We start from the raw sequence: 56,968 nt of genomic DNA on the forward strand, positions 1-56,968 counted from the left end.
CTGCCCAGCGCCCTGCGCCTGCGCCCGTGGCACAGCCACCCCGCGCAGCCTCGGGGTTTGACGACATGGATGACGACATCCCGTTCTAAAAGCCGCGCTTTCCAGCTTTTGCAAAAAGGCCCGCAGCACAGACGCTGCGGGCCTTTTTTTGCGCCCGCACGATGGTCAAGAAGCGCTGAATCAACAGCACGCAGCGCTTCTTCTACAACGGCCTGCGCCATTCCCACCCCCTCAGTTTGTCCAGTGCGGCACGGGGACAACGGCGCCAACACTTTCTTACACCGGTTGCGCCCAACTCGAAGATCATCGGGCGCTTGTTGGCGGCTGGCCTGCGGTGCCGCCAGCAAATTCTGGTTAGTCACAACAACATTCAACAGCACAAGAGAGGGATAGCCATGCCAGGCTTTGTTCGCAAGATTTTGATTTTCATCACCGGTTACGCGTGGCTGCTGCTACTGGCCGGGCCCGGCCTGATCGGCCTGTCGCTGTACAGCGGCTGGAAGGCCGATGGCGACCATGCCTACGCAGCGCGGGAAAGCCTGCAGAGCGTGGCAGGCACGGTGACGCAGGCTTCGGAGGTCACCGTCAAGCGCAAGCGCCGCGCTACCAAGCAGTTCTACGAAATCAGCGTCCAGCCCGATGGCGCAGGCGCCGAGGCCCGCAAGCTGCGCATCGACTACAGCACACCCCAGGAACTGGTGGGCAACCTGATCGACGAAAAAATCACCGCTTTGGTGGACAAGAGCGACAACGACCTGGTGTACGAAGTGGCGGTCGATGGCAAGCCCGTGATCAGCTATGAGACCACCAGGCAGCGCCTGCAGGCCGAGGCAGCGTCCTCCGCCCGGTCCTTCAGCGGCGCTGGCACCTGGATCTTCGCGATCCTGCTGACGCTGATCGGCGCCGCCGGTGTGTGGTCCAACCGCAGGCTGCGTGCAGCGGACTCCAGCCAGCAGCTCAGCGCGGCCTGAGAAATTTTCACAGAGAGGGAGGGAGGAGGCGCCTGGTGCGCCCCTCCCGTGATTTCACAACCAACACACAGAGCGAGGAATACGCCATGAATCCCAATGTCCTGACCCCTTCGACGCCGGAAGGCGCACCGTTTGAACGGCGCGATTTCATCGTTGCTACCTACAAGCACCTCGGTGTGGCCATGCTGGCCTTCGTGGTGCTTTCCGCCGTCCTGATGGCGACCGGATTTTCCGGCACAGCGGCCAAGATGCTGCTGGCCAGCGGCAACAAGTTCCTGTGGCTGGGCGTCATGGGCGCGTTCATGCTGGTGGGCTGGCTGGCCTCGTACATGGCCGACAACGCAGAGAGCCCGCAAACACAGCTGATGGGCCTGGGCCTGTATGTGCTGGCCGAAGGCCTGATCTTCGCGCCGATGTTCGGCATCGCCCAGATCGTGGCCCCCGGTGCCATTGGCGCTGCGGCCTTCATCACGCTGCTGCTGGTGGGCGCGCTCACCTGGACGGCGTTCACCACCAAGACCAACTTCTCGTTCCTGGGGGGCATTCTGACGGTGGGCGGCCTGGTGGCCCTGGGCACCATCATTGCCGGCGCCATCTTTGGCTTCAAGCTGGGCATCTGGTTCTCGGGGATCATGGTGCTGTTTGCCGGCGCCTGCGTGCTGTACGACACCTCGCGCATCATCCACGACTACCCCGCCGACCGCCCTGCGGGCGCTGCGCTGCACCTGTTTGCATCGATCGCGCTGATGCTCTGGTACGTGCTGCGCATCCTGATCAGCCTGGCGACCAACGACGACTGAGCCGCCATTCTCGAAGCCCCGCGCGGTGGCAAGGGCCGGCTCCTGCAAAGGGGTCGGCCCTTTTCTTTGCAGCAGGCTGAAATCCAAGAAAAAACAGGCTCTAGCGCTTGATGAACAAGCGGGAATAGCTATATTATTGATAGCAAATGATCGTAGATGCATTCAGGTGCACCTGACAGGCGTGGCCCAGCCGACATCCGAGCTCGCATTCCCCGTGGGCGCACCGCAGCCCCACAGCCTGCCGCCCAACTCTGGCATGCCATTTTCCTGTCGTCCCTTGCGCCCGCTGCTGGCACAATTAGAAACAGCAAGACAGCCAGCATGCACCAGTGCGCGCTCGCTGGCCCGTCGATAACGCCTCGCGCGCCACGGCGGCATCTCGACGACTCCCCAATTACCTACTGATCCTCTTTCTGTCCATCATGCGCAAATACCTCTGGCTATCTTTGACCTGTGCGGCCCTGCTCGCCAGTTGCGGCGGCGGCTCGTCCGACGGCGAAGACGTGGGCCCCGCCCCTGGCGTACAGCAATACCCCGGCGGCATATGGGAGGGCACGGTGGGCACCGGCGCTGCGCAGCGGCAGGTGGTGGGCTACATCGATCCCGGCCCGCTGGGCACCGGGGGCGAGTTCTACATGGCACGCGAGGCCCCGGGCGCAGCGGGCTTTGATGCGATTTACGGGCGTTTGAATGTCAACGTCACGGCAGTGCTGGCCACTGGCGTCACGTACTACTCGGTCCAGGACGGCAAATTTGCCACGGGCCTGACGCTGCGTGGCACGGCATCGAACAGCGGCAAGATCGGCCGCACCGACGGCATCAGCGGCAATTATTCCGACCCGGTGCAGACGGCGGCTGCGTCTGGCGCGGTGGTGCCGATCAAGCTCTCGTACAGCAGCCTGAACTTCCACCCCGCACGCGCGAGCCTGGTCGAGGGCACCTACCGGGGTACCGGCCTGTTTGGCGGTGGATGGGTGCTCACCGTCACCCCACAGGGCCAGCTCTCGGGCCGTATCGGCGGCTGCCTGGTCACGGGCACAGCCACGCCACGCGCCGCAGACTCTCCGCTGTATTCGATGACGCTCAATCTGTCGGGCGACACCACCTCCTGCGAGGCCAGCGGCACGCAGCAATCCGGCATCGCCGTGCTGCGGTTTGATGCGGCAGGGGTGCCCAACGGCATCTGGGTGTTCACGCGCAATGCAACGGGTCCGAACAACACCTTCACCCTCAACGGCATTGCCGACCCCCGCACCACCGTGCCGCCTTCCACGACGCCGTTGTCGGTGGCAGGCAACTGGCAGGGCTCCTTCACGCTGCCTGCAGGCGTGATTGGCGATACGACCGTCTGGGGCAGCGTGCTGCCGGACGGCGGCCTGTTCTTCTACACCAACAGCAGCCTGGACCACAACGCGCTGTATGGCCGCCTTATCCGCTACGAGAACAACGTCACGAACAACCGTTTTGTGACGGCCAACGACGGCGTGTTCTTCAACCGCCTGCTGGCCAACACGGGCGCCTACAACGAGTCCGTGCTGATCGACGGCACGCTCCAAAGTGGCGATGGCACCAGCACCGCCGGCCTGTTCAGCGGCAGCTTCAGCTACCCAACGCAGCCAGGCGGTTTCCCCACCCGCTTCAGCGTCACACCCGACCCGCTGTACGCCCTGCCCTCCGGCAAGGTGCCCAACGCGGCCTTGATCATCGGCACCTACAAGATGGCAGGCACGGGTTTTGGGGGCGACACCACAACGCTGACGGTGTTTGCCGATGGCGCGATCACCGGCCTGACCACCAGCGGCTGTGAAGTGGCGGGCAAGCTCCTGGGCGAACTGGGCAGTGGTCTGAACCTGTACCGCGTCGAGGCATTCGGCTACCTCAACAGCCCCAACGCACCCATCACCTGCGGCCTGTCCTCGGGCCCGCCGCAGTCCGGCTCGGCATCGGCACAGTTCGATGCGAATGGCAAGGTCATTGGCCTGCGCATTCTGACTGCCGGGTTGTCCGTGGCTGGCACACGTGCCCACACCGTGTTTGTGGGCGCCAAGCAGACCACGCCGTAACGGCAGGGAGCACCCCTCGCGCTAGGCGGGGGGTGCTGCAACCGGGCAATCACTGCGGTGCCCCTGTGATCGGCCCATGGGCCTTGGCTTACAGCGCCTTTACCCCGCGCAAGCGCCATGTGGCACGCAGACAGTGCTCCCGCAACAAGCGGGTTGCCCATAAAAAAGGCCCGTCGCACGTGAAGTGCGACGGGCCTTTTTTGTGGCTTGCAGAGAGCGGGTGAGCGCCCTGGGAAAGTTCAGTAGCTATACGGTGACCGCAGCGGGTTGACAGGGAACGCCTGCAGGCCGTTGTAGGGCTGGAAGGCATAGCGCACATACAGGCCGCCCGCAAATTCGCGGTAGTTGCGTGCGTTGTTGAGCGACAGGTGTCCACCCACGAACACCTGCGGATGCATCTGGTATTCCATGGCTGCACCCAGGTTGTATCCCAGGCCCGTGCGGGACTGGCCGGGGTAGATGGCCGTGGCGCCCGTTTCGCCAAAGGCCAGCGCGTCGGCCGCTGCCTGGACGGCAGACACCTGCCGCGATGGGCTGTTGGGGAAGTACGGCGCCGCATCTTCCTTGAAATACTGCACGCCCACCGAGCCCTTGAGCTGGTAGGACAGGCGGCCATTGCGCTGCGCCCATTCGACGGGAATGCCAAAGGACACGAACTGCTGGGGACTGAAATAGCCACCGTGGCCCACCGTGAAGTAGCGCAGGTTGCGCTGGTACGACAGCCCCGTAAAGCTCAGGCCCGCCGTCAGGTCGGCGTTCGATGTGCGGTGCACATGCCAGTACATCCCGCCACCCAGCTCGGCCCGCGCATTGCTGCGCACGCGGGTACCGGTCAGGCCATGCAGCGAACCGTACCCATAGATCCCCAGTTCACCATCGTCCCAGGTCAGATCAACGCGGCCCCCCGAAGCGGACACGCCGCCCCAGCGGTCGCCGGTCCGGGCATCACGGACACCGGCAAACGACAGCAGGCTGTCGGTCACCGGGCGGCGCGAGAGGTCCACGGCCACGGTCAGGTCGTCGGTGAGGGCGGTGCGGTATCTCGCGCCTGCCGTCACATCGGACTGGCCGAAGCCCAGCGGCGTGCTGCCGATGTCTGCCCGGAAGCCTCCGCTTTCATAGCCTACGCTCAGGCCGACACCGCTGTCGCTTTGCGAGCCCGCACCGCGTTCGGGCATGGCCAGGGCCGTGACCGGACCACCACCAAAGCGGCTGATGGTGCCGTAGGGCGAGCCGGGCGAACCTGCGCTGGCGCCCGTGGGCGTTACGCCCAGCAGCAGGTGACCGTCACCCACGCTCATCTTGAGCTGCACGGGCGCTTCGATCTCGGATAGCTGGCTCATGCCCGCCTCGCCCTGCCGTGCGCGCGCAACTGCGCCCACGGAGAACGAAGAAATCTGGCTTTGCTGCACTTCGCGCAGCTCGTCGCGGGCCGTGCGGGGCCGCGTGGGGTCGGGCACGTTGCCCAGCCCCGCCGTGGACCAGGCAGAAGGTGCTGCAGGAGCAGGCATTGCGCGTTGCGCAGGCAAGGACTGGGCGCCGCCCGCATACCCACCACCATAGGCCTGTGCAGGCGTGTAGTAGCCCGCCGCAGCCGGGGCCGGAGCGCCCATCGGCTGCATGGGTTGTGCAGGCGGCACGTACACAGGTGCCATGGCCGGCGCCGCCGCAGTGGCACCCACCGACCGTGGGGTCGAAGAAGGCAGTGCCGCCGCGTTGCGCCGCGCAGCGCTGGTCGAAGCCGCCGTGTCAGCCGCCGCCACCGGGCTGGACGCTTCGGGGTAGTAACTGGCGGGCGTCATGGGAGCGGCCTGCGCATAGGCCTGCGGCGCCGTGCCAAAGCGGCTTGCACCGGCCGGGTCGGGAATGTAGAGGCCTGCAGGTGCGTTGTTGCTGCGCGCTACTGGCTGGGGCGCGTACTGCTGGGGGGTGTAGCCCACCGGCGACCGTGCGACGGCTGCGGCACCAGGCACTGACAGGCCGCCCCCGGCACGCTGCTGCAACGCCGCGCGCTGGGCAAATGGATTGCCCGAACGTGCAGGCCCCGCCGCCACGCCACTGGCCGCCAGCACGGCATCGCGCTGCGCGTTTTCGGCAGCAACGGCAGCCGTGAAGAACTCGGTGGCCTTGGAATTCTTGCCCTGCGCCCGGTACAACCGACCAGCGGCCGTCAGCACTTCGGGATCACGCGGCGCGCGCGCCAGCGCCACGGACAGCAGCGACTCCGCATAGCCATAGTCCTTGGCGCCCGTGGCCATGGCTGCGGTCTGCAGGATGAGGGGCACGTCATTGGGAGACTTTTCCAGCAGCCGCGCATACAGCGCCTGCGCCTGGGCATAGTCGTTGTTGGCCGCGTACATGCGGGCCAGTGCCGCCATGGCCAGGGGCTCGTCGGGCTGCTCGGCCAGCAAGGGAACGAGCGTGTCATAGGCCGCGACCAGGTCGCCCGCCTCGCGCAGGCCATCGGCCTGGCGCACGATGTAGGCGCGGCGGATGTCGCTGAAACTCTTGCGCTCGCGGTCATTCATCGGGGCCGTCTGCAGCTGCCGCAGGATGCCCGCCAGTTCCACATCCTGCTGGGTCTTGAGCAAGGTGGCTGCGTACTGCAGGCGCAGGCCGACATCGGGCCGGGGGGTGCGCGCCAGCACCTGGCGCACCATGCCGAGTGCGCGCTGCGGATCGCCAGCGTCCGCGTAGGCCAAGGCCATGGCGCCCAGCAATTCGGGGTCTTGGGTGGCAAAGGACTCGGCCTGGGCCAGGGTGGCCAGGGCTTCCGTCTGGCGACCTTCGGCCGCCAACGCCGACGCAGCCGATGCCTGCACATGCACCCACACCCGCTTTTGCAGCGCGGCGATGTCACGGGTGCGGTGCTTTTCTGGAACGCGGTCCAGCAGCGCCAAGGCGCTGGGCCAGTCACCAGCCTCCGAGGCCAGCAGGGCGCTGGCATACAGGGCCTCGGGCATGTTGGGGTTGGACAGCAACAACCCGTCCATCACGCCCCGCGCCTCGGCCACCGCGCCCATGCGCAGGTACAGGCGGGCAAGGTCCAGCCGCACCCAGGGGCTGGCCGGATCGTTCAGCAGGGCATCTTCCAGCGCTGCGCGGGCAGCGGCGGTATCGCCACGCTCCGTCGCTGCGCGGGCCTGGCCCAATGCCTGCGCAGCACGCAGGCGCCCCAGGGCTCCCACCTTTTCTTGCTGCGAGGGTGACAGCTTTTCCACCAGCGCCAGGGCTTCGGCCGCCTTGTTGTTCTGCGCCAGCACGCCCACGAGTCCCCGCACCGCGTCAGGGTTGTCGGCCTGGCGCGCGAGCACACGGCGGTAGGCCGCCTCGGCGGCGTCGTACTGGCCATCTTCGACCAACAGGTCTGCCAGGTCGGTTTCGGCCGTGACTTCGGCCGGATTCAGCCGCACAGCCTGCTCCAGCGAACGCCGCGCTGCCGCTGTCTCACCGCGTTCGCGTTCGGAGGTGGCCTGCTCGACCAGGCTCCAGTAGGTGGCACTGTCGAGCGCCTGTTTCCACCGGCTGGCCGAGCCCGCACGCGAGGCCCGCTCCAGCAGCCCGCGCGCGTCGGCAAACCGTTCCTGGCGCAAACGCAGAATGCCCAGGCCACCCAGCGCATCGCCGTCGGTGGGACGGGATTCGAGCACGTTCAGAAATGCGGCCTCTGCAGCATCCAGCTCGCCATCGTCCAGGGCCTGGAACCCTGCTGTCGTCCGCTGGCGCAGCGGGTCGGCCGTCCGGACGGAAGCTGCCTGGGACTGTTTTTGCAGGTTCTGGGCCTGCACCAGGCGCGTCTGCACGGCCGTGTCTCCAGGATTGGCGCGCAGGAATTCCTGGTACAGCGGGATGTCGGCCGAACGATTGCCCGTCCAGGCCAGCGCCTTGCGCCAGCTTTCCGTCGCCGCCTTGCCCACATCGGGGCGCCCGGCCAGCCGCGCCAGCTGGGCGATGCCTTCGCGGCGTGTGGATTCGCGGTAGGTCAGGTGTTGCGCCAGGGCCAGCGCAATCTGCGGGTCTTCGGGCGATTCCTGCGCCAGGCGGTTCAGACCCCGGCGGGCCTCGTCCCAGCCGCCTGCTGTGGCGCCCAGCGTCTGGTAGTACTCCAGCGCCAGGGGGCCGGTGGGAGCGCGGTCTCCCAGTGCCGCCTGGTAGGTGCTCAAGGCCTGGCTGGCCTGCCCGCTGCGGGCCTGCTGGCGCGCAGTTTCGATCTGGGGTGCGCTGCGGCCCGTGCGGATGGATTCCTGCAACCGGCTGACCAGCGGGCTGCGCGGATGGGCTGCCTGCAACTGGTTCAGGTAGCGCTGGGCGCCCTCGGGGCGGCGGGCGTTGAGCTCCACCAACGCCATCCCATAGAGGGCCTGGGCGTTCTGGGGGTTGATGCGCAGCAGCTTCTGCCATGCCTCACCCGCGCGCTCCGTGTCGCCGCGCTCCTGCCAGTACTGCCCCTGGTCCAGCAGGGTCTGCTCGGCCCCAGTCTGCGCCCAGGCAACGGGGGCCATCAGCGAGGCCAGCAGCCCCATGGCAAGTGTTTGATGACGACGACGTTTGGAGGACATGCCTTCCTTCTCCCTGCGAGGCTCCCGGCCACCGAGGTGCCGGGAATGTGTTGCGTGATTCAGAAACAGCCGGGCGTGCTTTGCACCGCCTCAGCCTTTTTGCTTCAGCCGGGCCCGTGCGCGCGCTCTCAGCGACAGGTACATGATGATCGCTATCAGCACCGCCGCCGACACGCCCAGGACAATCAGCAACAGCGGATTGCGCGAAAGAAACCACTGGGTATACAGCAAGGGGCCCAACTGACCCACATGGTAGTTTTTCTCGGCCACCAGGCTGTCCACCTGCTTGCCCCGGATGACCGTGGTGCTGCCCTGCACGTGTTTGAGCATTTCGGCATCCAGCAGTGCATCCATCACTTGCGACAGACCTGCAGGCTGGTTGCTGGCAACGAGCACCACACTGCGGCCACCGCGCAAAGGCGATTCAAAACCTGCCACCAGAGCATCGGTGCTGTCGCTGGAAAACGCAACCTGGCTGCGCCGTGCGTGCACGCTGGAGTCCTCGCCAAAGCCCCACCAGCGCAGCAGGCGGTTGGCGAAATCCGACATCTGGAAACTCTTGGTTTCGCCCTGCAGGAGGGCCGGAATGGAACTGGCCCATTGCTTGAGCAGGGGCTGGTTGCCGCCGGAGGCAATGACCAGCAGGTCCTTGTCGGCAAGCCGCTCCACCTGCTGGGCCTGCGCCACGGTCACGCCCAGGGCAGGGTATCCCGTGACGCGCCCCATGACACCCATCAGGCCCAGATAGGCCGCGTACTCCTGCGCACCCGGCTTGTCCGGCATCACCACCGCAGATTCAGAAAGGTCTGCCATGCGTGTGAACGGGAACCCTGCATTGCCAAAGGCCGCCAGATCCGGCATGGCGATGAAATGCGGAAAACCGGAGATGTCGATGGTCGAATCGGCCTCGACAGAACCCCGGACGTTGTCGAGTGGCACGTCCTTGCAGGCGCCCTGCTTGACCACGTCGTAGTAGTAATGCATCTGCAGCTGCGACTGGGCCGGCAGCTTGAACAGCGGGATGTGGAACGTCTCGCGCTCCGGCGCCATCTCGCCCTTGGGGACCACCTTGGTCAGCAGGCGGTCCAGAGCGCCGGGTTCTTCATGGTTCACTGCGTGCAGGGGCAACGAACGCAGGAACTGCTGGTTCACATTGATGTTGAGGGTGGACTTGTCCGGGTTCGGGCGCGGGGTATAGCGATACCGCAGGTCCACCGGGATGCCCTTCTGGCGCCATGCGAACAGGTCGGGCGGCAGGAAGAAGTTCAGGCGGATCAGGTCTGGCGAGTAACCGGACACGTTGAGTGAATCGGCCTCGACCAGTTCACCAAATTTCACGGGCCGGTCATTGGACAGCCAGTTGGGCGCGTCGTACGGCTTGCGGGGCTTGAGTTCCGTGACCTCGGTGATCCGTGCCAGCGGGCCGGACAGGGCCGAGGAACCGATGGCCAGTGCCTTGGCGGCAACGCCAAGCTCGGCCTCGTCCCGCCCCATGACCAGCAGCAGCTTGCCATGGCGGTCTGCCGGGTGGCTCACCACGGCCACGGTGGGGCCCTGGATGTCTGGCAGGTCAGCCCGGCGGGCGCTTGCGCCTTGCCAGCGACCATCACCACCGCGTTGCCGCGCGCGGGGAGTTCGCCCACCAGTGACGGGAACCTCGCTCCCCGGAAACCCGCCAGCGCGCCAAACCAGGACGACATCGTGCCTGCGGCCTGCAAGGTGCCCGTGTTGGGCACTGCGCCGAACACCATCGGCAGCTCCAGCGGGCGCACATCGCGGCGATCAAAGAAAGGCTGCGGCAGCAGCGCCAGATCGTTTGTCTGGGCCACGGGCGCCACCGTCAGTTCCAGCACGCTGTCGTTGCCGACGTTGGCCCACAGGCTGGAGTGCAGCGGGTCTTCGCACTCCATCGTGTAGTGGCCGATCAGCTGCAGGTTGAGCCGGTTGAACTCGGTGATGAGGCGCGGCGGGATGACGATCTCGCGCTGCAGGTTTTCGCCCGCCTGCTGCGTGGTCACCGGAATGGTGGCGGCCACCTGCTCGTTCACCAGCACCTTGATATGGGACAGGTTGGGGAGCAGGGCGGGCGAGTAGGAGTAGTTCAGCTTCAGTCGCGCGCCTGTGACCACTTCGTCGTTGCGCACGCTGAACGCCACACCGCTCGTGCCGTCCACACCCCGCAATTGCAGCGGAAACAGGGCCCCCAGGTCCTTGAAACTGGTGCGGTGTACACGCACTCCACTCTCGGTCGGTTGCGCCGCAGCCAGCATTTCCGCCCCAGCCAAGCCCGCTGGTGCAGGGGCCGCAGCAAGTTGGGATACGGGCACGGCCGTCCCTGTCAGTACCAAGGCCAGCATGGCAGGCAGCATGCGCTTGCGCGGCAGCCGCGCTGTCGGATGTCTTTTGGGAATCATGGTGTCGAGTCTTTGGAAACAGGGAAAGGCTTAGCGGGGCTTGAGGGACTTGACGGCGGAGACGGTCAGTTGTCCCATGCCGCGCACTCCAATCGCAATCACGCTCCAGAGCGAGCGCAGCGGCTTGTCGCGCTGGCCCGTGCCCCAAGTGGCAATCCAGGCATCCGCCCGTGCAAAGGTCAGCGATGCCAGTTCGGCCTGCTGGCGCAGACTGAGGTTGTCGAACTTCACGCCCAGACGCCCCTTGCCACTGAACGTGACAACGGCCGGAAAAACACCTTCTTCGTCGGACCGGAACAGCGACACGGAAAGGCGGCTGCCCATGGGAATGTCGCTGTCCGCCGGAACGGACAGGCCCAGCCCGTGCTGCGAAAAATCTTCGGTCTTGCAAACCAGCGTGCGGCCGTTATCAAAGCGGATGACAGCGGGCAGGGCAGCCGCCACGCGCGGTGTGCCACGGATCTGGCGCGTCTCGCTGGCCACCGCCACACTGGCGCCCAGCAGGATGACGTTGTAGGTGGTCCAGACCATGTTGATGACCAGCGTGGTGGTTTCGTCGCCTGCGGAGGAGAACAGCTTCCAGATCCCCACCGCAAAACCCACCAGATTGATCACCAACAGCACCACATAAGGCCGTGCAATGGTCCAGTCGAAATAGGCTTTCTCGATCACGCCCCCCCTTGGCCGTCACGTTGAACTTGCCCAGCTTGGGGTTGATGAAGGCAACGATCACCGGGCGCATGATGTACCAGGCCAGCACTGACTCGTACACCTCATTCCAGAACGAGTGGCGAAAGCGCCCCTGGATGCGGGAGTTGGTCACGCTGGCGTGGGCCAGGTGGGGCAGCGCATAGGCGGTGATCATCAGCGCCGTGGCCTGGAACACGTGGGCCCCGAAGAACAGGTAGGCCAGCGGTGCAGTCAGAAACACCAGGCGCGGCAGTCCGTAGAAGAAATGCAGCATTGCGTTCAGGTAGCACAGCCGCTGGCCGAACTTGAGACCCTTGCCAAAGAGCGGGTTGTCGGTACGCGCGATCTGCGCCATGCCCCGCGCCCAGCGAATGCGCTGGCCTACGTGGCCGGAAAGGCTCTCGGTGGCCAGGCCCGCAGCCTGAGGCACTTCGAGGTAAGCCGTGTTGTAGCCCAGGCGGCTGAGCTTGAGCGCCGTGTGGGCGTCCTCGGTCACGGTTTCTACCGCAATGCCACCCACTTCCAGCAATTCCTTGCGGCGGATGATGGCGCAAGAACCGCAGAAGAACGACGCGTTCCAGAGGTCGTTGCCGTCCTGGACGATGCCGTAGAACAACTCGCCCTCGTTGGGCATCCGGTGGAACGTGTCCAGGTTGCGCTCAAACGGATCCGGTGAGAAGAACACGTGCGGCGTCTGCAGCATGACCAGGTTGGTGTCCTTGAAGAACCAGCCCATGCAGACCTGCAGGAAGGAACGCGTGGGGATGTGGTCGCAGTCAAAGATGGCGATGTATTCGGAACTCGTGACTTTGAGCGCCGCGTTGATGTTGCCCGCCTTGGCGTGGTGGTTGTTGTCTCGGATCAGGTAGCCGACGCCCAGCTCTTCGCAGAACTCACGGAACTCGGGACGGCGGCCGTCGTCGAGCACATACACGTGCAGGCGATCGGCGGGCCAGTCCAGGCTCATGGCCGAGAACACCGTCTGGCGCACCACTTCAAGCGGCTCGTTGTAGGTCGGAATGAACACATCCACGCTGGGCCAAGTGCTGATGTCCTGGGGCATGGGAACCGGGCGGCGTTGCAGGGGCCACGCCGTCTGGAAGTAGCCAATGAGCAGCACCGCAAAGGCATACAGCTCTGCCAGCACCAGGCCATAGCCGAATGCCGCATCCAGCCAGTTGGTAAAGCCGATGGTGTCGGTAAAACGCCAGTAGATGTAACGCGACGAGGCCGAGATCGACAGCACGATCATCGCCAGCGTGGACAGGCGGCCGGGGGTCCTGCTCAGCAGCAAGGCCGCACCAAAAGAACCCACCGAAAAGAGAATCTGCCCCTGGAGATCCAGCGGTACGCTGATGACCAACCCCATCAGCAAGGCACTGAACACCACAGCCGCTACACGCGCTACGGGGTGCTGCCACAGATCCCACCCGGTGATGGCATGCACCACGGTGCGCCAGTGTGCCTGGGGACTGTGCGAATCGGCGTCAGCTACCTCGTCGGCCTGCGGGCGTTGGTCGATACTCATTGCGCGGCTCCAGCCAGTGGCAGTCGCAGGCGCTGCGCAAGGACGCGCGCGCACTTGCGCAGATCATCGGCCGCCTGGCCTTGGGGGTCATACTCCAGCACGCTCTGGTCGTAGGCGAGCGCCTCGCGCACCGCCTGGTCTTCGTGGACCACGCCCACCAGGCGCTCACCCAGGTTGTCCTGCATCACACGCGTGATGTCTTTGGACAACTGGCGCGCGCCGTCCACCTGATTGAGCACGTACAGCGTTTCGGAAAAATCAGGGCGCGGTGTGCAGTAGGTGTGCACCAGCCGCTGCATCAGGGCCAGCGCCGCATAAGACGCCGCATCCGGCAGGCTGACCACCACCACCACCTGGGCCGCCGACAGCGCCTGCTGCATATAAACAGAAGGACCGGGCGGCGTGTCGATCAGCACCACGGCATCCTCCGGCAGTTCCAGGCCCTGCAATTGCTGCTCCAGCCAGTTCGGGTGTGCGTCCAGGTGCCGCTCGAAAGCGACGCGGTCAGACTCGTTCACCACGCCATAGGGCAGCACATGCACACCCGATGGGCTTTGCACGCAGACCGAGCCCCAGTCTTCGCCTGCCAGGCTGGCACGGGATACACCGGCCAGAGAACGGGGATCGGCGCCGAAATGCAAGCCCAGCGCATTCTGGGGATCCATGTCCACCACCAGCAACGTCGCAACACCTTCGCGCTGCAGGGCGGTGGCCAGGTTGGCCGTCAGGGTCGTCTTGCCCACGCCACCTTTGGCAGAAACGATGGCAATCACTTTCATAGGTGGCCCTTGCGAGGCTGCCAGGCGGGTGCTGGCGCTGCGCCGCCGGCCACAGGGGCACCTGCCAGACGCGCAAAAACCGATGGGAGGTCCACCGGCAAGGACTCCTGGTGCACGGCCTGCTCTTCAGCAACAGTCGGCGCAGCCTGTCCACGCAGACCCGCAAGGCCCGCCAGGGGGGAGCGCGAGGCCAGCGCAGCCGCTGGCGGCAGACGGTCTGCCGATACTGCTGCGGGCGCGGCCACCGGGCGGGGCAACTCGGCGGCGACGGGTGCAGTACGCTGCACTGCCACAACGTGCTCTGGTCGCGCCGAAGCGGAGGCCTGAGCCTGCTGGGGAAGCGGCGCCGCAGCGGTACCGGCGCTTCGGTCTACCGAGGGCACGTCATCGGCCACGGCATTGCGCACGGCGGAAACAAGGGGCCAGCGCTCGTTGGAGAGTTGGTGCTCCTGCTTGCGGGCCAGCTCATGGTAGGGGTCTGCCTTGGCCCCAAACTGCTGAAAGAGGTTCACGATGTCGTCTGAGTGTTTCATGGGTCACCGCCAATGCCGCAACATATAGATCCGAAACCCGGTGCTCAGCGCGACAGCTGAAGGTGTACACACCCCCAGGCATCTGCAGGTGCGCACTGCACCACCTTGAGTTGCCCGGCACCCGCTTGGTCGAACCAGCTTTGGTAGACCCCTTCGAGGAAACCACCCGACCACTGCACGTGGTCCGGCCCGAATGCAGCAGATACGGGCGAGAGGCTGTGGTGGATGTTCAACTGTGCAACTTCCTGCGTCAAATCGACCCAGCCCCAGTCGATGCTCGTCCAGACCGCCGTCATGCTGCGCTGCAGGTCTTCCACAGTGACACACGCTGGCAAAGGATGGTCTGCCGCAAACCGCGCGCCCACCCGGAACATCAGCGCGCGAAGGTCTTCCGGTGGCAGCGCAGCGACAAACTCCGCTGCAAGAGCCTGGAAAAACCCTCGCCATTGCACCGAACACTGCTGCCGGGCCAGGTGCGCGGCGATGTCGGGGCTCGAAGGCATGGAAACAATTTGAGACATGGTGCAAGCACGAGCAAGCTTCGGGCCCGTTTTTGACGGCCGTCAGCAAGATGAACTAAGGGTTTACCACGTGCATTTTTTGATACATGTGGTTTCAAACAGCGTTTTCGGGAATTCTAGAAGCCACGCCGTGACAAATGACGCTTGTGGCGACGAACCAAAGGTCAACTTAGTTCAACTGGCGGTAACTACGTAGAAGTTTGTGGGTGTCACGCCACAAGAACTAATTATTTACTATTTGGATTAGCCAATCCATAGTCTTAATTAATTAGAAAACCCCATTTGTGGGGGCGCACCACAATCGGCTAGAGGGCTAATGTGCCCCAGATGTTTCAGTCTGTCGCACCAAAAATGACCCCGCCCCCGAGGCAGACCTCCCCGTCGTACAAGACCGCACTCTGTCCCGGCGTCACCGCCCACTGCGCCTGTGGGAAACGCAGCTGAAAACCCGCGCCGTCCGCGCTGACGACGGTGCACGCGGCGTCCTGCTGCCGGTAGCGGGTCTTGGCGGCATAGTTCCCCGGCACAGGGGGGTGGCCGGACGTCCAGCTGGCATCTTGCGCCTCCAGGGCGGAGGACAGCAGCCAGGGGTGGTCGTGCCCCTGCACCACGCGCAGCGTGTTCCTGGCCAGGTCCTTGCGGGCCACAAACCAGGGCGCATGCTCGCCGCCGCCACGTTGTGCGCCCTTCTCCTTGATTCCGCCGATGCCCAGGCCCTGGCGCTGGCCCAAGGTGTAGAACGACAAGCCCACATGCTGGCCCAGCTTGCGGCCCCGGTCGTCCAGGATGGGGCCGGGCTCATGGCTGATGTAACGGTTCAGGAACTCGCGGAACGGCCGCTCGCCAATGAAGCAGATGCCCGTGGAATCCTTCTTCTTGGCATTGGGCAGGCCAATCTCCTCGGCGATCCGGCGCACCTCGGTCTTGTGCAACTCGCCCACCGGGAACAGCGTCTTGGACAGCTGCGCCTGGTTCAGGCGGTGCAGAAAGTAGCTCTGGTCCTTGGAGGGATCCAGCCCCTTGAGCAGCTCGAACAGGCCGGAGGATGGGTTCTGACGCACGCGGGCGTAGTGCCCCGTGGCGATCTTCTCCGCGCCCAGGCGCATGGCATGGTCCAGAAAAGCCTTGAACTTGATCTCGGCGTTGCACAACACGTCTGGGTTGGGCGTGCGGCCCGCTTGGTACTCACGCAAGAACTCGGCAAAGACGCGGTCCTTGTAGTCGGCTGCGAAGTTGACGTGTTCGATCTCGATGCCGATCACATCGGCCACGGCGGCGGCGTCCACGAAGTCGATGTTGGACGAGCAGTATTCGCTGTCGTCGTCATCTTCCCAGTTCTTCATGAAGATGCCGACGACTTCGTGGCCCTGTTGCTTGAGCAGGTGGGCGGTCACGGCAGAGTCCACTCCGCCCGAAAGGCCCACGACAACACGTTGTTTGGGCGGTTTGGTATTGGCAGTCATTGCCCCGATTGTATTTTTTGCGCCGTGGCAGCACTGCGTGGACGCACAGAACGCGTAGCCACCAGCAGGTCATAGAGCTGCTGCGCAGCGGGCGACAGCGATTTGCCCCTGCGTTTGATCAGCCCCATCTGGCGCGTCACCACGGGCTCGATCAGCGGAATGCTCACCAGCGTGGGATGGTCCTTGCCCGGCATGGCCAGGCTGGGCACGGCAGCCACGCCCAGGCCCGCCTCCACCAGGCCGAGCAGCGTGGTCACGTGCTTGGCCTCGTACAGGCACTGGGGGCGGTCGGGCACGTTGGCCAGCGCCAGGTCCATCAACAGACGGTTTCCCGAGGTCTTGCCCACCGACATGAAGTCGTGCTGGCCCAGCTCTGCCCAGGTGACCTTCTTGCGCCGCGCCAGCACATGGTCGCGCCGGCAGGCGGCTACGAAGCGCTCGGCCAGCACGGGCTTGAACTCGATCTCGGCCTCCTGGCTGCCGATGAAATTGAGGCCAAAGTCGGCATCGCCCTGCGCCACGGCCACCAGCACCTCGTTGGCGCTGGCGTCGTGCACCTTGACGCGGATTTTCGGAAACCGCTCGTGGTAGCGCTTGACCACCTGCGGCAAGAAGTAATACACGGCCGACGGCACGCAGGCAATCGTCACCTCGCCCATGCGGCGCGCGGCCACGTCGCCCAGGCCCATCAGCATGCCGTCCAGGTCATCCAGCCACACGCGGGTCTTGCGCGCAAAGTCACGGCCCACGGCCGTGAGCGTGACACGGCGCGTGGTGCGGTCAAGCAGGCGCACGCCCAGCGCTTCTTCGAGCTTGTCGATGCGACGGCTGAAGGCAGGCTGCGACAAGTGGATCGCCTCGGCCGCAGCACGAAAGCTCTGCAGCTCAGCCACCGCGGCAAAGGCCTGGATGTCAGCAAGATCGAATTTGTTGTTCATGGGCATGGGCTTTCAAGACGTTTCGCTGTTGCGCAGCACGCATCAAACGATCAGAACATTGCAATTCACGAACGTGATTTCACCATGTACAAGGGCTCATAGCCTATTGCGCTGCATGCATCAATCATTGTCAACAATGCAATTCACAGAACAGATGAAGCGTCGCACCATGCCGACCCATGAGCTACAACCTTCCTTGCGTTCTGATGCGTGGCGGCACTTCCCGGGGGCCGTTCTTCCTGGCCGACTGGCTGCCGCAAGACCCTGCGGCGCGCGACCGCACCCTGATCGCCGCGCTGGGCTCGCCGCATGAATTGCAGATTGACGGCCTGGGCGGAGGAAACTCGCTGACCAGCAAGGTGGCGATCGTTTCCAGGTCGGCACATGCCGACTGCGATGTGGACTACCTCTTCGCCCAAGTCAGTGTGGAAGAGGCCCGCGTGGACACGCGGCCCAACTGCGGCAACATGCTGGCGGGCGTGGGGCCTTTTGCCATCGAGCAGGGGCTGGTGCCCGCTTCCGGCCATGGAAACACCACCACAGTACGGGTCTACAACGTCAACACCCGTTCACGCATTGATGTGCAGGTGTGTACCGCTGGCGGACGGGTGCACTACGACGGCGATGTGCATATTGACGGCGTGCAGGGCACTGCGGCACCGGTGCTGATGAACTTCCTGGACGCCTGGGGCGCCGTCACGGGCCAGATTTTCCCGACCGGCCAGCGCATCGACACCATCCACGGCCTGCAGGTCACCTGTATCGATGCCGCCCAGGTGATGGTGCTCGTGCGGGCAGCGGACCTCGGCCTGTGCGGCAACGAGAGCCCTGCGGAGCTGGATGCCAATGCCGAGCTGCTGTCCAGGCTGGAAGCATTGCGGTGCGAAGCCGGTCTGCGCATGGGCATGGGCGACGTATCGAACAGCGTGCTGCCCAAGCCCGTGATCGTGTCTGCGGGCGATCAACCGGGCAGCGTCGTCTCGCGCTATTTCACACCCCACCGCTGCCACCGCTCACACGCCGTGACCGGTGCGATTGGCGTGGCTGCTGCCCACGTGCTGCCAGGCACGGTGATCACCGACTCCCTGCAGCACGCCATTGCAGGCACACGCCGTGTGGAAGTGCTGCACCCCGCCGGCCGCATTCATGTGGACGTGGAACTCACCGAAGTGGACGGCCAATTCAAGCTGGTGCAGGCCGCGCTGGTCCGCACCGCGCGAAAGATTCTGGAGGGCACGCTGTTCGTTTCAGAAAACGCATTCACCCACTGATTTCACACCCCAACCCTTTGGATGACAGGAGACAAAAAAATGATTCGCCAACACTTTGCGCCATCGCGCGCACGCCGCACCCTGATCACCGTGGCGGCCCTCGCTGCCGCTGTGCAAATGATCCCCTCCCTGGCACATGCGGCCTATCCCGACAAGCCCATCACGCTCGTGGTGCCGACCGCCGCTGGCGGTGGCAACGACGGCATGGCGCGCGTGGTGGCGCTCAAGCTGTCCACCCTGCTGGGGCAACAGGTCATTGTGGAGAACAAGGCGGGCGCCAACGGTGCCATTGCGGCGGAGTTTGTGGCCCGCGCGGCGCCCGATGGTCACACGATTCTTTTTGGCTACATCGGCACCCACGGCATGAGCCCTGCGCTGCAAAAGCTGCGCTACGACCCCATCACGCAGTTCGAGCCCATTGGCATGGTGAGCTACTCGCCCACGCTCATGGTGGTTCACCCCAAGGTGCCAGCCAAGTCGGTGGGCGAGCTGGTGGCGTTGACCAAAGCCAAGCCCCAGGACTTCAACTACGCCTCGGCCGGCAACGGCACAGCCCCGCACTTCTCCGCCGAAATTTTCAAGCTGGAAAGCGGTGCGCAAATGGCCCACGTGCCCTACCGGGGTGCCGCGCCCGCGATGAATGACACCATGGCCGGGCAGACCCAGGTCATGTTCCCCAGCCTGTTCTCAGCCTACCCCCACGTCAAGAACGGCAAGCTGCGCGCCCTGGCGCTGGCAGGCCCCAAGCGTTCATCGCTGTTGCCCGATGTGCCCACGCTGGAAGAGGCGGGCGTGAAAGGCGTCGAGATCACGCAGTGGTACGCCCTGTTTGCGCCCGGCAAAACGCCCAAGCCCGTCGTCGATCAGCTCAACAAAGCTCTCAACATCGCCCTGGCGGACAAGGACGTGGTACGGCGCATTGAAGAACAAGGCGCCGTGGTGGACCCCAGCACGCCCGAGCAATTGGCCCTGACCGTACGCCAGGAGATCGCCAAGTGGAAGGGCGTCGTGCACAAAGCCCAGCTCACCCCCGATTGAGCCCCCAGAAATACCCTCGCACCCCTTTCAGATTTCAATCAGGCAGGAGACATCTATGAGAAAAAGAATAGGCAACATCGGTGCGCTTTGTGCCGCACTGGCCAGCAGCTGCATCGCGGCACAAACCAGCGGCGTCACGCTGTATGGAACCGTGGACCTGGGGCTGCGCCACGGCAGCGGCCTCACGGCGGCCAATGCGGCAGCCCCAGGTTCGTCGCACAGCCTGGGCAGCGGCATACACACCACCAGCCGCTGGGGGCTTCGCGGCAGCGAAGACCTGGGGGGCGGTGCCAAGGCGCTGTTCCAGTTCGAGAGCGGACTGAACGCCGACACCGGCGCTTCTGCCAATGCCAGCAAGACCTTTGATCGCGCATCCTGGGTCGGTCTGGAGGGCGGATGGGGCACGCTGGCCCTGGGCCGCCAGACCACCACACTGGCGGATGCCATCTCGCCCGTGGACCCGCTGGGCATGCGCTTTGCCAGCTTCAACCCCAGCATCGGCGTGGCCGCGCTCAGCCAGCATGGCCTGGGCATCGAGTTCGGCAGTGCGGGGTCCACGTCAGGCTCTTACCGGCTGGACAACGCGATCAAGTACACAGCGCGATTTGGCGGCCTCACCGCACGGGCGATGTTGGGCACGGGTGAAGTGGCTGGAAAGACATCGGCCCTGTCGTCGCGCGGGGTCGGCATGGCCTATGCGGCCAGCGGCGTCACACTGTCGGGCGCATTCCAGACCTTCAAGGACACGAATCAGCGCACCCTGGACGGAGCCACCCTGGGCGCGGCCTACCAATGGAACACCGTGCGCCTGGCGGCCAACGCGGCACGCAGCGAGGCCGAGACAGCGGTCGGCAAACACACGGTGCAGCGCGTGTTCTCGGCAGGCGCGACCTGGTCCGTCACGCCCCTGTTCGATCTGACGGCTGCCTACTACAAGGTGGACCGCACCCGCACGGGCGCCGCCGACGACGGCTACGGCCGCCTGGTGGCGTTTGCCGAGTACAAGCTCTCGCGCCGCACCAAGGTGTATGCCGAGCTGGACAACACCCGCTGGCGCAACGGCTTCCAGGGCGCGGCGAACAAGGCCACGGCCACCGGCATCTCCGCCGGTGTGGTGCATACGTTCTGAACCTGCCTTACACGAACTTGCCGGTGATGCCCCCGTCCACCACCAGCTCGGTGCCGGTCACGTAGGCGGCGGCATCGCTGGCAAGGAAGGCGCAGGCATGCGCCACATCCCACGCCGTGCCCATGCGGCCCATGGGCACCTGCCGGGCGCGCGCGGCGCGGGCCTCGTCGAGGCTGGTGTCCGAGAACATCTTCGCCACCGTGGTGGCAATGCGCGGCGTGTCGATGAGCCCGGGCACCACCGTGTTGGCGCGCACGCCCTGGCCCGCGTACTGCTGCGCCACCATGCGTGTGAAGTGGGTGACGGCCGCCTTGGTCACGCCATAGGCCAGGTGCGGGTAGCCGAGGTAGCGCATGCCCGCGATGGACGAGATCGCAATGATGGAACCCCGCCCGCGCTCCACCATGGCGGGCAGCACCTGCTGGCAGGCCAGCAACAGGCTGTTCACGTTGACCGAATGGATGCGGTCGAAGTCTTCGGTGCTGGTTTCCAGCGGGCCGCCGGTCTTGCCGATGCCCACGTTGTGGTGCAGCACGTCGATGGCGCCGCCAAAGCGCTCGCGCGCCTCGGCAAACAGGCGCTGCACATCGGCCGCGTCCGCCACGTCACCCACCAGCGTGGCGGCCGTTCCGCCCTCGGCGTGGATGAGCGCCGTGGTTTCTTCGGCCGAGGCTGCGTCGCGATCCGCCACACACACGCTGGCACCCAGGCGCGCGTAGGTCACGCAGGCGGCGCGGCCAATGCTCCAGCCCGGGCCGGCAGAACCGCCCCCGGCCACAAACACCACGCGGCCCGACAGGTCCAGCGGCAGGGCGGGTGGATGGTCTGGCGGTGCGCTCATGCGTCCGCGCCCTGGCCAGCACTGCCGCCGACGAACGGAATCGCATGCTCCACCGTATCCCAGATGAAGCGGCCCGAGGGGCTTTGCTGCTCTTCCACGATGTGCGCCACCAGCCCGGCCGCACGCGAGATCACGGCAAAGCCGCGCATCACAGCTGTGGGCACGCCGATCTCGCCCAGCAGCGCGGCCACCGCGCCGGTGGCGTTGATGGTGATGGGGCGGCCAGCCACCTCATCCACGGCCTTGGACAGCGTCTCCAGCGCACGGATCTTGTCGCCCTGCAGCTCGGGCTCGGCGCGGCCCATTTCGAGCAGCTTGTAGGCCCGCGGGTCCACGGGCTTGTGCAGGTGGTGGCCAAAGCCGGGCACGGGGGATTTGAGGCCCTTGTAGTGGCGCGCAATGGTGAGCGCTTCCGCCTCAGGGTCCTGCGCCGCTGCAATGCGGTCGAGCAGGCCCGAGCAGTTCTCCATGGTGCCCACAAAGGAGCTGCCCACGGCCAGCAGGCCCGCGCTCACGGCGCCCTGCAGGTTCTCGGGCGCGCTCATGTAGATGAGCCGCGTGGCAATGGCGCTGGGCGTGAGGCCATGCTCCATGAGCACGATGAGCACCACGTCGGTGATGCGCAGGTCCACGCCGCGCGGGGTGCGGCCCAGGATCTGCATCAGCATCACCTCAGTGAAGGTCTTCTTCCCCATCAGGTCCTCGACCAGGTCCGCATCGCGGTAATGCAGGCTGGTGAGGGTGTGGGTGCACAGGCGGGTGACGGGGTTCTTGGAAGCAGGGTGGGTCATGAAATGGGTTCCTTCGTTCAGACAGTGGCCGTACCGGCCAGCTTGTCCAGTGCCGCATCGCGCACGGCAGACTTGAGCACCTTGCCCACGGGCGAGCGCGGCAGGCTCTCGTGAAAGTGGATGCGCTTGGGGGTCTGCACCGGGCCCAGGCGTTCGCGCACAAAGGCGATCAGCTCGGCCTCGCTCGCCGCTTCGCCTGCACGCAACTGCACGGCGGCCTGCACGGTCTCGCCCCATTTGTCGTCGGGCAGTCCGAACACGGTGCATTCGTGCACCGCAGGATGCTGGCCCAGCGCGTTCTCCACGTCCACGGGGTAGACGTTGAAGCCGCCGGTGATCACCATGTCCTTGAGCCGGTCCTTGAGGTAGAGAAACCCCCGCTCGTCGATCAGGCCCCGGTCGCCGGTGTGCAGCCAGCCGTTCACCAGGGTCTCGGCCGTCTTCTCGGGCAGGCGCCAGTAGCCGGTCATCAGCAGGTCGCCGCGCGCCACCACCTCGCCCACTTCGCCCGGAGGCAGCGGGCGGCCATCGGGCGCCATGATGGCCACGTCGCTGAACCAGGTGGTGCGGCCCACCGAGGCCAGATTGCGCTCGTCCTCGAAATCCTCGGGGCACAGCACGGTGAGGATCTGCGGCGCCTCGGTCTGGCCGTAGGTGGTGCCCAGCACCGGGCCGAAGAACTCGCGCACCTGGCGGATCTTGTCGGGCGGCATAGGGGCACCGCCGTAGATGAGCCGGCGCAGGCGCGGAAAGTCCGCGCGGGAGGCGCCAGGCAGCGCCATCAGCATGTAGACCAGCGTGGGCGGCATGAAGCACACGGTGCCGCCGCGCTCGCGGAAGGCCGTGCGCACCGCCTCGGCGCCCGCGCCGGCCAGCACCACGTGGCAGCCACCCTGCGCCAGGATAGGCAGGATGTACGTGGAGGTGCCGTGTGTGATGGGTGCGGCCACGATGTAGCGCTCGTGCTCGTCAAAGCCCCAGGCGTGGATCTGGTTGGTGATGTTGGCCATCCACGCGCGGTAGGGCTGCATCACGCCCTTGGGTGCGCCCGTGGTGCCGCCAGTGAACTTGATGGCCTGGGTGGCGTCGTCCGGCAGGTCCAGCTGCGGGCGGGGTGCGCCAGCGTGCGCAGCGGCCAGGCTGGCCAGCGTGGTGGCGTCCTCGGTGGCCGGCGCCCCAGTCAGCACGCGGGCGCCGGGCGCGCCTTCGAGCAGGTCGGCGCACGCGGCGTCCAGCACCAGCAGGGTGAGCTCGGTGGCGTCGATGATGCGGCGGATCTCGGGCCGGGTGCTCTTGGGGTTGAGCGGCACCCACACCTTGCCGCAGGCCAGCACGGCCAGCAGCGCGGCGATGTGGTCGGCGCTGTTGCCCGCGCAGATGCCCACGCGGCTTTGGGGGGTGGGGTCGATGGTGATGAAGCCCGCCGCGAGCGCGGCCACGCGGGCGGCCAGCGCGTCGTAGCGGATGGCGCCCTCGGGCGCGTCGATGGCGATGCGGTCGGGCCAGCGCTGGGCGGCCCGCCAGAAGAAGTCGATGGGGAACATGAAAGAGGTGAGGTTGTGTGGGTGATCTGTCACTCTGCGGATGCGCCCGACTCTTTCACCACTTCGCGCCAGCGCTTGATCTCGGCGGCGGCAAACTGGCGCATCTTGTCGGGGGTGCCACCATCGGGCGTGGCGGCCAGCTCCTGCAGGCGCGTGCGCACCTCGGGCTGGGCCAGCACCTTGTTCAGGGCCGCGTTGACCTGCTCGATCACGGCGCGCGGCGTGCTCGCCGGTGCGGCCAGGCCGAACCACGACTGCACATCAAAGCCCGTGTAGCCCGACTCGGCCAGCGTGGGCACGTCCGGCAGCAGGGACGAGCGCTGGGCGCTGGTGATGGCAATGGCGCGCAGCTTGCCCGCCTGCACATGCGGCAGGGCCGACGGCGTGTTGTCGAACATCGAATCCACCTGGCCGCCCAGCAGGTCGGTGACGGCGGGTGCGCTGCCCCGGTAGGGCACGTGCAGCATCTTGAGCTTGGACTGCATCTTGAACATCTCGCCCGAGAGGTGGATGGACGAGCCGCTGCCCGACGACGCAAACGTGATGCCGTCCTTGGAATCCTTGGCGTAGCGCACGTAGTCGGCCAGGTTCTTGATGGGCAGCTTGGGGTTGACCACCAGGATGTTCGGAATCTTGGCGATCATGCCGATGGGCTCGAAGTCCTTGACCGGGTCGTAGCCCAGCTTGGGGTACAGCGTGGCGTTGATGGTGTTGGCGATGGTGTAGACGTACAGCGTGTAGCCATCGGCCGGCGCGCGCGCCACGGCCTCGGCGCCCACGTTGCTGTTGGCCCCGGCGCGGTTGTCCACCACCACCGGCTGGCCCAGCTGGTCGCCGAGCTTGACGGCCACCAGGCGCGCAATCACGTCCGTGGCGCCGCCCGCTGCATAGCCCACCACCAGCTTGACCGGCTTGGCGGGCCAGCCCGAGGCATTGGGCTGGGCCTGCAATGGCATGGCGGCGCCGCAGGCCAGGGTGGCGACCAGCGCCAGCAGGGCACGGCGTGGCAGGGATGGCGAAGCTTTGCGCTGACCCAGCGCGGCGGGGGTGTGTGGGCTCATGGTGTCTGTCTCCGTTGGTTCTTGGAAAAATGCCGTCTTGACGTCTGCTGGGTGCCCTGCGGCACACTGCGCACTGGTGGCGTTGACGAACAAATTCTTTCCCATGCCCTCCCGACCTGCGAATTCAAACGTCCGGCTGCCGGACGAACGTGTGAGTGCGCACACGGCAGACGAACCGGCCGACGACCACGGCAGCCGCACGCTGCGGCGCGGCCTGCAGGTGCTGGACGCCGTTCTGGCCCATGGCCGCGAAGGCGCGCGCGTGGTGGACCTGTGCCGCGCCGCCGCGCTGGAGCGGGCCCCCGTGTACCGGCTGCTCGCCACGCTGATGGAGAGCGGCTATGTGGCGCAGCGTGGGCGCTTTCGCTATGTGGCGGGCCCGCGCCTGGCCGCCCTTGCCGAGCCCCCGGGCCAGCCCAATCTGGCCGTGCGCCTGGCCCCCGTGCTGGAACGCGTGAGCCGCGCCTGTGGCGACGCCGCCTTTGCCATCGTGCGCGAAGGCCCCACCTCGCACTGCATTGCACGCCATGTGGGAACGCACCCGGTGCAGATTCTGGTGATCCAGGTGGGCACGCGCCAGCCGCTGGGCGTGGGCGCTGCGGGCCTGGCGCTGCTGGCCGCGCTGCCCGATGCCGAAATGCAGGCCTGCATCGCCGCCAACGCGCAGGAGCTGCCGCGCTACGGCGGCATGACGCCCGAGCGCCTGCAGATCCTCGTGCGCGCCACACGCGAGCGCGGCTGGTCAGTGGTGGGCAACCATGCCACGCAGGGCGTGCTGGCGGCTGGCATGGCCGTGCGCAACGCGGCGGGCGACCCCATGGCAGCGATCAGCGTGGCATCGACCGTGGACCGCATGCCCCGCGAACGCCAGCAGCTCATCGCACGCTGGATGCGCGAGGCGCTGGCGGCGCACCTGCCCAATGGCATCTGAGCGGGTCTGCGGCACACTCTGGCAAGCCGCAGACGGACGATGCCAGCCAGCCCACGCCGCGAACGCCACCGAAGCAATTACTATAAAAATGATAGCCCTCAGCGATGCATGGACCAGTGCCAGATGGCAATTTGGCTTCAAACCAATGCTTCCCCTGCAATTCCACCACCCTGTTGACCGCCCTGCATCCGAGTCACGCCATGCACCCTGAGGCCCGCCCATGGAACTGAGACAACTGCGCTATTTCGTGCGTGTGGTGGAGCAAGGCTCCATGAGCCGCGCCGCGCTGGACCTGGACGTGGTGCAGTCCGCGCTGAGCCAGCAAATCACCCGGCTGGAGAGCGAGCTGGCCACGCGCCTGCTGCAGCGCACACCGCGCGGCGTGACCCCCACCGAGGCGGGGCTGGCGTTCTTTCGCGAGGCGCAGCTCACCCTGCGCCATGCCGACCAGGCCGTGCGCGCGGCGCAGCAGGCGCGGCTATCGGGCACCGTCACCGTGGGGCTGGCGCCCACCACCTCGGGCGTGCTGGGCCTGCCGCTGATGCAGGCCATGCGCACACGCTACCCCGACGTGCGGCTGCACATGGTGGAGAGCATGTCGGGCCACCTCACGGCCATGCTGCATGCGCGCGAGCTGGACCTGGCCGTGCTGTTCGACACACGCCTGCACCAGGCACAACAGGCCACGGGCGCGCGCCGCTGGGACATGGCGCCGCTGCTGGAGGAAGACCTGTTCCTCATCTGCGCCCGTGACCGAGGGGAGGGCCCCGGCAACTCCCGCGGCCGGCAGCTGCCGGAAACCATCACCGTCGCCGAGCTGGTGCAAGAACCGCTGATCCTGCCCACCGGCCCACACGGCCTGCGCAGCACCCTGGACACGGCCTTTGCCCGCGACCGCGTGGCGCCACACGTGGTGCTGGAGGTGGACTCGCTCGCCATGGTGATGGCCGCCGTGGACGCGGGCCTGGGCTCCACCGTGCAGCCCTGGGCCGCCATGGGCCGCTACCCCGATGCGGCCGAGCGCTTTCAGTGCGCACGCCTCACCGATGCGCCCGCGCGCCGCGTCAACCTGCTGTGTAGCCTGCCCGACGAAGAGCTCTCGCCCGCCGCCCTGGCCGCGCGGGTGGTGCTGACGGATTGCGTGCGCGAACTGGTCACTACCGGTCAGTGGTTTGGCACGACATGGATAGGCACATCCCCCTGAGCTGCTGCGCCGCTTCCCCCTTCTCTCATCGCTGCGCGATGGGAAGGGGGACACCGCCTTCGGTGCGGTGGAAGAGCCAGGCGTAACACCCGCCGGGCCTCATCGCAGCCATCACGATCCGTGATACCCCCATGACCTGAACCCGCTGCACGGCGGGCCCGTGTCTCCCTACAGTCGCCATCACCCCGATGAACGACACGGCGACCGCGCCAGGAGACACCCCATGGGCCCCACACCCCCTTCTTCATTCCCCCGCGCACCGCGCATGACCGGGAGCCACCAGCCATGAGCAGCGATGCTGTGGTCGATGTGCTGGTCATCGGCGGCGGCAACGCCGCCCTGTGCGCCGCCCTGATGGCACGCGAGGCCGGTGCCAGCGTGCTGCTGCTCGAATCGGCCCCGCGCGCCTGGCGCGGCGGCAATTCCGCCCACACGCGCAACCTGCGCTGCATGCACGACACGCCGCAGGACGTGCTGGTCGATGCCTACCCCGAGGAAGAATTCTGGCAGGACCTGCTCAAGGTGACGGGCGGGCTGACCAACGAACACCTGGCGCGCCTGGTGATCCGCGAGTCGAGCACCTGCCGGCCCTGGATGCGCCGCCACGGTGTGCACTTCCAGCCCGCGCTGGCGGGCACGCTCCATGTGGCGCGCACCAACGCGTTCTTCATGGGTGGCGGCAAGGCGCTGGTCAATGCGTACTACCGCAGCGCGGAGCAGCTGGGCGTGCAGATCCGCTACGAAGCGCCCGTGGAGCGCATCGAGATGGACGGCCGCCGCTTCATCGCCGCAAACCTGGTGAACGGCGAGCGCATCACCGCCAAAAGCTGCGTGCTGGCGGCAGGCGGCTTTGAGTCGAACCGCGAGTGGCTGCGCGAGGCCTGGGGCCAGAACGAGCGCGGCGAGTGGCCGGCCGACAACTTCCTGATCCGCGGCACGGCCTACAACAAGGGCGTGTTGCTCCGGCACCTGCTCGACGACCACGGCGCCGAGCGCATCGGCGACCCCACGCAGGCGCACATGGTGGCCATCGACGCGCGCGCGCCTCTGTACGACGGCGGCATCTGCACGCGCATCGACTGCGTGTCGCTGGGCGTGGTGGTCAACCGCAACGGCGAGCGTTTCTACGACGAGGGCGAGGACTTCTGGCCCAAGCGCTATGCCATCTGGGGCCGCCTGGTGGCGCAGCAGCCGGGGCAGATCGGCTATTCCATCATCGACAGCAAGGCCATCGGCCGCTTCATGCCGCCCGTGTTCCCGGGCGTGAAGGCCGACACCCTGGTCGAGCTGGCGCAAAAGCTCGGCCTGCCCGTAGACACCTTCATGCGCACGCTTAACGCCTACAACGCCGCCTGCCGCGTGGGCACGTTCGACCACACCACGCTGGACGACTGCCACACCGAAGGCATGGCACCCGCCAAGACGCACTGGGCGCGGCCCATCGACACCGGCCCTTTCTACGGATACGCGCTCAAGCCCGGCGTCACCTTCACGTACCTCGGCCTGCACACCGACGACACCGCCGCCGTGCGCTTTGGCAACGTGCCCAGCCCCAACCTGTTTGTGGCGGGCGAAATGATGGCGGGCAACGTGTTGGGCAAGGGCTACACGGCCGGTGTGGGCATGAGCATTGGCACCGCGTTCGGTCGCATCGCGGGCACACAAGCGGCGCGCGCCTCTTTGGCATCAAAACAGGCCTTACCGCCTGATGGCATTGCCACAATAGCTATCAATTCAGGAGCAAATCATGCAAACGCTTGAGGCCCTGGCACGCGACGCCTGCGCGCTGGCGAACGGCGACGTCGTGCTGTCAGCCCCCGAAACCGAGGTTGCCCGCCAGCTGCAGATCTGCAACGCCTGCCGCTACTGCGAAGGCTTTTGCGCCGTGTTCCCGGCCATGACACGGCGGCTGGAATTTGGCAAGGCCGATATCCATTTCATTGCCAACCTGTGCCACAACTGCGGCGCCTGCTTGCACGCCTGCCAGTACGCACCGCCGCACGAATTTGCGGTGAACATTCCGCAGGCCATGGCCCAGGTGCGTGGCCAGACCTACGCCGACTACGCCTGGCCACCCGCTCTGGGCCAGCTCTACCAGCGCAACGGCCTCACGTTGGCGCTGGCGCTGGTGGCCGGGCTCACGCTGTTCCTGCTGCTGGCCGTGGCGCTGCACGGGCAAGGGCTGGCGGCGCTGTGGCACGCGCCCGTGGGCGGCTTCTACGGCATCTTCCCGCACAACCTGCTGGTGGGCCTGTTCGCGCCGGTGTTCCTGTTCACCGTGCTGGCGCTGGGCCTGGGCGTGCGCCGCTTCTGGCGCGATATCACACCTGCCACCAGCGGCGCGCCGCTGAGCGCGCCCGCCACGGCCGAGGCCACCGATGCCGTGCTGCGCCTCAAGTACCTGGACGGCGGCCATGGCGACGGTTGCCACAACGAGGACGACGCCTACACCTTGTCGCGCAGGCGCATGCACCACCTCACGTTCTACGGATTCATGCTGTGTTTTGCGGCCACCAGCGTGGCCACGCTGTACCACTACCTGCCGGCCTTGCCTGCACCGTACGACCTGCCCAGTTTGCCGAAGCTGCTGGGCGGCGTGGGCGGCATCAGCCTGGCGATTGGCACGGCCGGCCTGTGGCGGCTGAACCTGCGCCGCCACCCACAACACGGCGACGCCGCGCAAAAGCCCATGGACCGCGCCTTCATCGCCCTGCTGTTCCTCACCGCCACCAGCGGCCTGGCGCTGTGGGGGGCACGCGGAAGCGCTGCCCTGCCGCTGCTGCTGTGCCTGCACTTGGGCGCGGTGATGGCGCTGTTCGCCACCATGCCCTACGGCAAGTTTGCGCACGGCATTTTCCGAACCGCTTCGCTGCTGCGCCACGCGGTGGAAAAGCGCCAGCCCCACCCCATCGGTTTGAGCGCCGACTGAGCCAACGATCCATACACCACCCACGATGAAGGAGACACCCATGAAAAAACGCACCCTGCTGCACTGCGCCCTGGCGCTGGCGACCGCCCCCCTGGCGTTCGGCGCTGCTGCGCAAGACTTTCCGCCCAAGAAGCCCGTCACGCTCGTCGTGGGCTTTGCCGCAGGCGGTGCAGCCGACGCGGCGGCGCGACTGATTGCCAAGAAGCTGGGTGAGAACATCGGCCAGTCGGTGGTGGTGGACAACAAGGGCGGCGCAGGCGGCAATATCGCCCACCAGTTCGTGGCCAATGCGGCACCCGACGGCACGGTGCTGCTGTTCGGCTCGGTGGGCCCGCTCACCATTGCGCCGCACTTGATGAAACTCACCTATGACCCGTTCAAGGACCTGGCGGCGATCTCAGGCGGCGTGAACTTCCCCAACGTGCTGGTCGTGCACAAGGCTGCAGGCGCAAAGACGCTGGCAGAGTTTGTGCAGCTGTCCAAGAAGAAGCCTGGCAGCGTTGACTTTGCCTCCACGGGCGCGGGCTCGGCATCGCACCTGGCAGGCGAGCTGTTCAACCAGCGGGCGGCCATCGACATGACCCACGTGCCCTACAAAGGTGGGGCACCCGCCTTGCAGGATTTGCTGGGCGAGCGCATCACCTCCTACTTTGCAGCCCCACCCACGGCCCTGCCGCACATCGAAACGGGCAGGCTGATCCCGCTGGCCACCACGGGTCTCACGCGGCCAGCCTATCTGCCCAATATCCCCACCGTGGCGGAATCGGGCTTTCCGGGCTTTGAGGCGCTCAACTGGTATGCGTTTGTGGCGCCGGGCAAAACGCCGGTGCCGCTGCTGGAGCGCTGGAACCAGGAGATCGTCAAGGTGCTCAACGACCCGGCCGTGAAGGACGCACTGAACAAGCACGGCCTGACGCCCCAGCCCACCTCACGCGCGGAACTCTCCACCTTCATGAAGAAGGAGTCGACCCAGTGGGCTGCCATCATCAAGGAGCGCAAGCTCACGGCGGACTGAGCTGGCCTCTGCGGCAAAGCGGTGCCCCCGCTGCCCCATGCAGGTCAGGCCATCTCCTTGCGCGCCGCGCTGCCGCGTGCTGAAAAGCCGGCCCGTCCGCCGCTGGCCTGGGCCTCACCCAGCAGCCAGCGTGTGAACTGCGCGACCGCTTCGTTCTCGGCCAGTGCTGCACGGCTGCACAGGTAATAGCCCCGGTCCGTGTTCACGGCCGGGCTGAAGGGCAACACCAGCTGGCCCGACGCCAGTTCGGCTTCGATCAGCATGGGCTGGATCACCGTGACCCCCATGCCCGCACAGGCTGCAACGATCAGGTTGTTGCCCAGATCAAACCCCGGGCCCAGTACGGGGGCTACGTCTATCCCTGCGGCCTTTTGCAGCCACAGCGCCCAATTGCCGGGAAAGTTGATGTGCTGCAGCAGCGTTGCCTTGAGCAGATCACGCGGTTGGCGCAGCTTGGCCGCCAGCGCCGGGGTGCAAGCGGGCACGATCTCCCGCCCCGCCAAGTAGCGTGCACGGATGCCGCGCGGCCAAGTGCGCCCGGGGCGCTTCACATTGACCCACAGGTCCACGTCGTCGCGCGTGAAGCTCTCATCGTGGTGGAACGGCCGCAGCTCGATCTCGATGTCCGGGTGCAGCGTGTGGAACTGGCCCAGCCGTGGGACCAGCCAGCGGGTGGCCAGGGTGGGTACTACGCTGACCCGCAGCCGACGCTTTGAAGCGCGCACCCCGAACCGGCTCACGGCGGTCTCCAGGCCTGCCACATGGGCCTCCACCAATTGCTGGAACTCGCGGCCCCGTGCGGTGGGTAGCACCCGGGGGCCGGAGCGGTCCAGCAGCGTGCATTCCAGCCGCTGCTCCAGCCGCTGCACTGCCCGGCTGACAGCCGCCTGGGTCACGAACAGCACACCCGCCGCCTGTCGAAAACTGCCCAGCTGGCAGACCGCAAGAAAGGCGTGCAACTCGGGCAGTGAGGGGGACTTGAACTGCATGGTGGTGATTACATCCGGTTATCAGCGCAGATCAAATTGTCGTTTGCCCGCAGGCACCTGGCTCCCTACGCTTCGCCCATCTGTCCCACCTTGATCCCCGAGAACCATGCAGCTACCCGAAGCCCTTCTTCCCGCCACGCCCGTCCAGGTGCTCCGGCCCGCCACCGATGCCCCCATCCCTTTGGTCTGCGACTCTCCGCACAGCGGCACCGACTATCCGCCCGACTTTGGCTATGCCGTCTCCACCGCCGATCTGCGCAAGTGCGAAGACACCCATGTGCACTGGCTGTGGGACGCCGTGCCGCGTGTGGGCGGCACGCTGGTGCACGCCACCTTTGCGCGCAGCTACATCGACCCGAACCGCCATGAGTACGACATCGACCCCATCATGCTGGCCGATGCCTGGCCCGGCAATACCGCCCCTACCGCCCGCACCCTGGAGCTGGGCATGGGGCTGGTTCCCAGCCACACCCCCACGCACCAGCCCATCTACGCGCGCCGCCTGTCGGCCCAGGAGGTTGCGCACCGCATCACCCACTACTGGCGCCCATACCAACATGCGCTGGCGCAGGCACTGGAGGCCGCCGCCCAGCGTGGCCCGCGTTGGCACCTGAACTTGCATTCCATGCCCAGCAACGCCTACGAGCGGCTGGGCCGCGTGGCGCCCGGCCCGCTGGCCGACGTGGTGCTGGGCGACCTGAACGGTCGCAGCTGCAGCAGCGCATTCACCCAGCGCGTGGCCGAAGCTTTCCGCCGCCGCGGCTACTGCGTGGCCATCAACGACCCCTACGCAGGCCAGGAGCTGCTGCGCCGGTTCGGGGCGCCTTCGCGGGGTCATGAAAGCCTGCAGATCGAGATCAACCGGGCCATCTACCTGAACGAGCAGACGCGGGAGCCGCTGCCACACGCTAACCGCGTGCGCGCGGACATCACCGACCTGCTGCACGAGATGGCCGCCCATATCCGCAGCGCTTGCCTGGACAACGCCTGATTTCAACCAAGAGGACCCACCATGCCCACCCCCATGAACCGCCGCCGCTTTATCGCATCGACCAGCGCCGTGACGGGCGCCATTGCCCTGCCGGCACTGGCCCAGGCGCCCGACCGCTATCCCACACGTCCGATCACACTGGTGGTGCCGTTTCCGCCCGGAGGCGCCGTAGACAACTCCGGCCGGGCGATAGCCGACAGGCTGGGCCGAGTGCTGGGGCAGCCCGTGATTGTGGAAAACAAAGGGGGCGCTGGCGGCACCATCGGCACCACGCAGGTGGCCAAGGCCCAGCCCGATGGCTACACGCTGATCGTCACCTCGCAGACCACGCATGTGATCAACCCCGCCCTGTCGGCCAGTCTGCCCTACGACGCGGTCAATGACTTCGCCCCCATCACGCTGATTGATCGCCTGGCCAATGTGCTCTTGATCACCCCCGGCCTGCCCGTGAAGAACTTCGCCGAGTTCGTGAAATACGTGAAGGAGAACCCGGGCAAGCTGAACTACGCCTCCTCGGGCAATGGCTCGCTGGCGTACCTGAGCATGGAGCTGCTCAAGGCCAAGCTGGGGCTGTCCATCACCCACATCCCATACAGGGGCGCTGGCCCGGCGCTGACAGACCTGCAGGCGGGCCAGGTGCACATGACCTGGAACAACCTGTCCTCCAACCTCAGCATGGCTCGGAACGGTCGCCTGCGCGCTCTGGCGGTGGCATCGCCAATCCGCGCTCCCCAACTGCCGGATGTCCCGACCTTCGACGAGCTGAAGTTGCCGGAGCTGAACCTGACTTCCTGGACAGGTCTTGCCGCACCTGCAAAAACGCCGGAATCCATCGTTGCGCAGCTCTACGAAGCGATGCGTACCGTGTTGCGTGATCCGCAAACACAAAGGGCATGGAATGACCGCGGCGCTATGGTCCCCGATACCGTGAAGCCCGCAGAGTTTCGCAAGGAGATTCAGCAGCGCATCGGTTTTTACAAGAACATCGTGAAGACCCACAAGATCTCCGTGGATCAATAGTGCCCACTCCCCATCCGTGCGGAATGGGCGAAACATATCCCCGACCTCGTGCGCATGTGCGCATGTGGGCAAGCCATCAGTACGTTGGAACATAGCCTTCAACAGGCCCATCCGCTCGCACCAGCCCATCATCCAGCAACTGCGCAAGCCAGCCGCCGAGCACGGTGGGGTCGCCTTGCCACAGGCCGCTGCCCAGCAGCGCCGCGCACGCGTCGTGCACCGAGGCACCGGCGTGCAGCGCTTGCACCCAGGCGGCCTCGGCCGCGTCGAGCGTGCGAAAGTGCGGCTGGTGGCCTTTGCGCCAGACCAGCAGCGTGGCCGGTGCAGGCAGGGCCACGGCCTCGGGCACGTCGTCGTCGGTATGGATGGCGTTCCACACCCCCACAACGTTCGTCGTGATCGCGCGCAGCAAGGCGCTGGGGTGCAGTACACGAGGGCGGGTAGTCCAGGTGTCCGACGCCTGGGCTGCTGCGGGCGCCAAGGCCGCCACATCGTCGCTGTCAAAGCGGGTGCGCAGGTCCCAGTCGAGCTGGGCCAGTTCGTGCAACTCGGGGTTGTCGGGGTACGCCGCGCGCAGCGTGCCCACCAGGCCTTCGCCATAGCGGTTCAGGCTGCGCGTGCGCGGCGGATGGGCCACGGCGTAGTCGCGCGCATGGGCCTCGAAGGTGTCTGACCCCATGTAGAGGCAGGTCTTGGCATAGGTGTCGGCCAGCACATCGGCCAGCCGGGCGCGGTAGGCATGGTGGTAGATGGGCAGGCGACCTGTGACGAGGTCGTCGGGCATTTCGGGCGGCAGCGCATTCGCCAGCACGCGGTCGGCAAAGTGGCGCTGCACCACAGCCAACCCAGCCGGTCCCACTATGGGGTCCAGGGTGATGGCGGGGATGGCGACGGGCACAAAAGAGGGGACAGGCGAGGCCACATGCTCAGCGGCAATGCGGCGGGCAATGGCCATTTCATCCAGCAGTTCAGCCAGCGGCGGGATATGGTCGTCGCGCTCGATCATCGCGGCCACAGCGCCAAAACGCTGGCAGGCCTGTGCATACAGGTCCCACACCGGCTGCGCCACAGGGTGGTCGTGCGTGTCGATGATGTGGTCGCCGTTGTCGCTGTGCCCAGCCAGGTGAATCTGCTGCACCCGCTGCGCGGGCAGGGCATGCAGATAGGTCAGTGGGTCAAAGCCATGGTTCACGCTGCTCACGTAGATGTTGTTCACATCCACCAGCAGCAGGCAGTCGGCCTCTTGCGCAATGTGGGCCAGAAACTGCCATTCACTCGCGCTGTCTTGCCGATAGCGGACGTAGCTCGACACGTTCTCCAGCACCAGCCTGCGGTCCAGCACATCCTGCGCACGGCGGATTTGCGCGATGACATGCCGTGCGGATTCGTCGGTGTAGGGCAGGGGATACAGGTCGTGCAATTGCTCGGGGCCAGGGCCCGTCCAGCACAAGTGGTCGGACACCCACAGCGGCTCGATGCGATCAGCCAGCGCCTTCACGCGCTGCAGATACGGCACATCCACGCCCTGCGAAGCACCGATGGACATGGCCACGCCATGCATGGCCACGGGGTAGTCGCGCCGGATGGCATCGAGCACCGCCAGAGGTTTTCCACCGTCGATGAGGTAGTTGTCGGTGATGATTTCCAGCCAGTCCAGTGGCTGCTTACGCGCCAGGAAATCGGCGTAGTGCTGCGTGCGCAGCCCCAGGCCAAAGCCTGTGCCGCGCGTGGCGATGGAGGTGGGCGACATGTCGAAGTCAAAGTGTCAACGTGCGGGCAGTGGGCGTGGGCCGCCCCGCCGCGCGGGCGGTGTCCCCCTCCCACGCAGCGAGAGAGGGGCTGAGAGGCGCGGCTCCGAGCCTGCCTGCGCAGGCTTGGACTTCCTCGAAGGGCTGCCCGCTCTGGGGGCCGCACGGAGCGGCAAAGCCGCTCAGGGGGAGCTTCACTGGATATCGCCGATGGTGCCCTTCTCCATCAGGCACTGAGCGGCTGTCTTGGCCTTGAAGCCGTGGCCCTTGCAAGCGTTCTGGCCCTTGCAGCTGTGCTCGGCCGTGGAGCAGTCGCTATTGCCCTTGCAGTCGTGCACGTTGTAGCAGTGCACCTTGTCGTTGGCGCCGATGGCGGCGCCTTTGGAGCCCTTGGGCGCGTCGGCTGCAAAGCTGGTGGATGCCAGTGCCAGCAGCGCGGCAGACAGGGCGAAAGATGCAGTGGTCTTGGTGTTCGTGGACAGCATGGCGGGTAACTCCGTAGGCGTTAAGGGATGAGTAATCAGGTGGTTAGATCGCGCTGCACCGTGCCGCGCTCTCTGCCTGGTAATTCGTCCCCCGCACGCTGCGGGTTACATGCAGTCCAAAAAACTTTTTTGCGTGGTGCCTCGGCGCTATTGCGCAGAGGGTTCGGTCACCGAAATGTCGGTGTGCACCAGCGTCAGCGGAAACCGCTGGCCCGCCAGGTAGTCCTCCAGGCAGCGCAGCAGCAGGGGGCTGCGATGGCGCTCGGGGCAGGCGCGGATCTCATCGACCGTGAGCCACAGCGTGCGCACGATGCCGGTGTCGAGCGTGCGCCAGTCGTGGTGCGTGCCCAGCGAGCCCGCAAACGCAAAGCGCATGTAGGTGATGTCGTCGCCCGTGCGCGTCTTGGTGAAGCGGTTGAGGTACACGCCGATCAGCGCCGTGGGCTCGAAGTCGTGCGCGGTTTCTTCCAGCACCTCGCGGGCGCAGGCCTGGATGGGCGATTCGCCCGGGTCCAGGTGGCCGGCAGGGTTGTTGAGCTTGAGGCCGTCGGTGGTTTCTTCCTCGACCAGCAGAAAGCGGCCATCGCGCTCGATGAGGGCGGCCACGGTGACGTTGGGTTTCCAGCGGTGGGGCATGGCGCGCATTATGACGAGGGGCGGTGACGCCAAGCCCACAGCGTGCGCGCCATGTACACAGCGCCTTCGCCATAGCTGGCCAGGCGTGCCTGCTGGGTGGCGTCCTGCAGGGGGTGCAACACATACCCCTGCCGCTGCCAGTACGCCTGCGATCCCTGCACCGACACCAGCGCGCTGTGCCGCAGCCCTTCTGCGCGGGCCTGCGCCCACAGGGGCTGCAGCAACGCGTGGGCCAGACCTTGCCCCGCATGGGCAGGCAGCACGGCCATGTCGTGTAGGTACAGCGTGTCGGGCTGGGCGGCGGCTTCAAAGTCGCCATGCAGCGGAGTGACCTTGCCGCGCACGCTGCGGTAGGCCGCCAGGTAGGCACACACCGTGCCGCCCTGCTCCAGCACCAGCGAGCAATTGGCGGGGCTGGCGAGGCGGCGGGCAAACACCTCGCCACTTTCCACAAACCCCTCGCCATAGCAGGCCAGCTGCACGGCCAGCAGGTCGGCCAGATCGCTCAGCGCCAGCGGGCGCACCACCACGGACATGAGTGAGCTTGGTTCAATCAGTGCGGCAGCACGGGCGCCTGCACGAAGTCGTCGAGCGACAGGCCCTTTTCTTTCAGCAGCGCCTCCAGCACTGGTTGCAGACGGCCCAGGCTTTCCTGCACCGCCTCGCGCACGGTGTCCACCACGACCTGGGTGCTGCGCTCGATCTCGATGTTCAGGCGGTCACCCACCTGCTTGGCTTCAAACACCGTGGCGCGGCGTGTTTCAGGAATCATCCAGATCTCGAACCAGCCCTCTTGCCGGTTCACCTCGGCCACCGTCAGGCTGGCGCCATGGATGGCGATGTAGCCCTTGGCAAAGATGTAGCGGCGAAACGCCTCGGGCACGGCCACGCGCCACACCAGGTTGTTGTCGAACTCGCGGCGCTCGATGAGCGTGCCGGTGAAATCCACATGGCCCGACAACGGGTGGCCGCCGATCTCGGCGCCATCCTTGGCCGCGCGCTCCACGTTCACGCGGTCGCCCTGCGCGTAACTGCCCAGCGTGGTGATGTTCAGGCTCTGTTGCATCACATCAAAGTTGGCCTGCGTGGGCGAAAGGATTTCGGTGACCGTCAGGCACACGCCGTCCGTCGATACGCTGGCGCCAATGGCCAGGTCCTGGCAAAAGCCTTGGGGGAAGTCGAGCGTAAAGGTGCGCAGGCCTGCGCGGTCGTGGATGGCGGCAATGCCTGCCGTGGCTTGGACGATGCCTGTGAACATGGTGGCGCGGCTTCCGGGTGCGTTGGAATGGGAACCGGGAATTTTGCCACCCGGCCCCCACCGCGCGTTGACGCCGGGTTACTTGGCCCGCAGAAGTTCGCCCACTTCCAGCAACACCAGCTCGTTGTCATCCGCCTTGTTCGGGTCGCGGCTGCTGCTGAAGGGCAGGTTGTTGTCGTTGCCCACGACGATGTGGGTGCCATCGACCACGTCCACGTTCTCGATGGTGAAGAACGGGAAGGTCAGCACGCCGTTGTTCAATGGTTTCTTGGCCAGGCGCTTCGGATCCTGGATGTTCATGAGGTCGATGTAGCCGACCTTGCGGATCTCGCCGCCCACGTTGGCGTCGCTCATTTCGACCTTGTAGACGCGCTTGAACTTGGCAAGGTCGTGGAAGCAGTCCGTGCGTTTTTGGTCTGCGGGGCAGGCCTTGTCGGCGGTGCCTTCACCGTTATCGCGCTCGATGATCAATCCAGTCGTGCCATCGATCATGTTGAAGTCGCCAATCGCGTGGTGGTTGGCTTCCATCACGTACTTCCAGTGGCGGCCGGTCCATTGCTCGCTCTTCACATCGAACTCCAGCACGCGCAGGTACTGCTTGCCGCCCACGTTTTCATACGCTTTGGCGTCGTCGTTCCACAGCGCGCCTTCCAGCAGCGCGTAGAGCTTGCTGCCATCCTTGCTGGCAGCCATGCCTTCGTAGCCCTTGGAGCGCTTGACCACAAACGCAGTGGGCTTGGCGTCGGGCGCGCCGGGCATGAGCACGCCGGGCGCGTCGGGCGAGCGCACGGTCTTGCCGTCCACCTGCGTCTCGAACACGGCCAGCACTTTGCCGTTCAGGTCGGCCTTGATGAGGAAGGGGCCGAACTCTTCGCCGATCCACAGTGCGCCACCGGCGAACTGGAAGCTCTCGGGGTCGAAGTCGGCGCCCGTCAGGTAGCGCTTGTCGGTGCCTTCATGGGTGATGCGAAACGGCACCTTCTTGTCGGGGTCGTGCAGGAAGATGGTCTTGAGGCGATTGAACTGGCCGCTTTTGAAGTCCACGGTGTAGTGGCTCAGGTGAAGCATGAAGTCCGGCGAGTTGGCCTTGGAACCGGCGCCGTTGTCGGTCAGCAGCCAGAACGATCCGTCAGCCATCCGCTTGATGCCCGAGTGGCCCTGAATGGGCTGGCCCTGGAACGGCAGCGACACGCCGGTGTCGCGGCCTCCGGACTGGCCCATCACGCTGCCCACGGCGTCCACCCGGCGGGGTGTTGTGAACTTGCCCGCCAACTGCAGGTCGTGTGGCGCGTCCTTGGGGGCGGCAATCATCGTCAGGGCGGGCAGCACCGCGTGGCCGGCCAGCGTGGCGGGGTAGGCCTGCTGGGCCAGGGCTGCAGAAGAGGCGGCGCACAGCAGGGCTGCACTGGCGGCGATGAAGGAGAGTCGGGACATGTTCATGGGGAATAAAGCCAAAACCCGCACGATGCCGCGCCCTTGTGACGCCACCATGAAAGGCAGGCACCAAGATATGTCCTGGCATGCAGCCGATGGACACGGACCTTTTGCCAGGTTCGGGAGTCACACCCGCCTTGCGCTCCCCCAACATTCCCCACCCACAACGCTGGACAGCCCCTATTCCCTATGGACACCCTTTCTGCATTGCAATCCCTCGGACTGGAACTGCCCAGCCCCGCCTACATCGCGGGCGCCATCGTGTTTGGCCTGGTCGGCATGGCGGCTTACTGGCACGGCAAAAGAGCGCAGCAGCCACGCACCCGCTGGTGGGGCGTGGCGCTCATGTTCTACCCCTACGCGGTTTCGCGGACCTGGATGCTGTTTGCGGTGGGCGTGGCGCTGTGTGCGGGTCTGTGGCTGGACATGCGGCGCGGCTGAAACGCAGGCGAGGGCAGCGCGCAAAATGCTACTATTTTCATAGCGTTTTGCGCTTAATGGATAAGCGCTAGGGCCATTTTTAGTGCAAATTGCTGGCGTATCAGACCAGCCGCTGCAACGCCCGGCGTCGCCATACCCCGTGGAAGTACAGGGCCTGCAGCGCCAGGGCGCACAGGTACGTGGCGGGGTAGGCCACCCAGGTGGCCACCAGGCCAAACTGGCGCCCCAGCAGCCAGCCCAGCGGCACGATGAGGCAGGCCAGGCACCCCAGTGAAATGAGCGTGGGTGCCAGCACCGTGCCGCTGGCACGCATCACGCCGGAATACACGCTGGCCCATCCAAAAAACACCGCGCCCCACACCGTGATGGGCAGCACGCGTGCGGCGATGTCGATCACGCGGGCATCGGCCACAAACAGGCCCACCACCCAGGGCGCGACGCCGAACATCAGCAGGGCCAGGCCGCCGGTGAGGAGCAGGTTCATGCGCATGCCGGTGCGCGTGACGGCCGCCAACTGCTGGCCCTGGCCCGCGCCAATGGCCTGCGCCGCAAACACCGATGAAGCAATGGCCACCGCCATCGCCGGGAACAGCACATACGACATCACCTGGCTGGCTGCCCCCCACGCCGCCGTGGCTGCCGAGCCATGCGCGTTGACCAGGCTGAGCAGGCCCAGGTCGGCCAGCGAGCCGGTGATGAAGAACAGGCCCGTGGGCACGCCCAGCCGCACCAGGGTGCGCAGCAAGGCAGCGTCCAGCCGCAGATGCGCGGCCAGCGCCCGCGTGGGGGCCAGCACATGCGCGCGGCGCCGCAGGTGCCAGGCCGTGTAGCACAGCGAGCACAGCGTGGCCAGCAACAGCGCGGCCACGCCACCCAGGATGCCCAGCGCAGGCAGCCCGAGGGCAGGCACGCCCCGGATGAATAGCGGCGCGCACACCAGCGTGACCGACAGCGACACCACCAGCGCGCGCAGCGGCGTGACGGTGTCGCCCGTGCCACGCAGCAGCGCCGCCGTGAGCATGGAGGTGAACAGCACGGGGAACAGCACCATCATCCCCCGCGCATAGGCCACCGCCTGGGGCAGCACGTCGGCCGGCGTGCCCAGCAGCAGCATCAGAGGCCGCACGGCCAACAGCCCCAGGGCGGCCAGCACCAGGCCCAGCAGCACCCCGGCGCACAGCGTGGTGCCCGCCACGGCATGCAGCCGCGCGTGGTTGCGCGCGCCAAAGGCCTGGCCCACCAGGATGGACGACCCATTGCCCAGCCCAAAGATGAAGGCACTGAGCAGCAGGAACAGCGGCATGAACGAGGCCACCGCCGCCAGCGAGCCCGCACCCAGCAGCCGCCCCACGTAGATGTGGTTCACCGTGCCGGTGAGCGCCTGCAGGATGTTGGTGAGCACCAAGGGGCCCAGGAACACGAGAAAGCGCCGGTCGAGCGAAGGCGGCGGGCTGCCGGGGTGGGCCTTGTCCGTCATGGTGCTGCGCCCTCCATGAGCCCGGGGGTCTGGATGCTGTGGATGCACACCCGCGTGCCCACGGCCACCCGGTCAAACAGGTCGATCACATCGGCGTTGGTCATGCGCACGCAGCCGTGCGACCGCGGCACGCCCATGGGGCAGTCGTCCGGGCAGCCGTGGATGTAGATGTAGCGGCGCAGCGTGTCCACCGCGCCGCCCCGGTTCACGCCAGGCTCACAGCCGGTGAGCCAGAGGATACGGCTCAGGATCCAGTCGCGGCCAGGGTGTGCTGCAGCCAGCTCGGGGGCATACAACTCGCCCGTGGTGCGCCGCCCCACAAACACCGTGCCCGGCGCACAGCCCGCGCCCACCTTGGCGCGCACGCGGTGCAGACCGCGGGGAGTGCAGCCGCTGCCGTTGTGTTCGCCCACGCCATTCAGGGCGGTGGATACCGGGTAGGTGCGCAGAGTGGCCCCGTCCAGCATCAGGTGGAGCTGCTGCAGCGCCACGTCGATGTGCACTTCGGGGCCCGCCATCGGCATTCAGCCCGCCGCCACCAGCCCGGCACCGTGCCCGCGCGTGAAGGCCTCTTCAAACACCGAATAGCCCGACCAGTCGCTGTGCGCAAACGCGAGCCGTGCCGTGGTGGGGGTGGGAATCCAGGGCGATTGCTCACCATTTGATAGCTTTTTGCGCTTACCTGATAAGCGCTGGAGGCCAATTTGGCTTAAAAAGCCCTGCATGCCAGGTACCGGGATGGCCATGGCGTGGCCGTAGCGGGTGATGTCCACGCGTGTGGCGCGCTGGCGCAGGTCGGGGTGGGGCACGGTCAGGGTGGCCAGCGCGGCCTCGGCCCATGGTTGCCAGGGCTGGGTGGCCAGCTGCTGGCGGCCGCCCTGCACATCGCCCAGCGCCTGGTAGTAGGTGAGCACGGTGGGCCCGGCCAGCGCGGCGCCCGTGTCCAGCCGCTGGTGCCCGGCGTTCACGTACCCCAGGCCACCGGCGGTGGGGTCGGCGTAGAGCACGTTGTCCCACGCGGGGGCAGCGCCGGGGCGGTCGGTGAGCGGGCTGTCGATGTGGATGTTGGCCACCAGCCAGGGGGCCGCCTGCAGGCGCTGCGCTGCGCCGGTCAAAAAAGCGGGCGGGTTGTGCACCACCCGCGCCGCCACGAACACGGGCAGCGCCACGACGCAGCGCGGCGCCTGCCACCGCTCCACGCTGTCGGTGGCATGGTTGAAGGCGTCCACCTCCACGCCGTGGCGGGTTTCGGTGATGCGCAGCACACTGGTGGCGGTGCGCAGCTGGCCGCCCCCATTCACAGTGTTGGCAAGCGGCTCGGCCAGGCGCTGGGTGATCCAGCCGTTGCCTTCGGGCCAGGTGAGCACGCTTTCGCGCGCCTCATCCACCGCCTCGCCCGGCGCGTGAAAACCGTGGCGGCTGGCAAAGTAGTGGATGCCCGCCCAGGCCGACACGCGCGCGACGCCCGCGCCGTAGTCGTCGCGGCAGCAGTAGTTCAGGTACCAGAGCAGGTGCTCGTCATCCAGGCCCTCTTGCGCCAGCCAAACACTGAAAGTCATGGCATCCAGCGCTTGATGGGCGGGCGCTAGCGGCTTTTTTGGCCCCAACAGCTTGAGCGCAGGCATGGCAAACCGCGCGGCCTTCGCCTCTCGCTCCACCGCCTGTGCAAAGCGGCGGTATTGGGCCAGCGTGGCTTCGCCCACACCGTGCACGGGCAGCAGGCCTTCTTGCCACTCGCCGTCAAAAAACAGGCGCTCCTGCGGGCTGTGGCACAGGTGGCGTTCGTCGTACTGCCAGCGGCCAGCCACGCGGCGGCGCAGGCCCAGCTCTTCCAGCAGATCCTGCACCTCGCGCGCATCGTCGCCGGGCACCGGCAGGTAGTGCGCGCCCAGCGGGCAGGCAATGCCGCTCACGGCCCCGCCCCGGCTGTTGCCGCCTGCACCGTCTTCCAGCTCCAGCATCGCAAAGTCCTCCACCCCCGCCAGCCGCAGCGACCGCGCCGCAGCGAGCCCCGCCACGCCACCGCCCGCGATGATGACCTGGGCACGGCGGACTACGCTGGGGGCGGGCAAGGTGCCGGTCTTGAGCAGGTCGCGCAGCTGGTGGCCCCGCGCCATGTCGATGCCGGTGAAGCCGCCTTCCAGCGCGCGTGGTGCACGGTCGCAACCCGGCAGCAGCACCGCGGCGGCAGTCGAGGCGGCGGCGGTGGCTAGGAAATGGCGGCGTTGCATGGCGTCAGTGTCTCCGGCCGTACGCAACGCCTGCGCCGCTTGCGACCGGAGCGGCCCAGACCAGCGGCCGCCGCGCAAGGGCCGCCCCGCCGCGCTGGGGGCGTCCCCCTGCCCGCTGCGCGCAGCGCTGCGAGAGCGGGGGGATGGCGCGAAGCGGCTCAGGGGGGCTTCTCAATGTTTTCCCCATTCGCGTTCGTACGTGTGCACCAGCGCCTGGTTCGACAGCCGGTTCACCTCGGCCGGCACGCGCGCCATGTCGAGCGGAAAGTCGAACAACAGCGGCAGCGTGTCGGCACCCAAGAACCGCAAATCGGCTGGCAGTGCCTCGGGCAGGCGCCAGGGCCTGCGGCTGGCGATGATGAAACCCCATTCGCCAAAGCTGGGCACATGCGCGTGGTAGGGCGCCGTCTGCAGGCCGATGGATTCGATGGTCTGCGCCACCGTCCAGTAGCTTTTGCGGGCCACCAGCGGGGAGGTGGTCTGCACCACCGCGTAGCCGCTGGCGGCCAGGCGCTTGTCCAGCAGCGCGTAAAAGCTGTTGGTGTAGAGCTTGCCGATGGAGAAATTGGTGGGATCGGGAAAGTCCACCACGATGACATCAAACGTGTCCGATCCTTCCTGCAGCCAGCCAAATGCATCGGTGTTGACGATCTTCACCTTGGGGTTCTGCAGCGCGTGGCCGTTGAGCTGCGCAAGGCGCGGGTTCTCGCTGAAGATCTTCGTCATGGCCGGGTCCAGCTCCACCAGGGTCACGGATTCGACCGAGGGGTACTTGAGGATCTCGCGCACGGCCATGCCGTCGCCGCCGCCCAGCACCGCCACCTTCTTGGGCGCGCCGTGGGCGGCCATGGCGGGGTGCACCAGGGCCTCGTGGTAGCGGTACTCGTCGGCCTGCGCAAACTGCAGGTTGCCATTGAGGTACAGCCGGTGGCCCGCGCGCCCCTGCGTGACCACGATGCGCTGGTAGGGCGACGCAGTGCTGAAGACGATGCGGTCCTGGTAGAACTTGTCTTCGGCCACGCTGGTGATCTGCTCGGCCCCCGCCAGCGCGGCCAGCAAGATGCCCAGCACCATCACGCAGGCCGCCAGGTGCGCCTTCAGGCGCCGCAATTCGTGCCGGAACAGCCACACCGCCCACAGCGCCACGGCCGCATTCATCACCCCAAACAGCAGCCCCGTGCGGATGAGCCCCAGGTGCGGCACCAGGAGCAGCGGAAACGCCATCGACACCGCCAGCGCGCCCAGGTAGTCAAACGTGAGCACCTGCGAGACCAGGTCCTTGAGCGCCACGTTGCGCTTCAAGATGCGCATCACCAGGGGGATCTCCAGCCCCACCAGCGTGCCCACCATCAACACCATGCCGTACAGCAGAAATCGGAACGCCCCGGGCGTGTACGCGTTGGCCAGAAACAGCGTGGCGGGCAACAAGCCGCCAATCAGCGCCACCAGCAGCTCGATGCGCAAAAAGTGTGCGGGCAGCTGCCGCTCAAAGTACCGCGACAGCCACGAGCCCACGCCCATGGCAAACAGGTAGGTGCCGATGATGGTGGAAAACCGCAGCACCGAATCGCCCAGCACATACGACGCCAGCGCGCCCGCAGCCAGCTCGTACAGCAGGCCGCAGGCGGCCACCACGAACACGCTGATGAGCAGGGCGATTTCGATGGGGCGGGGGCCGGCGGTGGCGCCCGGGGCCTCGGACGGCGAGGCAGGAGAAGTCAGGTCGGATTGCAAGGCAGGTACCGGCGCGCCGCAGGGGCGCGCGCCGTTTCAGGCAAGGTGCGTCAGTGAATGGCCGCCGCCACGATGATGCTGATCCCCAGGCACATCGCCGCCACCACCATGGCCAGGGCCTTGTTTTGTTTCTCGACGATCTCGCGCCACAGGTCGTAGGGCGTGATCTTGTCCACGATGACAAAACACAGCCAGAAAATGACCACGCCAATCAGCGCGTACAGCATGGACCCGAGGAAGGCTGCGGGCCGGAGCCATTCGATTCCCATCATGGTGTGAACTCCTTGAAACGGTGGTGTGTAGGTGGTGGGGTGGTGAAGACGGGGCTCATGGATCTGTCTGCAGGCAGGCGCCTTGGAGCGCCCGCCTACTTGTGGCTTCCGCCGGACGAGTATCCGCCGAACGAGCCGCCCGAGCTGCGGTAGCCGCTGCCCGACGACCCCGAACAATTGCTCAGGATGATCAGCAGGATGATGATGATGATCGCAATCAGGATGATGGTGCCGCAGCCCAGGCCCGACTTGGCGGTGAAGGGGCCCGGGTCGTCGCGCTGCAGTACATCGGCCTTGTCTTCGAGCTTGAAGGCCTTGGCCACGGTGTCGCTGGCCAGCTTGTCACCGGCGGACCAGGTGACTTCGTTCGGCGTCTGCTCCAGCGACAGCAGGCCCTTGGCGCTCGCAAAGTCGCGGTTGCTGGTTTTCTGGCCCCGAGTGACCTGCCAGTAGAACTCGCCCAGCACGTAGGTCGTTTCGGCCTCGTAGGTGTACTTGAGCTCGTACTTGGTGCCCATGTAGGTGGCGGTGCGACCGTTGGAGGAGAGCTGCGGCGCGCCGGTGGTGGGGCGCACCATGCTCCAGCCTTCTTCGGAATCGACCAGGAAGGCAAACCCGCGCTTTTGGTTGTAGAGCAGGTATTCGCTCCAGCCAAAGTGCTCGTCGTCGCCCGGCTCCACGCCCATGCGGTGCTGAAAACCCACCACCTGCCAGTGCACACCCTGCAGCTGGCCCTTGCTGCCCAGCGGAATGAGGGGCTGCACGGGCTCGTCCTGCTCGGCCGAGCGCAGTTCGCCGCCCACGCCGCTATCGAGGCTGATGATGCTGGCGCAGGAACCGCAGGTGATGCTTTTGGTGCCCGCCAGCTTCACCTGCACGGGCGCGCCGCAGTGCGGGCAGTTGAACTGGCGGCCTTTTTCGTCCTTGGCGGATTCGTCTTTCAGGCCCTGGAGCTGCAGGTCTTCCAGCAGTACCGACTTGCCGCGCTCCACGTTGGGCGGGGTGTGGCCGTAGTCGATGCTGACCACTTCACCGTCGGCGCTGCGCAGCTCGACCATGCCGAAGGGCTGGCCCAGCGGGGGCAGCTTGGGCAGTTCGCCCTGGGCAGAGATCAGCGATGCCTGGCCGGTGTAGGCCACGCTGTAGGGCTTGCCGTTGATGGCGGTGGTGGTGCCGATGCGAAAGCGCTCGGGCGCAGGCATTTCGCGGCCTGGGTCGATGGGGCGCGTGAAGACGTAGGCACCGTTGTCCTCGCCCAGCGTCGCCAACGTGCCATCGTTCAGGAAGGCGGCCCATTCGGTCCACACCCCTGCATCGCCTTTGTATTGCAGGCGGCCCACCAGAGTGAAGGGCACATCCTTGCCGTCGAGCTGGATGCGCCCGCTGGCCATGAGCTGCAGGGGGCTGTGGTCGTCGAACAGCTCGGCCATCTTGCCCAGGCGCGTGAGCACGTCGCCGCTGCGCACGACGGTGCTCTGGCAGTAGCCGCAGACGGCGTGCGTGGACTGCGCGCTGCGGAATTCAACCGGCGCGCCGCAGCCCGGGCAGGGCGCGCGGTAGTAACGCTGTGTGGGGTCGGTGGCCATCGTGGGGCTGCTGCCTGCGCCGCGCTACACGGCTTTGAGGCCTTTTTGGCCTCTAGCGCTTATCCCTCCAGCGCAAACAGCTATATTTATGATAGCAACCGGGTTCAGACCAGCTTCTTGAGCAGCTCAGCCTTCTTGGCGTCGAACTCTTCCTGCGTGAGGATGCCCTTGGACTTGAGTTCGCCCAGCTTCTCCAGCGTTGCCATGACCTCTTCGGGCTTGACACCCACCGGGGTCGCAGCGGCCTGCGCTGCCGCAGCAGCAGCGGGAGCCACCGGGGTCTGCAGGCCCTGCTGCAGGTTCTGCGCCAGCACCTGGCCCAGCGCCACGCCCGCGCCGAGGCCCATCGCATCGCCCGCAATGCCGCCACCACCGCCACTGGCTTCGGCGAACTTGGGAATGGCCTGCGCCGTCTGGTACTGCATGAATTTGGCCATGTCGTTGCCAACCATGCCCATGCCGATCTTCTGGTCGAGGATCTTTTGCAGCTCTTCGGGCAGCGAGACGTTCTGCACCGTGAGAGATTCGATCAAGATGCCCAGCTTGGCAAAGATGGGCGCCAGTTCCTTGACCATCGCCTCCGCAAACATCACCTGGTTGGCCGCCAGGTCCAGAAACGGCAGGCCGCTGCCCGCAATGGCGTTGCTGATGTTCTGCAGCACCAGGCCGCGCAGCTGGCCTTCCAGGTCGGCCACGGGATACGACTCGCGCGTGCCCGAGATTTCGGTGTGGAAAGCCTTGGGGTCGGCAATGCGGAAGGCGTAGTTGCCGAACGCGCGCAGGCGCACGGCGCCGAAGTCCTTGTCGCGGATCGTGATGGGCTGGGGGGTGCCCCACTTCTGGTCGATCTGCTGGCGTGTGCTGAAGAAGTACACATCGCTCTTGAAGGGGGACTCAAAGAGCTTGTCCCAGTTCTTCAGGTAGGTCAGCACCGGCAACGTCTGCGTGGTGAGCTTGTAGGTGCCGGGACCAAACACGTCGGCCACCTGGCCTTCGTTGACGAAGATGGCCATCTGCGACTCGCGCACCACCAGCGTGCCGCCGTTCTGGATTTCCATGCCCGCCATGGGGAAGCGCCAGGCCAGCGTGCCGTCCCCCTCTTCGGTCCATTGAATGATGTCAATGAACTGTTTCTTGATGAAGTCCATGAGGGCCATGTGTGCTCCCAAAGCAAAAGAGGGGGTTGAAAAGAGCGGCCATCATAGCAACGGGGGCATGGCGCGGAGCGGCTTTTTTTGAGCCCCATCGGTGAACTGGTTCACGCGCTGAACCAGTTTGGTTGACATGGCGCCGCCCGACCGGGATGGATGGCCGCTTGATAGTGGCTATCTCCGGCTTAGTGATGATCAATTAGCCAACGCTATTGAGAATTACTACCATTTCAACATCCCTGCTCACCACGGCAGGCCCTGATGAAGAAGTGAAAAGGAGTCCGCCATGTCCCACATCCGCCGCGCTGCCCGCCAGAACAAAACCATGCTGATGAAAACTGGCAGCTACTACGTGATCCACATCTGCGTGGCCGCCCTGGTGGCCTATGCCGTCACGGGCAACCTGTGGGCCTCGCTCACGCTGAGCCTGCTGGAGCCCACGGTGCAGGCGGTCGCGTTCTTCTTCCATGAAAAGGCCTGGGACCGGGCTGCCCGGCGCGGCGCTGACGACGCCACACAGGCACCCAGCCCAGCCGCCTTGCAGGCCGTTTGAACCAACGTCTGAACCACCCGTACGAAGGAGCCCCCATGTACAGCATTCCCTTGCGCAGCCGCACCGCTACCGGCTTGGCCTTTCAACGCTGGCTCGTTCACCGGCTGGCCGGGCTGGTTGTAGCCAGCTGAGGTCGCCCGAGGCCACTCCAGCGCTGGCGCTGAAAACAACAATGCCCCGGCTGGCGGGGCATTGTCGGGAGCGCGGGAGAAACGACTCAGGCCTTCACGTCGAGCAGCGAACCCATCATTTCGTCTTGTGCCTTGATGGTCTGCAGATTGGCCTTGAAGGCGTAGGTGGCCGACATCTGCTCGACCGCCTCCTTCTCCAGCGCCACGCCCTCGGCCTCTTGCTGGCGCTGCACGGTGGCGCGCACGCCAGCGCTGTCGGCGGCCTCTTCCTGCGCCACCACCTGGCGGCGGTAGTTGGGGGTGTTCATGTTGGCCACGTTGTTGGCCGAGGCATCCAGCCGCAACTGCGCGGCCTGCAGGCCGGAACTGCCAATCGAAGAAATGGTTGCCATGGTGTGCCCCGCTCAAAAGCGCCAAAGAGTTGGCATTGTGTGCCTGCGCCGCGCTGCGGGCAAGCCATCAACCATGGGCCTCCAGTAGGCATTGCGCAAACGCCTGCGCCGCCCTCGGCGGTTGCGGCGACTTGCGCAGCACGCTCACAAACTGGCAGCGGTAGTGGAACTGTGCGGGCAGAACGGCCTGCATGAGCCCCTGGCGCTCGAAGCCTTCGGCGTAGTGGTCGGGCAGAAAACCCAGGTAGCGGCCTGAGAGGATCAGCGTGGCAATCGACTCCTGGTCGAACCCGGTGGCCTTGCGCGGCAGGCGGGTGCTGTGGCTCAGCTCCATGTTGGGCGAGTGGTAGCCCAGGCCCGCAAACTGGTAGGCGCGCAGGGATTCCCAGGTGAGCGCAGCATGGTCGGTGCCATACAGCGGGTGGCGCGCACCGCAGTACAGCAACATCGTTTCGGCAAACAGGTCGGCATAGACCAAGCTTTGCGACGTGCGGTGCGCCGGGATGATGCCCACGTGGAAGCTGCCGTCGATCAGCCCGCGCTCGATGGCCGGGATGGACGCCACGTGCATCTGCAGGCTGACTTCCGGCGCTTGGCTGGCAAAGAGCGCAATCGCATCGCCGATGTGCGCGGCCGGGTTGCTGGCGGTCTTGTCGAACACCGCCACCTCCAGCCGCCCGCCCATGCGGCGGTGGATGTCATCGATGCTGCTGCGAAAGGCGTCCACGGCCGACAGCAGGCGCAGGGTCTCGTCGTACACGCGCTGCCCCTCGGCCGTGAGGGCAAAACCGGCCCGGCCCCGGCGGCACAAGGTGAGGCCCAGGCGGGTTTCCAGGTCTTTCATGTGGCGGCTGACGGTGCTGGTGCCGATGTTCAGCTCCAGTTCGGCGGCCGACATGCCGCCGCACTCGACCACGCTCTTGAAGACCTGCAAGAGGCGCAGGTCCATGTCGCTGAGCTGGCCCAGTACGGCGCGGTGTTTGGGGGAAGGGTGGGGTGGAGGTGTTTTTACTTGCATAAACCGTCAAGTAAACATTGATATTGGAGTATTGGAGAGATTAACAGGCAGCGCAACAATGCCCTACGTCAAGCCCCAGACCGCTGGGGTTGCCCGCCTTTTGTCGCCGCCTTTGCACTGGAGAACCCCATGAGCTTCGTCAACATCGAAAAACCCGCCGCTGGTGCCGAAGGCCCCCGCATGGACGCCGAATGGCTGGACGCGCACTGGATGCCCTACACGGCCAACCGTCAGTTCAAGGCCAACCCGCGCATGATCGTGGAGGGCAGCGGCGCCTACTACACCGACGCGGACGGTCGCAAGATTTTTGATGGCCTCTCGGGCCTGTGGTGTGCGGGCCTGGGCCATGGCCGCCGCGAGATCGCCGAGGCCATTGGCAAGCAGGCGATGAAGCTGGACTACGCGCCCGCCTTCCAGTTCGGCCACCCGCTGTCGTTCGAGTTGGCCAACCGGGTCAAGGAACTGACGCCTGCGGGCCTGGACTATGTGTTCTTCACCGGCTCGGGCTCCGAGTCGGCCGACACCTCGCTGAAGATGGCACGCGCTTACTGGCGCAACAAGGGCCAGGCGAGCAAAACCCGCCTGATCGGCCGCGAAAAGGGCTACCACGGCGTGAACTTCGGCGGCATCTCGGTGGGCGGCATTGTTGCCAACCGCAAGATGTTCGGCCAGGGCATTGAAGCCGACCACCTGCCCCACACCCAGCCACCCGCTGGCTCGTTCCACAAAGGCATGCCGCCCACGGGCAAAGAGCTGGCCGACCGCCTGCTGGACGTGATTGCGCTGCACGACGCATCGAACATTGCCGCCGTGATCGTGGAACCTTTCTCGGGCTCGGCCGGCGTGGTGATCCCGCCCGTGGGCTACCTACAGCGCCTGCGCGAGATCTGCACGCAGAACAACATCCTGCTGATTTTTGACGAAGTGATCAGCGGCTTTGGCCGCAGCGGCGCCTGGACCGGGGCCGAAGCCTTCGGCGTGACGCCCGACATCCTGAACTTTGCCAAGCAGGTGACCAACGGCGCGCAACCGCTGGGCGGCGTGGTGGCCACCAAGGAGATCTACGACACCTTCATGGCGGCGGGCGGCCCGGAGTACATGCTGGAGTTTGCGCACGGCTACACGTACTCGGCCCACCCTGTGGCCTGCGCGGCGGGCATTGCGGCGCTCGACATCCTGCAGAAGGAAGACATGATCGGCCGCGTGAACGCGCTGGCGCCGTACTTCGAGCAAGCCGTGCACAGCTTGAAGGGCGCCAAGCATGTGGCTGACATCCGCAACTTTGGGCTGGCTGCTGGCTTCACCATTGCCGCGCTGCCGGGCGAGCCGGCCCGCCGCCCCTATGAAATTGCGATGAACTGCTGGAAGAAGGGCTTTTACGTGCGCTACGGTGGCGACACCATCCAGCTGGCGCCGCCCTTCATCAGCGAGAAGGCCGAAATCGACCGCCTGATCAACGCACTGGGCGATGCCCTGGCTGAAACGGCGTGATGACACACCCCGGCCCGTGCACGGCGGCCGCTGGCTTGGCGCGCGCCGTTTCATCCGCCAGCGGGAATACTCCTGATTCAATAGCTGCTAGCGCTTTCTAGATAAGCGCTAGCAGCACTTTTTACCCATATTTTTGCCATGAACCACGACAAGAACGTCACCACCACCGTCGGCCACCTGATCGACGGCAAGATCGTTGCGGACACGGCGCGCACGCAGCCGGTGTTCAACCCCGCCACGGGCCAGTCGACCACCAGCGTGGCGCTGGCCAGCAAGGCTACGGTGGAGGCCGCCATTGCTTCGGCCGAAGCCGCCTTCCCGGCCTGGCGCAACACGCCGCCCCTGAAACGCGCCCGCGTGATGAGCAAGCTGAAAGTCCTGCTCGAAGAAAACGCCGACAAGATTGCCGCCCTGATCACCGCCGAACACGGCAAGGTGCTGGCCGATGCACACGGTGAGCTGCAGCGTGGCATTGAAAACGTCGAATACGCGAGCTACGCGCCCGAGCTGCTCAAGGGCGAGCACAGCCGCAACGTGGGCCCCAGCATCGACTCGTGGAGTGAGTTCCAGGCGCTGGGCGTCACCGCAGGCATCACGCCCTTCAACTTCCCGGCCATGGTGCCGCTGTGGATGTGGCCCATGGCTGTGGCGTGTGGCAACACCTTTGTGCTCAAGCCTTCGGAGCGCGATCCCTCCTCCACGCTGTTCATCGCCCAGCTTGCGCTGGAAGCGGGCCTGCCGCCCGGCGTGCTGAACGTCGTCAACGGCGACAAGCTGGCCGTGGACACTCTGCTGCAAGACCCGCGCGTGAAGGCCGTGAGCTTTGTGGGCTCCACGCCGATTGCCGAATACATCTACAGCGAAGGCTGCAAACACGGCAAGCGCGTGCAGGCCCTGGGCGGCGCCAAGAACCACGCCGTGCTGATGCCCGACGCGGACGTAGACAACGCCGTGAGCGCCCTGATGGGCGCGGCCTACGGATCGTGCGGCGAGCGCTGCATGGCCATCCCGCTGCTGGTGGCCGTGGGCGACGAAGTGGGCGACGCCGTGATCGCGGGCCTGAAGACCGAGATCGCCAAGATGAAGGTCGGCCCAGGCACCGACAACAGCAACGACATGGGCCCGCTGGTCACCAAGCCGCACTTCGAGAAGGTGAAGGGCTATGTCGACCAGGGCGTGGCAGAGGGTGCCACGCTGGTGGTGGATGGCCGGGGCGTTCAGGTGGCGGGCCATGAGGAAGGCTACTTTTTGGGCGCGTGCCTGTTCGACAACGTCAAGCCCGGCATGAAGATCTACCAGGAAGAGATCTTCGGCCCCGTGCTCGGCGTGGTGCGCGTGAAGACGCTGCAGGAAGCCATGCAGCTCATCAACGACCACGAATACGGCAACGGCACCTGCATCTTCACGCGCGACGGCGAGGCCGCCCGCTACTTCACCGACCACATCCAGGTGGGCATGGTGGGCGTGAACGTGCCCCTGCCCGTGCCGGTGGCTTACCACTCGTTCGGCGGCTGGAAGCGTTCGCTGTTCGGCGACCTGCACGCCTACGGCCCCGACGCCGTGCGCTTCTACACCAAGCGCAAGACCATCACGCAGCGCTGGCCCAGCGCCGGTGTGCGCGAGGGCGCGGTGTTCAGCTTTCCGAGCAGCCGATAGAGCGCAGCGCACGCCCAGGGCCCGTTCAAAGTCCCCCCGAGGGGGTGACAGACAGGCCGGGGAGTGCGTTCGCGTGTGTGAAATGCCTCTTGCAGCATATTCGTTGACCGCTCCCGTGTTGCCGTCATAGTATTCCTGAGCCTATCACTCACTAATGGAGGAGAACTCATGGAAGCATTTATGGGGATGATCATGCCGGTCGGTTTCAACTACGCGCCGCGCGGCTGGGCGTTCTGCAACGGACAGACGGTTCCTATTCAGCAAAACTCAGCCATGTTCGCCTTGCTGGGAACCACGTACGGGGGGGATGGCGTGAACACCTTCGGCCTGCCGGATTTGCGAGGCAGGGTCCCCGTCGGATCACAAGCCGCTGGACCAGGATTGACCCCCATTGCACAAGGCGAGAAGGCGGGTACCAACACCAACACTGTGATTGGCACAGGCTCGGCGACGGTGACACTCAATGCCTCGAATCTGCCACCGCACACGCACCCGGCCACCTTCGACCCCGCAGGGCTCACGGGCACAACGCATTTGCAGGCGTCCACGGGCACCACGGGCACCAGCACGACTCCCGCCAATGGCTCTTTCCTCAGCGCATCGCCGAGTGGCCCGAGCAGCGCGTCCATCTACTCACCGACCGCAACGGGTCCGGTCAACCTGGGTGGTGTCAGCACCACCATTGGTGGCACAGGCGCGGTGACGGTGGGCGCCAATACCGGCGGCCAGCCGTTGGCCGCCCCCGTGACGACCACAGCCATGGTGTCCAACATGCAGCCGTATCTGGGCCTCAACTACATCATTTGCATGGAAGGCATCTTCCCGTCGCGCAACTGAGATCGTTGGACGGTCTCGCGCAAGCAGCGCTGCGGTCGCTGCGTGCGGCGCGCGGCGTGCGGCGTAGACTGCTATGCGGCTGTCGCATAGCTGCACTGGGGCACCTGGTCTGGGGCATGGATTGTCTGCAGCCAGGTGGCCAGCAAGCGCCGCAGCTTGTTCTGCGGCCCCCGGCACCGTGATCTACTTGCCGTGTGTCCCCGTTGTCGATACAGAAGCCGCCCCACGGATGGCCTTGCCTGCAAGCGCTACGCGGTCAGGCACATTTCCCCCGTCGAAGATGGCTTCAACAACGGAGCGATTGTGCTGGCAGCTCTCACAGCGAAGCGCTTCTCCAGATCATCTGCACGAAAAGATCGTCTTCGGTCACGGAAGTGAATCCGCATTTTTGGTACAGGCACTGCGCTGGATCGTTGTATCGCCCTACCGCCAGACACAGTGGCAGGCCCTGCGCTGCTGCATGGCGCTGCAGCGCAGCCAACGCAGCCATTGCAGCGCCGCTGCGGCGAGCTGGCGGCGCAATGGCGATATCCACCAAGCGCAATTGTTCGGGTGAGGCGTCTACCACCATGCGCCCTATTGGGTGGCCGGAACGCAGCAGTACCAACTGGCGGGCCAAGGGGAACTGGTGGCGGTAGCCGGTCTCCTGTGCATTGAACTGCATGGCTATCAACTGCTGGAGCAGCGCGAGGTCGGGGATGGCCTGCTGGAGGTCATCGCGGGTAGACAGATAGAGTTCCAGCAGAAAAGGCTGATCGTCGTCGGCCCTCTCACGCAGGGCAAATGGTTCAGATAGCAAATACACAGTGGATTCTCGGCTGTAGGATGTTGAGTGGGTCGTGGATACCAGCCCATTCTGGCAACTCAATGGCCTGTATCCAACCCTTTTGTGATCCCTCAACACACGCCATCGATGAGCACCACTTTTGAATCCGTCAACACCCTGGTGGGCAGTCCCTTCGTCGCACTGACAGAGCATGGCCCTGTAGAGCTGGTTTTGGTAGAAGCTACCGAACGGGCACGCGGCCATTTGCCAGAGCAATTTCGGACGCCGTTCACACTGCTATTTCATGGACCAGATGCCCCAAGGCTTTCTCAGGCCACGTACACGCTGAACCACCCGCAACTGGGAAGCGTGCAGTGGATGCTGGTGCCCAGCATGCCGGATACGCGCTCGCCGAACATCGCCCGCTATGAGGCGCTGTTTGGCTAACAGCTTGCCCCATGAGAAGCACCGCTAACGATAGCGCCCGCTTCGATCTGTTGCCCGCAGGAACTGGAAACCGTCGATGACAGAAGGACCGCTGCAGTCCATTTCTACGGTCTTTTTTCCGCATCTCGGCCATGGACTGCGCTGACCGCAAAAACCGCCCTGGCAGGGAACGATTGTGGTGAAGCCAACGGTTTCGCAGCTCGAAGCTCCAGGCCGGACGGGCTCGAAGCGGAGCTCCAGGCCACTTCGGCAGCGGTTGCGTAAAGGTTGCACCTCGCGCTGGAGCGATCCGCCGCATTCCAACCCAGACGGCAAAGCTGAATTTCCCATGTAAGCAGATTCGCTTACTAGGGTTTTTACCGAACGCGGCCTACAATCGCCCACCCTTACGAAAGCTGACAACCTGCGCCGGACCTGCTTGAACCGGCGTGGCATTGACACCCCAAGCTGGAGACAATTGAATGCCCGAAAACACCACGGCCCAGAACAACAACGATTCCGACAAGCGCGCCCAGTTGCGCCGTGCCGCTCTCGAGTACCACGAGTTTCCCAAGCCCGGCAAGATCGCCATTGCCGCCACCAAGCAGATGGTCAACCAGCATGACCTGGCGCTGGCCTACTCGCCCGGTGTGGCCGCACCTTGCGAAGAAATCGTCAAGGATCCGGCCAATGCCTTCCGCTACACCTCGCGCGGCAACCTGGTGGCCGTCATCACCAACGGCACCGCCGTGCTGGGCCTGGGCGACATCGGCGCGCTGGCCTCCAAGCCTGTGATGGAAGGCAAGGGCGTTCTGTTCAAGAAATTCGCCGGCGTGGATGTGTTCGACATCGAGATCGATGAAAAAGACCCCCAGAAGCTGGTGGAAGTGATCGCCGCGCTGGAGCCGACCTTCGGCGCCATCAACCTCGAAGACATCAAGGCCCCCGATTGCTTCTACGTGGAGCGCGAGCTGCGCAAGCGCATGAAGATCCCGGTCTTCCACGACGACCAGCACGGCACGGCCATCACGGTGGCGGCGGCCATCGTGAATGCGCTGAAGGTGGCGGGCAAGAAGATCGAGGAGGTGAAGCTGGTCACCAGCGGCGCGGGTGCAGCGGCGCTGGCCTGCCTGAACCTGCTGCTCAAGGTGGGTGTGCAGCGCAAGAATGTTTTTGTCACCGACCTGGCCGGCGTGGTCTACGAAGGCCGCGAAGAGCTGATGGACGACGAC

Annotated in this window: 49 protein-coding genes and 2 pseudogenes (1 of these 51 cut by a window edge); 20 read left to right on the plus strand and 31 right to left on the minus strand. The window is 65.9% G+C overall.

The annotated features are described in order from the left end of the window. Window positions 1-221: hypothetical protein (locus NFX52_RS30855; protein ID WP_289781579.1), on the minus strand; the 221-nt coding region annotated here is incomplete at its 3' end. Window positions 222-395: 174 nt separating this feature from the next. On the opposite strand from NFX52_RS30855, the gene NFX52_RS07970 reads away from it, so the two are divergent. From NFX52_RS07970 to NFX52_RS07980, 3 genes are all read left to right on the plus strand, one after another. Next, window positions 396-971 carry a hypothetical protein gene (locus NFX52_RS07970; protein WP_055400315.1) on the plus strand — a complete coding sequence of 192 codons (576 nt, stop codon included), beginning with the start codon at window positions 396-398 and terminating at the stop codon, window positions 969-971. Between the two features lie 86 nt (window positions 972-1,057). Next, the gene (locus NFX52_RS07975) at window positions 1,058-1,771 is read left to right on the plus strand and encodes a Bax inhibitor-1/YccA family protein (RefSeq protein WP_055400312.1); all 714 of its coding nucleotides are present in this window, start codon (window positions 1,058-1,060) and stop codon (window positions 1,769-1,771) included. Window positions 1,772-2,193: 422 nt separating this feature from the next. Further along, entirely contained in the window at window positions 2,194-3,834 is a 1,641-nt protein-coding gene (locus tag NFX52_RS07980; protein WP_238385680.1) for a hypothetical protein, read from the plus strand. 239 nt (window positions 3,835-4,073) lie between these two features. On the opposite strand, the gene NFX52_RS07985 is transcribed toward NFX52_RS07980, so the two are convergent. The 9 genes and pseudogenes from NFX52_RS07985 to NFX52_RS08025 form a co-directional block, all read right to left on the minus strand. Continuing rightward, the gene (locus NFX52_RS07985) at window positions 4,074-8,393 is read right to left on the minus strand and encodes a cellulose biosynthesis protein BcsC (RefSeq protein ID WP_238385679.1); all 4,320 of its coding nucleotides are present in this window, start codon (window positions 8,391-8,393) and stop codon (window positions 4,074-4,076) included. Window positions 8,394-8,483: 90 nt separating this feature from the next. Further along, complete coding sequence (locus tag NFX52_RS31465; protein WP_492759466.1) at window positions 8,484-9,887, minus strand: hypothetical protein; 1,404 nt, start codon at window positions 9,885-9,887, stop codon at window positions 8,484-8,486. Continuing rightward, window positions 9,864-10,807 (minus strand): annotated as a pseudogene (locus NFX52_RS31470) (cellulose biosynthesis cyclic di-GMP-binding regulatory protein BcsB); the annotation flags it as partial. The pseudogene NFX52_RS31470 and the gene NFX52_RS31465, both read right to left, overlap by 24 nt. A gap of 30 nt (window positions 10,808-10,837) precedes the next feature. Further along, window positions 10,838-13,025, minus strand: a pseudogene (gene bcsA, locus NFX52_RS08000) (UDP-forming cellulose synthase catalytic subunit). Further along, complete coding sequence (gene bcsQ / locus NFX52_RS08005; protein WP_055400301.1) at window positions 13,022-13,804, minus strand: cellulose biosynthesis protein BcsQ; 783 nt, start codon at window positions 13,802-13,804, stop codon at window positions 13,022-13,024. Before bcsQ ends, bcsA begins: the two are co-directional and overlap by 4 nt. Then, entirely contained in the window at window positions 13,801-14,337 is a 537-nt protein-coding gene (bcsP, locus tag NFX52_RS08010) for a cellulose biosynthesis protein BcsP (RefSeq protein WP_055400299.1), read from the minus strand. The genes bcsQ and bcsP overlap by 4 nt, the downstream gene beginning before the upstream one ends. A 44-nt stretch (window positions 14,338-14,381) precedes the next feature. Beyond that, window positions 14,382-14,840 (minus strand): cellulose biosynthesis protein BcsD, encoded by a 459-nt coding sequence (bcsD, locus tag NFX52_RS08015; RefSeq protein ID WP_055400297.1) that lies wholly within the window; start codon window positions 14,838-14,840, stop codon window positions 14,382-14,384. Between the two features lie 350 nt (window positions 14,841-15,190). Beyond that, a complete protein-coding gene (gene mnmA, locus NFX52_RS08020; RefSeq protein WP_055398068.1) occupies window positions 15,191-16,321 on the minus strand; it encodes a tRNA 2-thiouridine(34) synthase MnmA in 1,131 nt (376 codons plus the stop codon). Next, entirely contained in the window at window positions 16,318-17,259 is a 942-nt protein-coding gene (locus NFX52_RS08025; protein ID WP_055398073.1) for a LysR family transcriptional regulator, read from the minus strand. Before NFX52_RS08025 ends, mnmA begins: the two co-directional genes overlap by 4 nt. 179 nt (window positions 17,260-17,438) lie before the next feature. Between NFX52_RS08025 and NFX52_RS08030 the strand changes: the two genes are divergently transcribed. The 3 genes from NFX52_RS08030 to NFX52_RS08040 all read left to right on the plus strand — a co-directional run bounded on the left by NFX52_RS08030 (window position 17,439) and on the right by NFX52_RS08040 (window position 20,697). Next, window positions 17,439-18,530 carry a 4-oxalomesaconate tautomerase gene (locus tag NFX52_RS08030; RefSeq protein ID WP_055398067.1) on the plus strand — a complete coding sequence of 364 codons (1,092 nt, stop codon included), beginning with the start codon at window positions 17,439-17,441 and terminating at the stop codon, window positions 18,528-18,530. Between the two features lie 117 nt (window positions 18,531-18,647). Next, window positions 18,648-19,568, plus strand: a complete 921-nt coding sequence (locus tag NFX52_RS08035) for a Bug family tripartite tricarboxylate transporter substrate binding protein (RefSeq protein ID WP_156358713.1) — start codon at window positions 18,648-18,650, stop codon at window positions 19,566-19,568. A gap of 55 nt (window positions 19,569-19,623) precedes the next feature. Further along, window positions 19,624-20,697: a porin gene (locus NFX52_RS08040; RefSeq protein WP_156358711.1), complete on the plus strand. Its 1,074-nt coding sequence runs from the start codon at window positions 19,624-19,626 to the stop codon at window positions 20,695-20,697. Window positions 20,698-20,704: 7 nt separating this feature from the next. Here the strand turns inward: NFX52_RS08040 and NFX52_RS08045 are convergent, their stop codons facing one another. From NFX52_RS08045 to NFX52_RS08060, 4 genes are read right to left on the minus strand one after another with little or no spacing between them, the layout of a single operon-like run. After that, window positions 20,705-21,538, minus strand: a complete 834-nt coding sequence (locus tag NFX52_RS08045; protein ID WP_055398064.1) for an SDR family NAD(P)-dependent oxidoreductase — start codon at window positions 21,536-21,538, stop codon at window positions 20,705-20,707. After that, a complete protein-coding gene (locus NFX52_RS08050; RefSeq protein WP_055398063.1) occupies window positions 21,535-22,329 on the minus strand; it encodes a citryl-CoA lyase in 795 nt (264 codons plus the stop codon). The genes NFX52_RS08045 and NFX52_RS08050 overlap by 4 nt, the downstream gene beginning before the upstream one ends. Before the next feature lie 17 nt (window positions 22,330-22,346). Next, window positions 22,347-23,873 carry a class I adenylate-forming enzyme family protein gene (locus NFX52_RS08055; RefSeq protein WP_055398062.1) on the minus strand — a complete coding sequence of 509 codons (1,527 nt, stop codon included), beginning with the start codon at window positions 23,871-23,873 and terminating at the stop codon, window positions 22,347-22,349. Between the two features lie 29 nt (window positions 23,874-23,902). Beyond that, a complete protein-coding gene (locus NFX52_RS08060) occupies window positions 23,903-24,934 on the minus strand; it encodes a tripartite tricarboxylate transporter substrate binding protein (RefSeq protein WP_156358710.1) in 1,032 nt (343 codons plus the stop codon). Window positions 24,935-25,037: 103 nt separating this feature from the next. Here NFX52_RS08060 and NFX52_RS08065 point away from each other — a divergent pair, with 103 nt between their 5' ends. The 5 genes from NFX52_RS08065 to NFX52_RS08085 all read left to right on the plus strand — a co-directional run bounded on the left by NFX52_RS08065 (window position 25,038) and on the right by NFX52_RS08085 (window position 31,013). Beyond that, window positions 25,038-25,865 (plus strand): IclR family transcriptional regulator, encoded by an 828-nt coding sequence (locus tag NFX52_RS08065; RefSeq protein ID WP_055398061.1) that lies wholly within the window; start codon window positions 25,038-25,040, stop codon window positions 25,863-25,865. 220 nt (window positions 25,866-26,085) lie between these two features. Beyond that, a complete protein-coding gene (locus tag NFX52_RS08070; RefSeq protein WP_055398060.1) occupies window positions 26,086-27,069 on the plus strand; it encodes a LysR family transcriptional regulator in 984 nt (327 codons plus the stop codon). A 285-nt stretch (window positions 27,070-27,354) separates the two neighbouring features. Then, window positions 27,355-28,830, plus strand: coding sequence for an FAD-dependent tricarballylate dehydrogenase TcuA (gene tcuA / locus NFX52_RS08075; RefSeq protein ID WP_055398058.1), 1,476 nt, complete (start codon window positions 27,355-27,357; stop codon window positions 28,828-28,830). After that, entirely contained in the window at window positions 28,817-29,998 is a 1,182-nt protein-coding gene (gene tcuB, locus NFX52_RS08080) for a tricarballylate utilization 4Fe-4S protein TcuB (protein ID WP_055398057.1), read from the plus strand. The genes tcuA and tcuB overlap by 14 nt, the downstream gene beginning before the upstream one ends. A gap of 40 nt (window positions 29,999-30,038) precedes the next feature. Beyond that, window positions 30,039-31,013 (plus strand): Bug family tripartite tricarboxylate transporter substrate binding protein, encoded by a 975-nt coding sequence (locus NFX52_RS08085; protein ID WP_055398056.1) that lies wholly within the window; start codon window positions 30,039-30,041, stop codon window positions 31,011-31,013. A gap of 44 nt (window positions 31,014-31,057) precedes the next feature. Here NFX52_RS08085 and NFX52_RS08090 read toward each other — a convergent pair whose 3' ends face one another. Further along, window positions 31,058-32,002 (minus strand): LysR substrate-binding domain-containing protein, encoded by a 945-nt coding sequence (locus tag NFX52_RS08090; RefSeq protein WP_055398055.1) that lies wholly within the window; start codon window positions 32,000-32,002, stop codon window positions 31,058-31,060. 106 nt (window positions 32,003-32,108) lie between these two features. On the opposite strand from NFX52_RS08090, the gene NFX52_RS08095 reads away from it, so the two are divergent. Beyond that, window positions 32,109-32,993 carry an N-formylglutamate amidohydrolase gene (locus NFX52_RS08095; RefSeq protein WP_055398054.1) on the plus strand — a complete coding sequence of 295 codons (885 nt, stop codon included), beginning with the start codon at window positions 32,109-32,111 and terminating at the stop codon, window positions 32,991-32,993. A gap of 21 nt (window positions 32,994-33,014) precedes the next feature. After that, window positions 33,015-34,013, plus strand: coding sequence for a Bug family tripartite tricarboxylate transporter substrate binding protein (locus NFX52_RS08100; protein ID WP_055398053.1), 999 nt, complete (start codon window positions 33,015-33,017; stop codon window positions 34,011-34,013). Between the two features lie 76 nt (window positions 34,014-34,089). On the opposite strand, the gene bufB is transcribed toward NFX52_RS08100, so the two are convergent. The 6 genes from bufB to NFX52_RS08130 all read right to left on the minus strand — a co-directional run bounded on the left by bufB (window position 34,090) and on the right by NFX52_RS08130 (window position 39,574). Further along, a complete protein-coding gene (gene bufB / locus NFX52_RS08105) occupies window positions 34,090-35,763 on the minus strand; it encodes an MNIO family bufferin maturase (RefSeq protein WP_162239768.1) in 1,674 nt (557 codons plus the stop codon). A gap of 192 nt (window positions 35,764-35,955) precedes the next feature. Beyond that, window positions 35,956-36,246, minus strand: coding sequence for a BufA2 family periplasmic bufferin-type metallophore (bufA2, locus tag NFX52_RS08110; protein ID WP_202907168.1), 291 nt, complete (start codon window positions 36,244-36,246; stop codon window positions 35,956-35,958). Between the two features lie 147 nt (window positions 36,247-36,393). Next, window positions 36,394-36,882: an NUDIX hydrolase gene (locus NFX52_RS08115; RefSeq protein ID WP_055398070.1), complete on the minus strand. Its 489-nt coding sequence runs from the start codon at window positions 36,880-36,882 to the stop codon at window positions 36,394-36,396. 8 nt (window positions 36,883-36,890) lie between these two features. Beyond that, window positions 36,891-37,418: a GNAT family N-acetyltransferase gene (locus tag NFX52_RS08120; RefSeq protein WP_055398052.1), complete on the minus strand. Its 528-nt coding sequence runs from the start codon at window positions 37,416-37,418 to the stop codon at window positions 36,891-36,893. Between the two features lie 17 nt (window positions 37,419-37,435). Continuing rightward, the gene (locus NFX52_RS08125; RefSeq protein ID WP_055398051.1) at window positions 37,436-38,140 is read right to left on the minus strand and encodes a riboflavin synthase; all 705 of its coding nucleotides are present in this window, start codon (window positions 38,138-38,140) and stop codon (window positions 37,436-37,438) included. A gap of 78 nt (window positions 38,141-38,218) precedes the next feature. Then, window positions 38,219-39,574 carry an esterase-like activity of phytase family protein gene (locus NFX52_RS08130; protein WP_055398050.1) on the minus strand — a complete coding sequence of 452 codons (1,356 nt, stop codon included), beginning with the start codon at window positions 39,572-39,574 and terminating at the stop codon, window positions 38,219-38,221. Window positions 39,575-39,763: 189 nt separating this feature from the next. Between NFX52_RS08130 and NFX52_RS08135 the strand changes: the two genes are divergently transcribed. Further along, complete coding sequence (locus tag NFX52_RS08135) at window positions 39,764-40,015, plus strand: hypothetical protein (protein WP_055398048.1); 252 nt, start codon at window positions 39,764-39,766, stop codon at window positions 40,013-40,015. A gap of 100 nt (window positions 40,016-40,115) precedes the next feature. On the opposite strand, the gene NFX52_RS08140 is transcribed toward NFX52_RS08135, so the two are convergent. The 7 genes from NFX52_RS08140 to NFX52_RS08170 form a co-directional block, all read right to left on the minus strand. Next, window positions 40,116-41,492: an MATE family efflux transporter gene (locus tag NFX52_RS08140; RefSeq protein ID WP_055398046.1), complete on the minus strand. Its 1,377-nt coding sequence runs from the start codon at window positions 41,490-41,492 to the stop codon at window positions 40,116-40,118. Beyond that, window positions 41,489-42,010 (minus strand): L,D-transpeptidase, encoded by a 522-nt coding sequence (locus tag NFX52_RS08145; protein ID WP_055398044.1) that lies wholly within the window; start codon window positions 42,008-42,010, stop codon window positions 41,489-41,491. Before NFX52_RS08145 ends, NFX52_RS08140 begins: the two co-directional genes overlap by 4 nt. Before the next feature lie 6 nt (window positions 42,011-42,016). Beyond that, window positions 42,017-43,723, minus strand: a complete 1,707-nt coding sequence (locus NFX52_RS08150) for an NAD(P)-binding protein (RefSeq protein WP_055398042.1) — start codon at window positions 43,721-43,723, stop codon at window positions 42,017-42,019. A 171-nt stretch (window positions 43,724-43,894) separates the two neighbouring features. After that, entirely contained in the window at window positions 43,895-45,457 is a 1,563-nt protein-coding gene (locus tag NFX52_RS08155; protein ID WP_252635603.1) for a polyamine aminopropyltransferase, read from the minus strand. A gap of 50 nt (window positions 45,458-45,507) precedes the next feature. Then, on the minus strand, window positions 45,508-45,729 hold the full coding sequence (locus NFX52_RS08160) for a DUF350 domain-containing protein (RefSeq protein WP_055398038.1): 222 nt from the start codon (window positions 45,727-45,729) through the stop codon (window positions 45,508-45,510). 95 nt (window positions 45,730-45,824) lie between these two features. Beyond that, the gene (locus NFX52_RS08165; RefSeq protein WP_055398036.1) at window positions 45,825-47,315 is read right to left on the minus strand and encodes a DUF4178 domain-containing protein; all 1,491 of its coding nucleotides are present in this window, start codon (window positions 47,313-47,315) and stop codon (window positions 45,825-45,827) included. Between the two features lie 104 nt (window positions 47,316-47,419). Further along, window positions 47,420-48,472, minus strand: coding sequence for an SPFH domain-containing protein (locus tag NFX52_RS08170; protein WP_055398033.1), 1,053 nt, complete (start codon window positions 48,470-48,472; stop codon window positions 47,420-47,422). A gap of 280 nt (window positions 48,473-48,752) precedes the next feature. Between NFX52_RS08170 and NFX52_RS08175 the strand changes: the two genes are divergently transcribed. Next, entirely contained in the window at window positions 48,753-49,019 is a 267-nt protein-coding gene (locus NFX52_RS08175) for a DUF2061 domain-containing protein (RefSeq protein ID WP_055398031.1), read from the plus strand. Between the two features lie 217 nt (window positions 49,020-49,236). Here the strand turns inward: NFX52_RS08175 and NFX52_RS08180 are convergent, their stop codons facing one another. Together NFX52_RS08180 and NFX52_RS08185 are read right to left on the minus strand one after the other, a co-directional pair. Then, a complete protein-coding gene (locus NFX52_RS08180) occupies window positions 49,237-49,542 on the minus strand; it encodes a flagellar basal body protein (protein ID WP_055398029.1) in 306 nt (101 codons plus the stop codon). A 67-nt stretch (window positions 49,543-49,609) separates the two neighbouring features. Next, window positions 49,610-50,560 (minus strand): LysR family transcriptional regulator, encoded by a 951-nt coding sequence (locus NFX52_RS08185; protein WP_055398026.1) that lies wholly within the window; start codon window positions 50,558-50,560, stop codon window positions 49,610-49,612. 129 nt (window positions 50,561-50,689) lie between these two features. On the opposite strand from NFX52_RS08185, the gene aptA reads away from it, so the two are divergent. The 3 genes from aptA to NFX52_RS08200 all read left to right on the plus strand — a co-directional run bounded on the left by aptA (window position 50,690) and on the right by NFX52_RS08200 (window position 54,544). Further along, on the plus strand, window positions 50,690-52,051 hold the full coding sequence (gene aptA, locus NFX52_RS08190) for an omega-aminotransferase AptA (protein WP_055398024.1): 1,362 nt from the start codon (window positions 50,690-50,692) through the stop codon (window positions 52,049-52,051). 138 nt (window positions 52,052-52,189) lie between these two features. Then, complete coding sequence (locus NFX52_RS08195) at window positions 52,190-53,707, plus strand: CoA-acylating methylmalonate-semialdehyde dehydrogenase (RefSeq protein WP_055398022.1); 1,518 nt, start codon at window positions 52,190-52,192, stop codon at window positions 53,705-53,707. A gap of 168 nt (window positions 53,708-53,875) precedes the next feature. Then, on the plus strand, window positions 53,876-54,544 hold the full coding sequence (locus NFX52_RS08200; RefSeq protein WP_055398020.1) for a phage tail protein: 669 nt from the start codon (window positions 53,876-53,878) through the stop codon (window positions 54,542-54,544). A 316-nt stretch (window positions 54,545-54,860) separates the two neighbouring features. Here NFX52_RS08200 and NFX52_RS08205 read toward each other — a convergent pair whose 3' ends face one another. Continuing rightward, window positions 54,861-55,349, minus strand: coding sequence for a GNAT family N-acetyltransferase (locus NFX52_RS08205; protein WP_162239767.1), 489 nt, complete (start codon window positions 55,347-55,349; stop codon window positions 54,861-54,863). Window positions 55,350-55,457: 108 nt separating this feature from the next. On the opposite strand from NFX52_RS08205, the gene NFX52_RS08210 reads away from it, so the two are divergent. Then, complete coding sequence (locus NFX52_RS08210) at window positions 55,458-55,757, plus strand: DUF6916 family protein (RefSeq protein WP_055398016.1); 300 nt, start codon at window positions 55,458-55,460, stop codon at window positions 55,755-55,757. 461 nt (window positions 55,758-56,218) lie between these two features. Beyond that, a protein-coding gene (locus tag NFX52_RS08215; RefSeq protein WP_055398014.1) for an NADP-dependent malic enzyme crosses the window boundary here: on the plus strand, window positions 56,219-56,968 show its beginning. It continues 1,593 nt past the right edge of the window; 750 of the gene's 2,343 nt are visible here — the first part of the coding sequence; it begins with the start codon at window positions 56,219-56,221; its stop codon lies off the right edge, out of view.

Origin of the sequence: Acidovorax facilis (genome assembly GCF_023913775.1) — a bacterium.
Taxonomy (GTDB): domain Bacteria; phylum Pseudomonadota; class Gammaproteobacteria; order Burkholderiales; family Burkholderiaceae_C; genus Acidovorax; species Acidovorax facilis.

Coding starts and splice junctions, on each gene's coding strand:
- NFX52_RS07970 (WP_055400315.1), top strand. CDS start 396: ATGCCAGGCTTTGTTCGCAAGATTTTGATTTTCATCACCGGTTACGCG.
- NFX52_RS07975 (WP_055400312.1), top strand. CDS start 1,058: ATGAATCCCAATGTCCTGACCCCTTCGACGCCGGAAGGCGCACCGTTT.
- NFX52_RS07980 (WP_238385680.1), top strand. CDS start 2,194: ATGCGCAAATACCTCTGGCTATCTTTGACCTGTGCGGCCCTGCTCGCC.
- NFX52_RS07985 (WP_238385679.1), bottom strand. CDS start 8,393: ATGTCCTCCAAACGTCGTCGTCATCAAACACTTGCCATGGGGCTGCTG.
- NFX52_RS31465 (WP_492759466.1), bottom strand. CDS start 9,887: ATGGGGCGGGACGAGGCCGAGCTTGGCGTTGCCGCCAAGGCACTGGCC.
- bcsQ (WP_055400301.1), bottom strand. CDS start 13,804: ATGAAAGTGATTGCCATCGTTTCTGCCAAAGGTGGCGTGGGCAAGACG.
- bcsP (WP_055400299.1), bottom strand. CDS start 14,337: ATGAAACACTCAGACGACATCGTGAACCTCTTTCAGCAGTTTGGGGCC.
- bcsD (WP_055400297.1), bottom strand. CDS start 14,840: ATGCCTTCGAGCCCCGACATCGCCGCGCACCTGGCCCGGCAGCAGTGT.
- mnmA (WP_055398068.1), bottom strand. CDS start 16,321: ATGACTGCCAATACCAAACCGCCCAAACAACGTGTTGTCGTGGGCCTT.
- NFX52_RS08025 (WP_055398073.1), bottom strand. CDS start 17,259: ATGAACAACAAATTCGATCTTGCTGACATCCAGGCCTTTGCCGCGGTG.
- NFX52_RS08030 (WP_055398067.1), top strand. CDS start 17,439: ATGAGCTACAACCTTCCTTGCGTTCTGATGCGTGGCGGCACTTCCCGG.
- NFX52_RS08035 (WP_156358713.1), top strand. CDS start 18,648: ATGATCCCCTCCCTGGCACATGCGGCCTATCCCGACAAGCCCATCACG.
- NFX52_RS08040 (WP_156358711.1), top strand. CDS start 19,624: ATGAGAAAAAGAATAGGCAACATCGGTGCGCTTTGTGCCGCACTGGCC.
- NFX52_RS08045 (WP_055398064.1), bottom strand. CDS start 21,538: ATGAGCGCACCGCCAGACCATCCACCCGCCCTGCCGCTGGACCTGTCG.
- NFX52_RS08050 (WP_055398063.1), bottom strand. CDS start 22,329: ATGACCCACCCTGCTTCCAAGAACCCCGTCACCCGCCTGTGCACCCAC.
- NFX52_RS08055 (WP_055398062.1), bottom strand. CDS start 23,873: ATGTTCCCCATCGACTTCTTCTGGCGGGCCGCCCAGCGCTGGCCCGAC.
- NFX52_RS08060 (WP_156358710.1), bottom strand. CDS start 24,934: ATGAGCCCACACACCCCCGCCGCGCTGGGTCAGCGCAAAGCTTCGCCA.
- NFX52_RS08065 (WP_055398061.1), top strand. CDS start 25,038: ATGCCCTCCCGACCTGCGAATTCAAACGTCCGGCTGCCGGACGAACGT.
- NFX52_RS08070 (WP_055398060.1), top strand. CDS start 26,086: ATGGAACTGAGACAACTGCGCTATTTCGTGCGTGTGGTGGAGCAAGGC.
- tcuA (WP_055398058.1), top strand. CDS start 27,355: ATGAGCAGCGATGCTGTGGTCGATGTGCTGGTCATCGGCGGCGGCAAC.
- tcuB (WP_055398057.1), top strand. CDS start 28,817: ATGCAAACGCTTGAGGCCCTGGCACGCGACGCCTGCGCGCTGGCGAAC.
- NFX52_RS08085 (WP_055398056.1), top strand. CDS start 30,039: ATGAAAAAACGCACCCTGCTGCACTGCGCCCTGGCGCTGGCGACCGCC.
- NFX52_RS08090 (WP_055398055.1), bottom strand. CDS start 32,002: ATGCAGTTCAAGTCCCCCTCACTGCCCGAGTTGCACGCCTTTCTTGCG.
- NFX52_RS08095 (WP_055398054.1), top strand. CDS start 32,109: ATGCAGCTACCCGAAGCCCTTCTTCCCGCCACGCCCGTCCAGGTGCTC.
- NFX52_RS08100 (WP_055398053.1), top strand. CDS start 33,015: ATGCCCACCCCCATGAACCGCCGCCGCTTTATCGCATCGACCAGCGCC.
- bufB (WP_162239768.1), bottom strand. CDS start 35,763: ATGTCGCCCACCTCCATCGCCACGCGCGGCACAGGCTTTGGCCTGGGG.
- bufA2 (WP_202907168.1), bottom strand. CDS start 36,246: ATGCTGTCCACGAACACCAAGACCACTGCATCTTTCGCCCTGTCTGCC.
- NFX52_RS08115 (WP_055398070.1), bottom strand. CDS start 36,882: ATGCCCCACCGCTGGAAACCCAACGTCACCGTGGCCGCCCTCATCGAG.
- NFX52_RS08120 (WP_055398052.1), bottom strand. CDS start 37,418: ATGTCCGTGGTGGTGCGCCCGCTGGCGCTGAGCGATCTGGCCGACCTG.
- NFX52_RS08125 (WP_055398051.1), bottom strand. CDS start 38,140: ATGTTCACAGGCATCGTCCAAGCCACGGCAGGCATTGCCGCCATCCAC.
- NFX52_RS08130 (WP_055398050.1), bottom strand. CDS start 39,574: ATGTCCCGACTCTCCTTCATCGCCGCCAGTGCAGCCCTGCTGTGCGCC.
- NFX52_RS08135 (WP_055398048.1), top strand. CDS start 39,764: ATGGACACCCTTTCTGCATTGCAATCCCTCGGACTGGAACTGCCCAGC.
- NFX52_RS08140 (WP_055398046.1), bottom strand. CDS start 41,492: ATGACGGACAAGGCCCACCCCGGCAGCCCGCCGCCTTCGCTCGACCGG.
- NFX52_RS08145 (WP_055398044.1), bottom strand. CDS start 42,010: ATGGCGGGCCCCGAAGTGCACATCGACGTGGCGCTGCAGCAGCTCCAC.
- NFX52_RS08150 (WP_055398042.1), bottom strand. CDS start 43,723: ATGCAACGCCGCCATTTCCTAGCCACCGCCGCCGCCTCGACTGCCGCC.
- NFX52_RS08160 (WP_055398038.1), bottom strand. CDS start 45,729: ATGATGGGAATCGAATGGCTCCGGCCCGCAGCCTTCCTCGGGTCCATG.
- NFX52_RS08165 (WP_055398036.1), bottom strand. CDS start 47,315: ATGGCCACCGACCCCACACAGCGTTACTACCGCGCGCCCTGCCCGGGC.
- NFX52_RS08170 (WP_055398033.1), bottom strand. CDS start 48,472: ATGGCCCTCATGGACTTCATCAAGAAACAGTTCATTGACATCATTCAA.
- NFX52_RS08175 (WP_055398031.1), top strand. CDS start 48,753: ATGTCCCACATCCGCCGCGCTGCCCGCCAGAACAAAACCATGCTGATG.
- NFX52_RS08180 (WP_055398029.1), bottom strand. CDS start 49,542: ATGGCAACCATTTCTTCGATTGGCAGTTCCGGCCTGCAGGCCGCGCAG.
- NFX52_RS08185 (WP_055398026.1), bottom strand. CDS start 50,560: ATGCAAGTAAAAACACCTCCACCCCACCCTTCCCCCAAACACCGCGCC.
- aptA (WP_055398024.1), top strand. CDS start 50,690: ATGAGCTTCGTCAACATCGAAAAACCCGCCGCTGGTGCCGAAGGCCCC.
- NFX52_RS08195 (WP_055398022.1), top strand. CDS start 52,190: ATGAACCACGACAAGAACGTCACCACCACCGTCGGCCACCTGATCGAC.
- NFX52_RS08200 (WP_055398020.1), top strand. CDS start 53,876: ATGGAAGCATTTATGGGGATGATCATGCCGGTCGGTTTCAACTACGCG.
- NFX52_RS08210 (WP_055398016.1), top strand. CDS start 55,458: ATGAGCACCACTTTTGAATCCGTCAACACCCTGGTGGGCAGTCCCTTC.